Raw genomic sequence first — 57,005 nt, 5'->3', positions numbered from 1 at the left:
CTGCACTGGACCCGCCGGATGATCGAGATCCGCAAGCAGAACCCGGCCTTCGGCCTCGGCACCTACACCGAGCTCCCCTCCTCCAACCCGGCGGTGATCGCGTTCCTGCGGGAGTACGAGGACGACCTGGTGCTCTGCGTGAACAACTTCTCCCGCTTCGCCCAGCCCACCGAGCTGGACCTGCGGGCGTTCAACGGGCGGCATCCGGTCGAGCTGTTCGGCGGGGTGCGCTTCCCCGCCATCGGTGAGCTGCCGTACCTGCTGACCCTCGGCGGGCACGGCTTCTACTGGTTCCGGCTCCGGAAGGACTCGATGTAGCGCCTCGAAGATCCCGGGACGGGGCGTTTCTCCTGCCCCACCCGGGGCACGCATCAGTAGCACCCCGCCCACCCGGGGAAAGGAATGTGACACTATGGCGGAGACTGTCACACTTTCCGGCACGACGAGCCCTGGCCTGCTCGCGTCCCTGGATCCACTGCTCAGGGAGTGGCTGCCACGGCAACGCTGGTTCGCGGGCAAAGGACGTCCGGTCACCGGATTCTCGCTGGTCGCGGCCACGGAGCTGCTGCCGGTCGACAGCAGGCTGGGCCTGTACCACCTGCTGGTGCGCGCCCATCAGCCGCTCACGATCGGCGCCGAGCCCCACCCGGGTGACTGCTACCAGCTGCTGATAGGCGTGCGCGAGGCGCTGCCGCCCCGGCTGGCGCCCGCGCTGATCGGACATGTCGAGCAGGGCCCGCTCGCCGGTAACACGGTGTACGAGGCCCTGTACGACACCCGGCCCGCCGAACTGCTCCTGGAGGCGCTTCGCTCCCAGGCCCGGATCGGCGGGCTCCGTTTCGAGCGGGAGCCCGGCCGGGAGATCCGTACCGGGCTGGTCCCGCGCGTGGTGACCGCCGAGCAGTCCAACTCCTCCGTCATCTACGGAGATACGTTCATCCTGAAGCTGCTGCGCCGGGTCGTGCCCGGGGTCAACCCCGACCTGGAACTGCCGCTGGCCCTCGCCCGCGAGGGCTGCTCCCGGGTGCCCGCACCGACGGCGTGGCTGCGGGCCGAGCTGCCGGAGGAACAGGAGCCGTATGTGCTCGGCGTCCTCCAGCCCTTCCTGCAGGGCGCGGCGGACGGCTGGGAGCTGGCGCTGCGCGAGCTGGCCAAGGGCGAGGACTTCACCGCCGAGGCGCGGTCGCTCGGCCGTGCCACGGCCGAGGTGCACACCGCGCTGGCCCGTGCGCTGCCGACGGTGACGCTGGGCCATGCGCAGATCCGGCTGCTGGCCGACGGCATGACCGAGCGGCTGGAGGCGGCCGCGCAGGCGGTGCCCTCGCTGCGGCCGTACGCCCCCGCCCTGCACTCGGAGTTCACGGCGCTGGCCGATCTGGCCGCGGAGGGCCAGACCTGGACCGCGCAGCGCATCCACGGCGATCTGCACCTCGGACAGTGCCTGCGCCCGCCGGCCGGCGAGTGGTGCCTGATCGACTTCGAGGGTGAGCCGTCCCGTCCGCTGGCCGAGCGGCGGATGCCGCAGCCCACGGTGCGGGACATCGCGGGGATGCTGCGCTCCTTCGACTACGCGGCCCACTCCGCGCCCGCGCCCGCACCGGACTGGGCCGACGCGTGCCGCGCCGCGTACTGCTCCGGGTATGCCGAGGTCGGCGGCCGCGACCCACGCACCGACCCGGTGCTGCTGCGGGCCTTCGAGACGGACAAGGCGATCTACGAGGTCCTCTACGAGGCCCGTCACCGTCCCGACTGGCTTTCCGTACCGATGGCGGCGATCGAGCGTTACGCCATGACAGACCTGACCTGAACCTTGCCGAGGAGGCGCCGCCCGTGACCCCCCGCCCCACGTCCAGCGGTTCTGATCCGAAAAAGGCCGCGAAGGCCGCGGAGAAGGCGACCGAACCCGATAAGCCGGTCAAGAAGGCGACCGCGAAGACCGCCGCCGAGAAGGCGGCCACGAAGAAGGCGACGGCCGCGAAGCAGACGACCAAGAAGGCGAGCGCGCAGAGGACGAGCGCGACGAAGGCGACGGCGGCGGAGAAGACCGGCGCGACGAAGGCAGCGCCCAAGAAGGCGGCGGCGAAGAAGGCCACCGCCAAGAAGGCCACCGCGACGACGGGCGCCGCCGAAAAGGCCACCGCCAAGAAGACGGCCGCGAAGAAGGCCACCGCCAAGAAGACCGCCGCGGCCCCGGCCGCCGCCGGGAAGACGGCCGCGAAGAAGACGGCCGCCAAGAAGGCCACCGCGACGACGGCCGCCGCCGAAAAGGCCACCGCCAAGAGGACGACGGCGAAGAAGGCCGCCGCCACGAAGGCCGCGGCGAAGAAGAGCGCCGCGGCCGGCACGCCGGTCGAGAGGCCGGCGGCCAAGAAGGCTCCCGCCAGGCGGACCACCGTCGCCTCGGACCGGGTCACCGTCTCCGGCCCCGCGCAGCCGCCGAAGGCCGCCGGGCCGAAGAGGGCCCCGGCCCCCACGGCGGCCCCCGTCGCCGCTCCCGAACCCGCGCCCGTCTCCCCGGCGCTGGACGCGGCCGACCGCGGGCGGCTGCTGGCCGGGACCCATCACGATCCGCACACGGTGCTGGGCGCCCACCGGGTGCCCGGCGGAGTCGCCTTCCGGGCGTTCCGGCCGTACGCGCTGTCCGTGACCGTCGTGGCCGAAGGTCTCAGGATGGACCTGCACGACGACGGGGACGGGTTCTTCTCCGGTCTGCTGCAGTTGTCCGAGGTCCCGCCCGGATACCGGCTCCTGGTCACCTACGAGGGCTCGGAGCGGGAGACCGAGGACGCCTACCGCTTCCTGCCGACGCTGGGCGAGCTGGACCTGCACCTGATCGGCGAGGGCCGGCACGAGGAGCTGTGGAAGGTGCTCGGCGCGCACCCGATGACGCACCAGGGCGTGACCGGCACCCGCTTCTCGGTGTGGGCCCCCAACGCGCGCGGCGTGCACGTGGCCGGCACCTTCAACTTCTGGGACGGCACCGGGTATCCGATGCGCTCGCTCGGCTCCTCCGGAGTCTGGGAACTGTTCGTGCCCGAGATCGGCGAGGGCGAGCTGTACAAGTTCGAGATCACCCGCCCCGACGGCTCGAAGACCCTGCGCGCCGACCCGCTGGCCCGGCGCACGGAGGCCCCGCCGAACACGTCGTCCGTCGTCACCGCCTCCCATCACGAGTGGCAGGACGCGGCCTGGCTGGAGCAGCGCGGGGACCGGCCCGCCCACGAGGCGCCGTTCTCCGTCTACGAGGTCCATCTGCCGTCCTGGCGACCGGGACTGACGTACCGTCAACTCGCGGAGCAGCTGCCGGCGTACGTGAAGGACCTCGGCTTCACCCATGTCGAGCTGATGCCCGTCGCCGAGCATCCCTTCGGCGGCTCCTGGGGCTACCAGGTCACCGGCTTCTACGCCCCGACGGCCCGGCTCGGCACCCCCGACGACTTCCGGTACCTGGTCGACGCGCTGCACCGGGCCGGTATCGGCGTCGTGATGGACTGGGTGCCCGCGCACTTCCCGCGCGACGACTGGGCGCTGGCCGAGTTCGACGGCCGTCCCCTGTACGAGCACGAGGACCCGCTGCGCTCCGCGCACCCCGACTGGGGCACGCTGGAGTTCGACTACGGCCGCCGCGAGGTGCGCAACTTCCTGGTGGCGAACGCCCTTTACTGGTGCCGGGAGTTCCACATCGACGGCCTGCGCGTCGACGCCGTCGCCTCCATGCTCTACCTCGACTACTCGCGCGAGCCGGGCCAGTGGGTGCCGAACGAGCACGGCGGCCGGGAGAACCTGGACGCGGTGGCCTTCCTCCAGGAGATGAACGCGACGGTGTACCGCGAGGTGCCCGGTGTGGTCACGGTCGCCGAGGAGTCCACGGCCTGGGACGGGGTCACACGGGCCACCCACCACCGGGGCCCGGGCGGCTTCGGGGGGCTCGGTTTCGGCCTGAAGTGGAACATGGGCTGGATGCACGACTCGCTGGACTACATGAGCCACGAGCCGGTGCACCGCAAGTACCACCACAACGAGATGACGTTCTCGATGGTGTACGCGTACAGCGAGAACTACGTCCTGCCCATCTCGCACGACGAGGTGGTGCACGGCAAACGCTCACTGGTGTCGAAGATGCCCGGCGACTGGTGGCAGCAGCGCGCCAACCTCCGTGCCTACCTGGGCTTCATGTGGGCCCACCCGGGCAAGCAGCTCCTCTTCATGGGCCAGGAGTTCGCGCAGGGAGCGGAGTGGTCGGAGGCCCACGGCCCGGACTGGTGGCTGCTCGACCCGGCCTACGGCGCCGAGGCGGACCATCGCGGGGTGCGCGACCTGGTGCGTGACCTCAACACCGTCTACCGGCACACCCCCGCGCTGTGGCAGCGGGACACCGACCCGGCCGGCTTCCGGTGGATCGTCGGCGACGCCGCCGAGGACAACGTCTTCGCGTTCCTCCGCTACGACGCCGACGGCGCCCCGCTGCTGTCGGTCTCCAACCTCTCCCCCGTCGTCCGCCAGGGCTACCGCCTCGGCGTCCCGGACGACGTCCAGGCCTGGCACGAGACCCTCAACACCGACCTCGCCCGCTACGGCGGCGGCGACGTCACCAACCCCGACATCGTCAAGCCCGAACCCCAGGGCTGGCACGGCCGCCCGGCCAGCATCACCCTGACCCTGCCGCCGCTGGCCACGGTGTGGCTGCGGCCCGCCTAGGGGGTACGCCGGCCGGGCATGGCGGCCCGGCCGGCGGTCGAGGACGGGGCCGTTCAGGCCGGTCGGGGGTCCCGCCGGCTCCGCTCACGCCAACGCCGCCGCCACAGCGCGCGGCAGCGCCCGGCTGTGCACCACGCCGAGCCGCTGCGTGGCCCGGGTGAGCGCCACGTAGAGATCACTCGTGCCGTACAGCCCCGGCTCCACCACCAGCACCGAGTCGAACTCCAGCCCCTTCGACTGACGCGGGTCCAGCAGGACGACGGTGCGTGTCAGGTCGGGCTCCGCCCCCGCCGTCACCCCGTCCAGGCGTGCGGCCAGCCGCCGGTGCAGGTGCCGTGGCGCGATGACCGCCAGCCGGCCCTCGGCGGGCGTCAGCTCCTCCACCGCCTTGGCCACGGCGCCGGGCAGATCGTCGGTCGCGCGCGCCCAGGGCCGTACGCCGGTGGACCGCACCGAGCTCGGGGGTGCGAAGTCCGGCTGCCCGGCCCGCACCACCGCCGCCGCGACCTCCATGATCTCGGCCGGTGTGCGGTAGTTGACCCCGAGCCGGGTGTGCTCCCAGCGGTCCTCGACGAACGGGTGGAGGATGTCCGCCCACGAGCCGACGCCCGCCGCCTCCGCGGTCTGCGCCGGGTCCCCGACCAGGGTCATCGAGCGGGTCGGGCTGCGCCGCATCAGCAGCCGCCACGCCATCGGCGACAGCTCCTGCGCCTCGTCGACGATGATGTGCCCGAACGCCCAGGTCCGGTCGGCCGCCGCGCGCTCGGCGGCGCTGCGATGGTCGTCCTCCTCCTGCCGCTCGGCGAACCGCTCGGCGTCGATGATGTCGTGCGCGGACAGGATCTCGGAGTCCTCCTCGTCCTTGTCCTCGAACTCGTAGGTGCGCGAGGCGAACGAGACGTCCAGCACACCCTGCGCGTAGGCGATCTGCGTCTCGCGCTCCCGCTCCGCCCGCGCCCGCCGCAGCCGGTCGTCCTCACCGAGCAGTTCGGCGGCCTCGTCCAGCAGCGGTACGTCCGACACCGTCCACTGACGGGTCACCGGCCGGCGTACGGCGGCCGCGTCCTCGTCGGGGAGGTGGCCGACGGGATCGGCCAGGAAGTCCGCGACCAGGCGCTGCGGGGTCAGCCGCGGCCACAACTGGTCGATGGCCGCCCATACTTCGGGGTTCTCGGCGATCTCGTCGCGGATCTGGGTGATGTCGGCCGGGTCGAGCAGGTTCGTGCCGTCGAAGGGGTCGGTGCCGACCCGCTCGGCGTACAGCTCGGTGAGCGTGTTGAGGATGTGGCCCTCGAAGTGCTCGCGGGCCGCGTTGTGCGGCAGGTTCGTGGCCCGGGTGCGCTCGCGCGCGACCTTCACCAGGCCGTCGTCGAGCATCAGGATCTCGCGGTCGTGCTCGATCGCGATCACCGGGTCGGGCAGTGCCTGCCAGTCGGCCACGACCCCGGCGAGCACGTCCGCCATGGCGGCGCGGCCCTTGACCGCCGCCGCCGCACGGGTGTCGCTCGCGGTCGCCCTCACACCGGGGAACAGCTCCCCGACGGTCGCGAGCAGCACGCCCGTCTCGCCGAGCGAGGGCAGCACCTCGCCGATGTAGCCGAGGAAGGCGGGGTTGGGCCCGACGATGAGGACGGCCCGCTTGGCGAGCAGCTCCCGGTGCTCGTAGAGCAGATACGCGGCCCGGTGCAGCGCGACCGCCGTCTTGCCGGTGCCCGGACCGCCCTCGACCACCAGCACCCCGCGGTGCGGCGCGCGGATGATCTCGTCCTGCTCTGCCTGGATGGTCTGCACGATGTCGTGCATCCGGCCGGTGCGCGCGGCGTCGAGCGCGGCGAGCAGCACGGCGTCCCCCGTCGGGTCCTCGTGCCCGGTCCGCTCCCGGTCCCCGAGGTCGAGGATCTCGTCGTGCAGGCCGGTGACCGTACGGCCCTCGGTGCTGATGTGCCGGCGCCTGCGCAGTCCCATCGGCGTGTGGCCGGTGGCCAGGTAGAAGGGCCGGGCGACGTGCGCGCGCCAGTCGATCAGCATCGGGGTGCGCTCGGCGTCGTCCGTACGCAGCCCGATGCGTCCGATGTGGTGGGTCTCGCCCGCGGTGAGGTCGATCCGGCCGAAGCAGAGTGATCCGTCCACCGCGTTCAGCGCCGCGAGCAGGCCGGAGCGCTCGGCGACGAGGATGTCCCGCTCCAGCCGGGCCTGCATGGGCGTGTTGCCCTGCCCGAGCGCGTCGGTGACGCCCGCCTCGGTGTCGCCGCGCAGGGCGTCCACGCGCGCATGGAGCCCGTCGATGAATTCCTGCTCGCCTTGCATTTCATCGTCTGGATATTCGGTGTTTGACAATTCCGCTCCCGCCCGGATATACTGCGTTCAGTGAACTTCTCCGCGACTCGATCCCCTTGAAGTCGCGAATCAATGAATATACGCAAAGAAATCCCCCGAGCGCAATTGCTCGGGGGATTTCTTTATGGGCGGGGCCGCTCAGAGGACGTCCGCCAGCTCCTCCAGTAGCCGCCTCTTGGGCCGGGCGCCGACCATCGACCGCACGGGCTCACCGCCGCGGAAGACCATGAACGTCGGCATCGACAGCACCTTGTAGGCGTTCGTGGTCGTCGGGTTGCTGTCCACGTTCAGCTGCACCACCTTGAGGCGGCCGGCCTCCTCGGCGGCGAGGGCGCGCAGCACCGGCCCCATCTGCCGGCACGGCGGGCACCAGTCCGCGGTGAACTCCACCAGCACCGGCAGTTCGGAGCGGATCACCTCCGCGGTGAAGTCCTCGTCGGTCACATCGATCACAGTTCCTGCCCTCCCCATTCGCACAATGGCGGCTCGTCGGCCGAGGCCAGCCGCACGGCGATCGTCGCCCGCACGGCCGTGAGCTCGCCGATCAGCGCGTCGAGCTCGCCCAGCTTGCGGCGGTAGACGGCGAGCGACGCCGGGCAGGAGTCACCCTCCGGGTGTCCGGCCCGCAGGCACTCCACGAACGGCCGCGTCTCCTCCAGGTCGAACCCGAAGTCCTGGAGCGTCCTGATCTGCCGCAGCAGCCTCAGGTCGCTCTCGTCGTAGCTGCGGTATCCGTTCGTGCCGCGCCGCGCGGGCAGCAGCCCGCGCGACTCGTAGTACCGCAGCGTTCGCGTCGTGGTCCCGGCCCGGGCGGCCAGCTCGCCGATTCGCATGCCCTCGACCGTAATCCTTGACGCCGACGTCAGGGCAACGGCGGCCGCGCCGGTACGGCGCCGGGCCGGTACGGCGCCGTACCGGGCGATGGGGACCCTCGTGCCGCCCGCGTGCTCCCGGAGCACACCGAACGGCACCACGGACCCGTGGGCCTGACCATCCCCGCGGCGACCGCTCCCTGATGCTGCGACCCGGCAGGTTCACCCGCTCGCGCAGACCTTCCCGGCCGCAGGACCAGGCTGCTCCCGCAGAGTTTCCCGGCCAGGACTAGGCGGCTCCCGCCGGGACCCCCGCCGACTCCTCGACCTCCAGCAGGGACGCGCTCTCGCGCTCCTCCTCGAAGGCCCGGCGACCGCCGCGGAGGCCGAACAGGCGCTTGGTGAGGGCGATGTAGAGGACGGCGAGGATGTTGAGGACCAGGGTGGAGATCTTCAGCCAGCTGATGTGCTCGGTGAGTTCGTAGATCTCCAGCGGGAGGAAGGCGGCGGTGGCGACCACCGTGAGGTACTCCGCCCAGCGCTTGGCGTACCAGAGGCCCACCGCCTCGACGAGTTCGATCAGGGCGTAGGCGAGCAGCAGTCCGGCGACCAGCAGCAGGGTGTCGTGCCGGTAGCCGAAGGTCTTCTGGATGGTGCCCACGACCGGCGAGTGGTCGAGGTCGTAGTGGAAGTGCCGGAAGACCGGCCGGAAGACGTCGAGGTACTCGTCGAAGAGCCTGCGCACCGAGTCCTGGCTGTTGCTGAACTTCCACACCGCCAGCGCGACCAGCACGATGAACACACCGCGCACGGCCCGCTCGATCGCCAGGAAGCGCAGGATGAACAGGTCGCGCAGCACCTTGCCGCGCGGCACGAGGGGCGCGTGGTCCGCCGGCCCCGATCCGTGGGGCTCGCCGAGCACGAAGTCGCCGCAGCGCAGGCAGCGCCAGACCTCGCCGAGCGCGGTCTCGGCGTGCAGCCGCACCCGCAGGCGCGGATCGTCCGGCGCATAGGTGACGTGGCCCTTGCGCGCACACGTACGCCGGTCCCAGTCGATCTTCATTCCCCCGTGCCTCCAACGCATGCGGTGCGTCCGTACCGGACCGGCGGCGCACCTTAGTGGATGACGGTAAGAGACAGGTGAGAGTCCGGATGCCGGCGGGCGGCCCGGCACGCCAAGGCCGGGCGGCCGGGTCCGCGGGTCGGGACCCGGCCGCCCGGTGCCGGGCTCAGGCCTTCGCGAGTTCCTTCTCGCCGCCCTGCTCGGGCACCTCGGCCTGCGGCCGCGCGTCCTCGTCCAGGAGCGTCGTCTCGTCGAAGGGCAGGTCACCGGCGAGGACCTGCCGGACGCGGCCGGTGTCGATCTCCTTGGTCCAGGTGCCGATCAGGACCGTGGCCACGGCGTTGCCCGCGAAGTTGGTCAGGGCGCGCGCCTCGCTCATGAAGCGGTCGATGCCGACGATCAGGCCGACGCCGTCCACCAGCGCGGGCTTGTGCGACTGAAGACCGCCGGCCAGCGTCGCGAGACCGGCGCCGCTGACGCCCGCCGCGCCCTTGGAGGCCAGCAGCAGGAAGAGCAGCAGCGGGATCTGCTCGCCGATGGACATCGGCGTGCCCAGGGCGTCCGCGATGTAGAGCGACGCCATGGTCATGTAGATCATCGTGCCGTCGAGGTTGAAGGAGTAGCCGGTCGGGACGGTGATGCCGACCACCGGCTTGCTGATGCCCAGGTGCTCCATCTTCGCGATCAGCCGCGGCAGCGCGGACTCGGAGGAGGAGGTGGACAGGATCAGCAGGAACTCCCGGGCCAGGTACTTGAACAGGGAGAAGACGTTCAGGCCCGCGACGACCCGCAGCAGCGCGCCGAGGACGACGAAGACGAACAGGAAGCAGGTGACGTAGAAACCGAGCATCAGCACGGCGAGGCTCTTCAGCGCGTCGAGACCGGCGGAGCCGACCACCGCCGCGATGGCGCCGAAGGCACCGATCGGGGCCGCCCACATGACCATGGCGAGCACACGGAAGACGAGCCGCTGGAGGTGCTCGATGCCGCGCAGGATCGGCTGGCCGGCCGAGCCCATGGCCTGCAGCGCGAAGCCGACGAGCAGGGCGACCAGCAGGGTCTGCAGCACCTGGCCCGCGGTGAAGGCGGAGACGAAGGTGACCGGGATGATCGACAGGACGAAGTCGACCGGCGGCAGCGCGTCGGCGGAGACCTGGTCGTGCCCGGTGGCCTTGAGCGCATCGGTGATGTGCAGGCCGTCGCCCGGGTGCAGGATGTTGCCGACGACGAGGCCGATGGCCAGGGCGACCAGTGACATCACCAGGAAGTAGCCGAGGGCGATACCGCCGACGGCGCCGACCTTCGCGGCCTTCCGTACGGAACCGATGCCGAGCACGATCGTGCAGAAGATGATGGGGGAGATCATCATCTTGATCAGGTTCACGAAGCCCGTACCGAGCGGCTTGAGCTCGACGGCCGCGTCCGGCCAGATCAGGCCCACCGCGATACCGAGCGCCACCGCGATGATGACGGCGATGTAGAGATAGTGGGTGCGGTCCCGCTTCCCAGCGGGTGCGGCAGGTGCCGTCTGGGGTGTTCTGGCGGCCACGGATGCCCTCCTTGACGTCTTCGTCGGCATCACCGGCGTGCGGCTCACGTCCGGGGGATGGGGATGGGGGTGCGGATCGGTCGGCTGGCGGTGGCCGGAACCGTATGGCTCCGGGGCCGCTTCACCGATGCGGTGACTATCTCCCGCCGTGTGAGGGCGGTCACCCTTCCGTTCATTTAGTTCACGATGGACGTGCGGGCACACTGACGGCATGCGCATCCCCGTCCCGAGAGCCCGGAGCCTGGCCGGCCAGCTGTTCGCGATGCAGGCCGTGCTCATAGCGGTGCTCGTGGCCGGATATGCACTGTTCAGCTACTTCAGCGACCGGGGTCAGGCCGAGGACGCGGCGGCCCGCCAGGCGATGGCGGTGTCCCGTTCGATCGCGGACTCCCCGTCCGTGCCGGCCGCGATCCGGACCCCGGATCCCACCGCCGAGCTCCAGCCGTACGCGCTGAAGGTGATGCGGGACGCGGACGTCGACTTCGTCACGATCATGAACACCAAGGGCATCCGCTGGACCCACCCGACCGCGAAGCAGATCGGCAGGCACTTCCGCGGGAACATCGCGCCCGCGCTGCGCGGCACGGCCTTCACCGAGACCTACACGGGCACGCTCGGCCCGTCGGTCCGGGCCGTCGTGCCGGTCTACGACGAGCACCGCCGCATCGTCGGGCTGGTCAGCGCGGGCATCAAGGTGAAGGCGATCAGCCGGCAGGTGCAGGGGCAGGTGTCGGCGCTGGTCGGCGTGGCGGGCTGCGCGCTCGCGCTGGGCGCGATCGGCACGTACGTCGTCAACGCCCGGCTGCGCCGCCACACCCACGGCATGAACGCGAGCGAGCTCAGCCGGATGCACGACTACCACCAGGCCACGCTGCACGCCGTACGCGAGGGGCTGCTGATGCTGGACGGCCAGTACCGTGTGGCGCTGATCAACGACGGCGCGCGGGAACTGCTCGGGGTGCCGTCCGGGGAGGACGCGGTGGGAAGGTCGGTCGCGGAGCTGGGGCTGCCGTCGCCGCTGACGGGTGCGCTGCTGGCCTCGGAGCCGCGCGTGGACGAGGTGCACATGTCGGCGGAGCGGGTGCTGGTGGTCAACACCTCGCCGGTGTCGGGCGGGGAGCGGCGGGGCTCGGTGGTGACGCTGCGGGACGTGACCGAACTGCAGTCGCTGACCGGCGAGCTGGACTCGGAGCGGGGCTTCACGCAGGCGCTGCGCTCGCAGGCGCACGAGGCGGCGAACCGGCTCCACACGGTGGTCTCCCTGATCGAACTGGGCCGGGCGGAGGAGGCGGTCGAGTTCGCCACGGCCGAACTGGAGCTGGCCCAGGCGCTGACCGACCAGGTGGTGGCGGCGGTGAGCGAGCCGGTGCTGGCGGCGCTGCTCCTCGGCAAGACGGCCCAGGCCAACGAGCGGGGCGTGGAGCTGGTGGTGTCGCCGGACAGCCGCCTCGACGACGGCCTGCTCCCGGCGAGCCTGCCCGCGCGTGACCTGGTGACGATCCTCGGCAACCTGATCGACAACGCGGTGGACGCCGCACAGGGCAGCATCGGCGCCCGGGTGACGGTGACGGCGTACGCGGAGGCGGACGAGCTGGTGATCCGGGTGGCGGACACCGGCGCGGGGGTGGACCCGGCCCATGCCGAGCGGGTGTTCCAGCGCGGGTTCTCGACGAAGCCGGCCGGTCCCGGCGGGCGCGGTCTCGGCCTGGCCCTGGTCCGCCAGGCGGTCACCCGCCACGAGGGCACCCTGGCGGTGTCGCAGGGCCGGGAGGGCGGCGCGGTCTTCGAGGTCCGCCTCCCGCTGCCCGCCACCTCCCACCCGCCGGCGAGCACCCCCACCCCGGCGACCACCCCCGCAACGATCCCCGCCCCGCCCCGAGGTGACGCATGACCGCCCCGCCGGCCCACCGCGTCCCCGCCCCGAAGGACGACCCGACGGCCGCCCCCGCACACCTCCCCTCCGACGCCCGACACCCCCGGCCCACCGCCCCGCAGCCGACGACACCCACCCCCGCAACCACCCCCGCCCCGCCCCGAGGTGACGCATGACGACCGAGCAGCCCCTTCGGGTCCTCGTCGTGGAGGACGACCCCGTGGCCGCCGACGCGCACGTGATGTACGTGGGGCGGGTGCCGGGGTTCGTGGTGGTGGGCAAGGCGCACACCGGGGCGGAGGCGCGGCGGCTGATGGAGCGCACGGCGGTGGACCTGCTGCTGCTGGACCTGCATCTGCCGGACGTGCACGGGCTGCAGTTCGCGCGGTCGCTGCGGGCGGCCGGGCATCAGGTGGACGTGATAGCGGTGACCTCGGCACGCGACCTGGCCGTGGTGCGCGAGGGCGTGTCGCTGGGCGTCGTCCAGTACGTGCTGAAGCCGTTCACCTTCGCGACCCTGCGCGACCGGCTCGTGCGGTACGCGGAGTTCCACGGCGCGGTCGGCGAGGCCAGCGGCCAGGACGAGGTCGACCGGGCCCTGGCGACCCTGCGCGCCCCGTCCCCCGCCGCACTGCCCAAGGGCCTGAGCGCACCGACCCTGGAGCGGGTCTCGGTGGCGCTGCGGGACTGCGCCGAGGGCCTGACCGCCACCGGCCTGGCGGAGAGCGTGGGGATCTCCCGGATCACGGCCCGGCGGTATCTGGAGCACCTGGTGGACGCGGGCAGGGCGGCCCGCAATCCGCAGTACGGGACCGTGGGGCGGCCCGAGTTGCAGTACCGGTGGGTGAAGGAGGCGCGAGAAGAGCCGGATCGGCCGCGATAGATCGCCGCACACGCATTGACCTGACTAGACCACTCCTCCTACGTTCACCGCACATCCATCGGCCGACAGTGTCGTAGGCCAGTAGGAGGTCGTGCTCGTGCGCCCCACCGCCGCCCGCCCCCGCTCAACCGCCCCTCTCATCACGCTGGTTGCCCTCACCCTGTCCGCAAGTGCCCTGACGGCGTGCGGGAGCGGCTCCGGCAGCGACCCGGACACCGTGCGGGTCTCCTTCAAGCAGTCGACGGACAACTCGATCCGCGTGATGGACACGTATCTCGCCGACATGAAGAAGCAGTTCGAGAAGAAGTACCCCGGCAAGAAGGTCGAACTGGTCCCGATCAAGGCCCCGGACTCGGAGTACTACACCAAGCTCCAGCAGATGCTCCGCTCCCCCAAGACCGCTCCGGACCTGGTCTACGAGGACACCTTCCTCATCAACTCCGACATCACCAGCGGGTACTTGAAGCCGCTCGACCCGTATCTCGCCCAGTGGCCCGACTGGAGCCAGTTCATCGACACGGCGAAGGCCGCGGCCAAGGCCGAGGACGGCAAGACGTACGGCGTCCCGGACGGCACCGACACCCGCGGCCTCTGGTTCGACAAGGGCATCTTCAAGAAGGCCGGCCTGCCTGCGGACTGGCAGCCGAAGAACTGGAACGAGGTCCTCGACGCCGCCCGCACGATCAAGAAGAAGGTCCCGGGCGTCACCCCCCTGAACGTCTACACCGGCAAGGCCGCCGGTGAGGCCGCCACCATGCAGGGCTTCGAGATGCTCCTGTACGGCACCGGCGACGGCACCTCGGACCCGCTCTACGACACGTCCGCCAAGAAGTGGATCGCCGGCGGCCAGGGCTTCAGGGACTCCCTCGACTTCCTCCACACGGTCTACCGGGAGAAGCTCGGCACCGACGTCGCCACCGCCCTCGACCCCAACATCCAGACCCTCGTGGCCGGCGAGATGCTGCCCAAGCACACACTGGGCATCGACCTCGACGGCTCGTGGCTGCCGCAGGCCTGGCTGAAGGGCAGCGGGCACGAATGGCCCGGCTGGTCGAGCGAGTTGGGCCTCGCCCCCATGCCCACGCAGCACGGCCAGGCACCCGGCAAGGTGAGCATGTCCGGCGGCTGGACCTGGGCGATCCCCGCCAAGGCGGGCAACCCCGACCTGGCCTTCGACTTCATCAGGACGATGCAGACCAAGGCCAACGCGCAGAAGTGGTACATCGCCAACTCCGGCATCGCGGTCCGCAAGGACGTGGCGGACGACCCCGCGTACGCCACGGCGCAGCCCGGGATCAAGTTCTTCACCGACCTGGTCGCCAGCACCCACTACCGGCCCGCCTACCCGGCGTACCCGAAGGTCTCCACGGCGATCCAGGAGGCGATGGAGGGCGTGACGACGGGCGACACGTCCGTCGACAAGGCGGCGAGCGCCTACGACGACGCGCTCAAGGACGCCACCGGCGACCAGGTCGTCCAGAAGTGATCGGCGGCCACCACCGATGACCGCAGCAACTCCGCACACCGGGGCGGGCCCGAAGACCACCGGGGTCCCCCCGGGCCCGCCGGTTCCCCGCCAGGCGCGGCGGCCGCGCCCACCCGTGGGCCGCGGGCTGATCCGGGCCCTGCCGGTGGCGCCCGCGCTGGTCCTGCTCCTGCTGTTCCTCGCGGGGCCGATCGCCTACTGCGCCTACATCGCCTTCACCGACCTCCAGCTCACCGGCCAGGCCCACTCCTCCTTCGTCGGCCTGGCCAACTTCCGCAAGGCCTTCGGGGACGACGAGTTCATCAACGCCGTATGGCTGACGCTCGTGTTCACGGTCGTCTCCTCGCTCCTCGGCCAGAACACCCTCGGCCTGGCCCTGGCCACCCTGATGCAGCGCGCCTCGAAGCCCGTCCGCACCCTGGCCGGCGGCGTCGTCATCACCGCGTGGGTCCTGCCGGAGGTCGTCGCCGGCTTCCTCCTCTACGCCTTCTTCCGCCGCGAGGGCACCCTGAACGCCATCCTGGACCGACTCCATCTCCCGTCCCAGAACTGGCTGTTCACCCTGCCGATCCTGGCGGTGTCGTTCGCCAACGTGTGGCGCGGCACGGCCTTCTCGATGCTGGTCTACTCGGCCGCCCTGAACGAGATCCCCCAGGAGATCACCGAGGCGGCTCAGGTCGACGGCGCGGGCGGCTGGCGCCGTATGTGGCACATCACGCTGCCGATGATCCGCCGCTCCATCGGCACCAACCTGATGCTCAACACCCTTCAGACCCTGTCGGTCTTCGGGCTGATCTGGGTGATGACGAGGGGCGGTCCGGGCAACAGGAGCCAGACCCTCCCCCTGTTCATGTACGAACAGGCCTTCCGGAACAGCATGATCGGCTACGGCACCGCCGTCGCCCTGCTGCTGCTCCTGGTGGGCTCGCTGTTCTCCCTCGTCTATCTGCGCCTGCTGCGGACGGAGGTCTGACGGACACCATGGCCCTCACCCTCGCCTCCCGCCGCCGAAGCCGCCGGCTGGCCGCCGACATCGGCCTGCTGGTGGTGGCGGCCGCCTTCGCGCTGCCGCTCGCCTGGGTGCTGCTGTCGTCGGTGGACCCGCACGCGGACCTCCGCGTGAAGGCCCCGGACGGTGTCACCTGGTCAAACTTCGACGCGATCCTGACCCAGGACATCACCTTCACCCCGCTGCTGAACAGCCTGATCCTGTGCGGCGGCGCGACACTGCTGACGGTGGCGTGCGCGGCCCTGGCGGCGTACCCGCTCTCGCGCTTCCGCTCGCGTCTGAACCGCCCCTTCCTGCTGACCATCCTGTTCGCCACCAGCCTGCCCATCACGGCGATCATGGTGCCGGTGTACGCGCTGTTCGTGCAGGTGAACCTGATCGACACCATGCAGGGCACCATCCTGTTCTTCGCCGCCTCCCAACTCCCCTTCGCCATCTGGCTGATGAAGAACTTCATGGACGGCGTGCCGAAGGAGCTGGAGGAGGCGGCCTGGACCGACGGGGCGTCGTCGATGCAGTCCCTGGCCCGCATCGTCCTGCCCCTGATGGGCCCGGGCCTCGCGGTCGTCACCGTCTTCTCCTTCGTCCTGATGTGGGGAAACTTCTTCGTCCCCTTCATGCTTCTGCTCACCCCGGACCAGATGCCGGCGAGCGTGAGCATCAACGAGTTCTTCGGCAACCGGGGGATGGTGGCGTACGGGCAGCTGGCCGCGTTCTCGATCGTCTACTCGACGCCGGTGATCCTGCTGTACGTGCTGATCTCCCGCCGGCTGGGCAGCGGCTTCGCGCTGGGCGGAGCGGTCAAGGGGTGACGTACGGCGGCGCGAGGTCGGAAACGAGCCGCGGCCCGCCGGCTCCCGGAAGGCCGCTCGCCGGGCCGGCCGTGGCGCACTCGCCTCCGGCGTCCGCCCGCGCGCGCGACGTCCGCGGCCGCGCGCCCGCGCCGCGCGCCACGAGACCCCTCAGGTCGGGGTGCCGCCCGTCGCCCCCGCATATGCCCTTCGAGCTTGACGTTCACACATGCGCCGGCGCTGGGGCGGCCCGGCCGGGGGACCGCTCCGGCCCGCCCGCCCCAGCGGAAGACGATCTTCAGGTCACTCTCTACGGACCGCACAGGTGGCCGAATCCGTACGTTCCTACAATCCGTGATCCTGGCTGAACAGACCGTAGTCACCGCGTCACCGCGCGCCTACGTTGGCCCGCGTGTTCCCACGTCCGACCCGCCCGAACCAGCCCGCCCCGCCCTTCGACGCCCTCGCCGCCCGACGGCTGCGCGCCGCGCTCGCCATGAGTCCCGAACACGTCGCCCACGGCCTGCGCACCTCGTACGGGCTGCCGTACGTCACGGCGGACCTGGTCGTCGCCTGGGAGCGCGGGCACGTCTCCCCCACCAGCCCCGAACTCGGCGCGCTGGCCGGGGTGTTGTGGTGCTCCCCCGGTGAACTCATCGGAAGGCCGCGCACCTTGCGCGAGCACCGCATCGCCCGCGGCCTCGCCCCCGAGGACGTCGCCCGCGCCGCCGGGCTCGAACTGCCCGCCTATCTCCACATGGAGGACGGCGTCTGGCGCGGCACCGAGCGCCAGTCCGCCGCCCTGGCCGAGCTGCTGAAGCTGTCGCTCCCGGACTTCGTCACCGTCACCGGACGCGAGGCGAAGCTCGCCGAGATGCTCCGCAGCGCCGTGACCACGCGCTGGCAGGGCTACGTCCGTCCCGTGGCGAAAACGGTCCCTCTGGACCGGCGGCTGCTGGAGGACTCCCTCCAGCAGCTGCACCAGGACTACCAGGGGCAGATGATCGCCTCGCTGAGCTGGGGCACCACGAGCTCGGCGAGCGAGTCGAGCGACGCCGGACGCGACTTCCTGGAGCGGATCGTCGACCACTTCTGGGCCGCCGTCCAGGACAACTCCGCGTAGGGACGCAGGGCTGGGGCGTGCTTCGAAAATCCCGCCCGCCCCGCCCTTCGAGCGGACGGCGCTCCTGTCGAAACGCGCCCCGGACGTGCCCTAGAAGACCGACTCCGTCTCGTCCATGCGGTCCTTCGGCACCGTCTTCAGCTCGGTGACCGCCTCCGCGAGCGGCACCATCACGATGTCGGTGCCGCGCAGCGCCGTCATCCTGCCGAACTCGCCGCGGTGCGCCGCCTCCATCGCGTGCCAGCCGAAGCGGGTGGCGAGGACCCGGTCGTACGCCGTCGGGACGCCACCGCGCTGGACGTGGCCGAGGATGACCGGCTTGGCCTCCTTGCCGAGGCGCCGCTCCAGCTCGTAGGCCAGCGCCGTGCCGATGCCCTGGAAGCGCTCGTGGCCGTACTGGTCGATCTCGCCGTGGCCGTAGTCCATGGTGCCCTCGGCCGGGTGGGCGCCCTCCGCCACGCACACGACGGCGAACCGCTTGCCGCGGGAGAAGCGCTCCTCGACCATCTTCACCAGGTGGGCGGGGTCGAAGGGCCGCTCGGGCAGGCAGATGCCGTGCGCGCCGGCCGCCATGCCGGACTCCAGCGCGATCCAGCCCGCGTGCCGGCCCATGACCTCGACCACCATCACGCGCTGGTGGGACTCGGCCGTGGTCTTCAGGCGGTCCATCGCCTCGGTGGCGACGCCGACCGCCGTGTCGAAGCCGAAGGTGCGGTCGGTGGAGGAGATGTCGTTGTCGATCGTCTTGGGGACGCCCACCACCGGCAGGCCGGCGTCGGACAGCATGCGCGCGGCCGTGAGCGTGCCCTCGCCGCCGATGGGGATGAGCGCGTCGATGCCGAAGGCCTCAACCATGTCCTCGGCCCGCTCGCAGGCTTCGCGCAGCCGGTCGCGCTCCAGGCGGGAGGAGCCGAGGATGGTGCCGCCGCGGGCCAGGATGCCGCTGACCGACTCCAGGTCCAGGGTGCGGTAGCGCCCGTCCAGCAGGCCGGCGTAGCCGTCCTCGAAACCGATCACCTCGTCGCCGTAGCTGTCGACGGCGCGGTGCACGACCGACCGGATCACGGCGTTCAGGCCGGGGCAGTCTCCGCCTGCGGTGAGAACTCCGATGCGCATCGTGCTGTGTCTCCTGCTTGCTTTCGGTACCGGTGAGCCGGTCCGATTGTTTCATGTCCGGCACGGGGGTGCCGGACCCCTCCGGCCGCCGCACGGGGCCGCGGGCCCCGGCCGCGGGGACCTGGGCTGATGGGCGCCTTATCCAGCCACGGGGGTATTGTCAAGAACATTCCGCTCACCCCGGTGGGCGATGTCGCGAGCCCTCGCCCGACGCCAGACGCCAGACGAAACGGAGAGCACGCGTGACGCGCAGCGTGTACGTGACCGGAATCGACCGCGGCGACGGCCGCCAGATAGCCGAACTGGGGGTCATGGAGCTGCTGACCCGGCAGGTCGACCGGGTCGGGGTGTTCCGGCCGCTCGTCCACCACATCCCCGATCGCCTCTTCGAACTGCTGCGCTCCCGCTACCGGCTGTCCCAGGACCCGGCCACGGTCCACGGCATGGACTACCACGAGGCGTCCGCCCTCCAGGCCGAACAGGGCACGGACGAGCTGGTGTCGACGCTCGTCGACCGCTTCCACGCGGTCGCGCGCGACTACGAGGTGGTCCTCGTCCTCGGTACGGACTACGCCCACACCCAGCTCCCCGACGAGCTGTCGCTGAACGCCCGGCTCGCCAACGAGTTCGGGGCGTCGGTGATCCCGGTGGTCGGCGCCCGCGGGCAGAGCGCCGAGTCCGTGCTCGCCGAGACGCGCAACGCCTACCGGGCCTACGAGGGGCTGGGCTGCGACGTCCTGGCCATGGTGGCCAACCGGGTCGCCCGCGACGACCGGGACGAGATCGCGCGCAGGCTCGGCGCCCGGCTCCCGGTGCCGTGCTACGCCGTCCCGGACGAGCCCGCCCTCTCCGCGCCCACCGTCTCCCAGATCGCCCAGGCCCTCGGCGCCAAGGTGCTGCTCGGCGACGACTCCGGACTGGCGCGCGACGCCCTCGACTTCGTCTTCGGCGGCGCGATGCTGCCCACCTTCCTCGCCGCGCTGACCCCGGGCTGTCTGGTCGTCACCCCCGGGGACCGCGCCGATCTCGTCGTCGGCGCGATGGCCGCGCACAGCGCCGGCACCCCGCCGATCGCCGGTGTGCTGCTGACTCTGAACGAGGTGCCGAGCGCCGAGATCCTCACCCTCGCCGGCCGCCTCGCCCCCGGGACCCCGGTCCTCTCGGTGGCCGGCAACAGCTTCCCCACCGCCGCCGAACTCTTCTCCCTGGAGGGGAAGCTGAACGCGGCCACCCCGCGCAAGGCGGAGACCGCGCTCGGCCTGTTCGAACGCTACGTGGACACCGCCGACCTCCTGGAGCGGGTCTCCGCGCCCAGCAGCGACCGCGTCACCCCGATGATGTTCGAGCACAAGCTGCTGGAGCAGGCGCGCACCGACAGGCGGCGGGTCGTCCTCCCGGAGGGCACCGAGGAGCGCGTCCTGCACGCCGCCGAGGTGCTGCTGCGCCGGGGGGTCTGCGACCTCACCCTGCTCGGCCCGGTCGAGCAGATCCGCAAGAAGGCCGCCGACCTCGGCATCGACCTGGGCGGCACCGAGCTGATCGACCCCGCCACCAGCGAGCTGCGCGATTCCTTCGCCGAGAAGTACGCCCACTTCCGCGCGCACAGGGGCGTCACCGTCGAGCTGGCCTACGACGTCGTCTCCGACGTGAACTACTTCGGCACGCTGATGGTCGAGCAGGGGCTGGCCGACGGCATGGTGTCCGGTTCGGTGCACTCGACCGCCGCGACCATCCGGCCCGCCTTCGAGATCATCAAGACCAAGCCGGACACCGACATCGTCTCGTCCGTGTTCTTCATGTGCCTCGCCGACAAGGTCCTCGTCTACGGCGACTGCGCGGTGAACCCCGACCCGGACGCGGCGCAGCTGGCCGACATCGCCGTCCAGTCGGCTGCCACGGCGGCGCAGTTCGGCGTGGAGCCGCGGATCGCGATGCTGTCGTACTCGACGGGCACCTCCGGCACGGGCGCCGACGTCGACAAGGTGCGGGAGGCGACGAAGCTGGTGCGGCAGCGGCGCCCCGACCTCATGATCGAGGGGCCGATCCAGTACGACGCCGCCGTGGAGCCGAGCGTCGCGGCCACCAAGCTGCCGGGCTCCGAGGTGGCGGGCCAGGCGAGCGTGCTGATCTTCCCGGACCTGAACACGGGCAACAACACCTACAAGGCCGTGCAGCGTTCGGCCGGCGCCATCGCGGTCGGGCCGGTGCTGCAGGGCCTGCGCAAGCCGGTCAACGACCTGTCCCGGGGCGCCCTCGTCTCGGACATCGTCAACACCGTCGCCATCACCGCCGTCCAGGCCCAGAACTCGAACGAAAGGGCAGCCGCCCAGTGAGCGCGTCCCGCGTCCTCGTCCTCAACTCCGGCTCGTCGTCGGTGAAGTACCAGCTGCTCGACATGCGGGCGGGCAGCCGGCTGGCCGCCGGTCTCGTCGAGCGGATCGGCGAGCAGACCTCGCGGCTGAGGCACACCTGCCTGGCCTCCGGCGACACCCGCGAGCGCTCCGGGCCGATCGCCGACCACGACGCGGCCCTCAAGGCGGTCGCCGAGGAGCTGGACCACGACGGCCTGGGCCTGGACTCGCCCGACCTGGCGGCCATCGGGCACCGGGTGGTGCACGGCGGGATGTCCTTCACCGAGCCCACGGTGATCGACGACGAGGTGCTCGCCGAGATCGAGCGGCTGATCCCGGTCGCCCCGCTGCACAACCCGGCGAACCTCACCGGCATCCGCACCGCGCGGGCGCTGCGCCCCGACCTGCCGCAGGTCGCGGTCTTCGACACGGCGTTCCACACGACCATGCCGGAGTCCGCGGCCCGCTACGCCGTCGACCCGGAGGTCGCCGACCGGTACCGCATCCGCCGCTACGGCTTCCACGGCACCTCGCACGCCTACGTCTCGCGCCGGACCGCCCGGCTGCTCGGCAAGGACCCGTCCGAGGTGAACGTCATCGTGCTGCACCTGGGCAACGGCGCCTCGGCGTCCGCGGTCGAGAAGGGCCGGTGCGTGGAGACCTCCATGGGGCTGACGCCTTTGGAGGGGCTGGTGATGGGTACGCGATCCGGTGATGTGGATCCGGCCGTCATCTTCCATTTGGCCCGGGTTGGCGGAATGTCCATGGACGAGATCGACACTCTTCTCAACAAGAGGAGCGGTCTGTTCGGCCTGTGCGGCGACAACGACATGCGGGAGATCCGGCGCCGGATCGACGAAGGTGACGAAGAGGCGCAACTCGCCTTCGACATATACATTCACCGGCTGAAGAAGTACATCGGCGCCTATTGCGCCGTACTCGGCCGGGTGGACGCGATCGCCTTCACCGCGGGAGTCGGGGAGAACGCGAGTGAGGTGCGGGAGGCTGCCGTCGCGGGGCTGGAGGACCTGGGCCTTGCGGTGGACGGGGAACGCAACGCCGTACGCAGTGACGAACCACGGCTGATCTCGCCGGCGCACGCGCGCGTGGCGGTCGCGGTGGTGCCGACCGACGAGGAACTGGAGATCGCCACACAGACCTACGAACTGGTCGCGAAGAACAGTTAGGCGGCGACGGCCGAGGAATACACCTCAGTAACACGCCTGAGCGCGGACCCGCCCATTTGTATCTTCCGCCAGACGGAATATTCCGTGGCGAAACAAACCGATAGGATCGCCCCCATGCGCCGTTCGAAAATCGTCTGCACTCTCGGCCCCGCGGTCGACTCACACGACATGCTGGTCTCGATGATCGAGGCCGGAATGAACGTGGCCAGGTTCAACTTCAGCCACGGTACGCACGCCGAGCACCAGGCGCGGTACGACCGCGTCCGGGCCGCGTCCAAGGAAACGGGCCGGGCCATCGGTGTCCTGGCCGACCTGCAGGGCCCGAAGATCCGTCTGGAGACCTTCGCCGAGGGCCCGGTCGAGCTCGAGCGCGGTGACGAGTTCGTCATCACCGCCGAGGACGTCGCGGGCGACAAGTCCGTCTGCGGCACGACGTACAAGGGCCTGCCCGGCGACGTCGACCGCGGCGACCAGATCCTGATCAACGACGGCAACGTCGAGCTGAAGGTCCTGGACGTCGACGGTCCGCGGGTCAGGACGATCGTCATCGAGGGCGGTGTCGTCTCCGACCACAAGGGCATCAACCTGCCCGGCGCGGCCGTCAACGTGCCCGCGCTGAGCGAGAAGGACGTCGAGGACCTCCGCTTCGCGCTGCGCATGGGCTGCGACATGGTCGCGCTGTCCTTCGTGCGGGACGCCAGGGACGTGGCCGACGTCCACAAGGTGATGGACGAGGAGGGCCGCCGGGTCCCCGTCATCGCCAAGGTGGAGAAGCCGCAGGCGGTGGACAACATGGAGGACGTCGTGATGGCGTTCGACGCCGTCATGGTGGCCCGCGGCGACCTGGCCGTCGAGTACCCGCTCGAGAAGGTCCCCATGGTGCAGAAGCGCCTCATCGAGCTGTGCCGCCGCAACGCCAAGCCGGTGATCGTGGCGACCCAGATGATGGAGTCGATGATCACCAACTCCCGGCCCACGCGCGCCGAGGCCTCCGACGTCGCCAACGCGATCCTGGACGGCGCGGACGCGGTCATGCTGTCCGCCGAGTCCAGCGTGGGCGCCTACCCGGTCGAGACCGTGAAGACGATGTCGAAGATCGTCGCCGCGGCCGAGGAGGAGCTGCTGAGCAAGGGCCTGCAGCCGCTCGTGCCGGGCAAGAAGCCGCGGACGCAGGGTGGTTCGGTCGCGCGCGCCGCGTGCGAGATCGCCGACTTCCTGGGCAGCACCGGCCTGGTGGCCTTCACCCAGTCCGGCGACACCGCCCGCCGGCTGTCGCGCTACCGCGCCCAGCAGCCGATCATCGCCTTCACCACCGACGAGGACACCCGCAACCAGCTGACGCTCAGCTGGGGCGTGGAGTCGCACGTCGTGCCCTTCGTGAACACCACGGACGAGATGGTCGACATGGTCGACCAGGAGATCGCCAAGATCAACCGCTTCCAGCCGGGCGAGATCGTCATCATCACCGCCGGCTCGCCTCCGGGCGTCCCCGGCACCACCAACATGCTCCGCGTCCACCACATCGGCGGCAGCAACTGACGGACCGGCAGGCTGCCTTGACGGCCCTTCCACGGCGCTGAGGGCGCCCCCTGCGACAGGGGGCGCCCTCAGGCCTTGCGCGGCTCCCGAACGGGTCTGTGGCGGCGCTCAGCCGGTTCCGTCGGTCGTGTACACGTGCATACCCGGCACGTGCAGGGTTCCGCCGAACTGCGCGGCCTGGACGACCTTGACGTGGGTGAAGTAGATCAGCGGGATGTTCAGCGGCGGCGGGCTGTCCGGGCTGAACGTGATCGGGATCAGACCGAAGAGGTTCCCGGAGATGGACTCCGTGTACATCGTCGTGTCGCCGTCGCGGATGGTGGACGTCGTCCCCGATCCGGCCTGCACGTGGTAGGTCTTGCCCTGCTGCTTGTCCTTCACCGTCTGGTGCAGGTCGCCGATGTCGGTGCCGCCGGAGATGATGTACTTCAGCACCTTCTTGGTGGTGCCGTTGGCCGTCTTCACCTCGACGACGCCCTTGTAGTCGGCGCCCTTCAGCAGCAGCGAGCTGGCGTTCAGGTACCAGGGGTCGTCCGCCACCGGCACCTTGTTGTCGACGCCGCTCATGTCCTCCGTGGCGGTGGGGCAGTTCCCCGCGTCCGCGCTGGAGCTCGGCGAGGGGCTCGCCGAGGAGGTGGCCGTGTCGGCCGCCTTCCGGGCCGCCTCGGTCGCGTCGCCGGCCGCCTTGGACACCTTGTCGGTCGTGTCCTTCACGGTGCTGTCGACCGTGTCGGTGACCTTCTTGGTCGTGTCCTTGACCGCGCCCGCCAGGCCCGTGTCCGAGGACGACGTGTCCTTGCTCGCGCTCGCGCTCGGCGAGGCGGTCGCGGACGGCGTCGCGCTCGTGCTCGACGACGAACCGCCGCCGCCCAGCAGGCTGCCGAGCGCGTCGCCGACGTCGCTCAGCAGACCGCCGCCGCCTCCGCTGCTCTCGGACGCGGACGGGCTCGGCGAGGCGGTGTCACCGCTCGACGTGTCCTTCGAGCTGTCCGTGGCGGACGGCGTGGGCGTGGGCGTGGCCTTGCCGGCCGAACCCGAGTCCGACGACGAGCCCGTGGAGCCCGTGGAGCTCTTCGAGGACTCCTTCGACGTGTCCGCGGTGGACGAGGGCGACGGCGTCGCCTTGTCCTGCGTCGTGCTCTCCGAGGCGGACGGCGACGGCGAGGCCGAGGCGGCGTCCAGTGCGGCCACGCAGTCCTTGTACTCGTCCGCGGTCAGGCTCTTCGCCGTGGGGGACGGCGAGGAGCCACCGCTGTCCGCGAGGGCGAGCGAGGACGTGAAGCCCATCCCCACGAGGACCGCCGTCGGCATCGCCGCCATGGCTATCGCCTTGCCGGCCGGCATGTGGAACCTGGTGAACAGCGGCTTCCTGGGGGCCGCGTGGCGCGGCCCGGATCTCACACGGGACTCGTCCACATCGGCCCCGTGGATCACCTCGTCAGCCGGCACTGTGCCTCCCGTTCGCCCCGTTGGCCGGGCTCGTTCCTGACAGATCGTTCGGCTCGTCCACCACGGGCTTGAGGACGGCTGTGTCCGGGTCCGCGGCCGCGGGGGCGCCGCCCGTCGCCGGGCCGTCCTCCCGTGCCTCCTCGGCGGGCGGCTCGCCCGGGGCCCAGGCCACGGCCATGGCGCCGCCGACCAGCGCGAGCAGGAAGCCCATCAGGAAGCCGCCGATGTTCGACACCGGGATGGAGACCAGCCCCAGCAGGATCGCCGCGATGCCCGCGAACGTGCGCACGTGCTTCTGGAACCACAGGCTGAAGCCCAGGACGACGAGCAGTACGCCGATGATCAGGGACCCGGCACCCGCGGTCGTGGCCATCGCCAGCGTCAGGTGGCCCACCTGGAGGTGGGCGTAGGGGAAGTAGGCGATGGGGAGTCCGGCGAGCATGACGAACAGGCCGGCCCAGAACGGCCGCTCGCCCCGCCAGGCGCGGAACTGCACCCTCCGGCGACTGAACTGGCCGGCGGGCTCGGCAGGAGTCTCGGCGCTCATGGAATACAGCTCCCTGGTGCGGCTTTGCTGTGGTGATGGTGCTGTGGTGGTGGGTTGTGCAGCGTGTGAAGAAAGTGGTGGAAGGTGGACGGGCGGGGGCGCCATCGGCTCCCCCGCCCGTCACGGCGTGCTCAGTAGCACTCGTGCGTGCCCGTCTGCACGGACATCTTCAGCCCGCTCAGCTTGAAGGTTCCGGCCGTGGTGGCCCACGCCGTCTGCTTCACGCCGGTCAGCGTGGCCGAGTCGGCCTGCTGCGCGAATCCGTACGGGTTCGCGGCGTCACCGCTGTGAATGCCGGGACCCTTGCTGGCGTCCTTGGCGGCCACACCGATGTCGATGTTCTTGAACGTCGCGTCGGCGCTCAGGTCATCGAGGTCGATGTAGAGGTTGTCGGCCTCCACCGGCGTGCTGCCGCCGCCGGCCTTCAGCACGAGGCTGACACTGCCGATCAGCGGGATGTCCGGGGTGACCACGGACTGGCACAGGCCCTTGATGCTCGCGGACTTGAACGCCGAGACCGCGACCGGGTGTGCCGTCTTCTTGCCGTCGAGGGTGTACCCCGAGTCGATGGCACCGTACTGAGAGAAGCCGGTGCCGGTCAGCTGGTCGGCGGTCACCTTGAACTGCTGGCCGGACACGCTGAACGACGCGGCGAGAGCGCCCTGCGCGAGGGCGACACCTATCGCGGCCGTAGCGGCGACGCTGGGCACCATGACCACAGCGAACCGCTTCCATCTGGTCCCGCCACGCACCTGGGACTCCATATTTCCTCCTTCTCGGACGTACATCTCCTGATCCCGACCGCCCCTAGTCGGCGGCTCGGCCGGGCAGGGATGGGAGAAGTGCTACGTCCTCGGGAAGGAGAGCGCCTGCACTCGGAGGCGCGAACCGCGCACCGACGCCGGCGATCACCCCCGAGCGACAACCACTGGTCGCGCCTGACACGCATCACGCACAACCTTGCTGGACAGGCTTCGCCGGGTGGGCGAAGACCCCCCTGCCCAAGAGCCGGCGCCAGTGACGTCGGCTCTGCTCGGTGGGGACCCAGGGAACTCGCGTGACCCGACCGGCTGTCGGGGTACGTGAATGGACCGAGCGTCGCCGATCGTGGTGCATTCTCGCCGCCCGCACAAGGGGCTTCGTTACTCGGTAGTAACGGCGGGATAACCGACGGACGACCCACAGGTCTCAGGTGGCGACGGAGGGTGCAGTCCGGGGCCGAGACAAAACCGTTGATCGCTGGACAGAAACCGACAGATCAACGCCCCGAACTTACTGGCAGTAACAGCGGCCGCGTTTACCAAGTTTTGGTAAAGCGCGGCCGCACTGACGTTCCGTCGGCAAACCTTTCACCTGGGCATCACATGCCCTGGCGTTTAGCGACTGGTCAGAACCAGCCCGTCGCCCCGCTAGAACAGTGCACGCGCGAGTGCCCTGCGTGACGTCGCCACCCTGGGATCATCGGTCCCGACGACCTCGAAGAGTTCCAGCAGTCGCATGCGTACCGTGTCCCGGTCGTCACCGGCGGTGCGCCGGACCGTGTCGATGAGCCGCCCGAAGGCGTCCTCGACGTGGCCGCCGACCAGATCCAGGTCGGCCGCGGCGATCTGGGCCGCGACGTCGGCGGGCTTGTCCGCCGCGTCCCTGCGCACCCGCTGCGGGTCCAGGCCCTGCACCCGCTGGAGCAACTCGGCCTGGGCGAGGCCCAGTTTGGCCTCAGGATGGCCCGGGTCGTCGCTCAGCACGTTCTTGTACGCCTGCACCGCGCCGGAGAGGTCCCCCGAGTCCAGGGCCCGCACGGCCGCCTCGAGGAGCGCGTCGTACGGCCCGGCGGGCACGGCCTCGGCCGCGGGCTGGGCGCCGCCCGGCTCGGCGTCGGGGTCGACCGCCAGGCCGGTCAGGCCGAAGCGCTGCTCGGCGACCTGCACGAGCTGGTCCAGGGTCTGGCGGATCTGGGCCTCGCTCGCGGCCCCCTGGAAGAGCGGCAGCGCCTGGCCGGCGACGACCGCGAAGACGGCCGGGATGCCCTGGATCCCGAACTGCTGCATCAGCATCTGATTGGCGTCGACGTCGACCTTTGCGAGAAGAAAGCGTCCGCCGTACTCGACGGCGAGCCGTTCCAGGACCGGGCTCAACTGCTTGCAGGGCTCGCACCACTCGGCCCAGAAGTCGATGACGACGGGCACCTCGGTGGAACGCTGCAGGACGTCACGCTCGAATCCGGCCTCGTCGACGTCGATCACCAGGTCGGCCGGGGAGACGGCGCCCGGGCCACCACCCGTCCGCGCCGCTTCCGCGCGGGCCTGCTCCGCCTTCGCCTTGGCCTCCTGGGCCGCCTTCACCGCGGCGAGGTCGACGACTCCGCTCATGGACATGTTCCGTGGCTGCATGCGTCTATCCTCCCCCGTCCGCCCGCGGTGTGTGAAAAGCCGTGTGAAAGCCGGTCGTACTGCGCCGTGTCCGACGCCGGGTCCCCACCCCGCGCCACGCCAATGGTTTCGCTACGAGTCGTAGCGTAATGGCACCGGGTGCCTCCTCGCGACCACCCCCCGGTGATCTCCCTCACTGCGTCACGACAACCGCCGGTTATGGTCGACGGATGCAGAGCCGCACACCCGCCCCACGCGCCTCAGGACGCCCGCGCAGCGCCGAGGCCGACGCCGCGATCCTCGCGGCCACGCGGGAGGCACTGGTGGAGCTGGGCTGGTCCAAGCTCACCCTCGGCGACGTGGCGACGCGCGCCGGGGTCGCCAAGACGACCCTCTACCGCCGCTGGGCGGGCAAGAACGAGCTGGTGGTCGACGCGGTGGCGGAGCTCTTCGACGAGCTCGTGCTGCCCGACCGCGGCACGCTGGCCGCCGACATCGAGGGCGTGGTCCTGCAGTTCGCGGCGATCCTGGCCCGGCCGGAGGCCAGGAGCGGACTGATGGCGGTGGTCGCCGAGGCCACCCGCGACGAGGCCCTGCGCGAGCGCATCCGCGACTCGATCGTCACCCGGCAGAAAAGGCTGGTTCTGGAGGGCCGCGCCCGCGCCCAGACCCGCGGCGAACTCCCCCCGGAGACGGACCCCCTGGAGACCGCCCGCACGGTCGACCTCATCTTCGACGTGGTGGCGGGCGCGGTGGTCCACCGCACGCTGGTCAGCGCCGAGCCGGCGGACGAGGAATGGGTACGCGGCTTCACGCGCGTGCTCCTGGTGGGGTTGATGGGGGCGCCCTAGTTGGAGCCCCCGGTCGCCCCGGGGGGCACCCCGCGTCGTCCCCGCCGTCCCCGCCGGCCCCGTGCGGTGACGGGCGCCTCAGAAGCCCGCGGGCTCCGTGTAGACGCCCCACTCGTCCCGCAGCACTCCGCAGATCTCGCCCAGAGTGGCCTCCGCGCGCACCGCGTCGAGCATCGGCCCGATCATGTTCGAACCGTCCCGGGCGGCCGCGAGCATGCCGTCCAGCGCCGTGCGCACGGCGGCGTCGTCCCGGGCGGACTTGCGGGCGGCCAGCACCCGGACCTGCTCGCGCTCGACCTCGTGGCTGACGCGCAGGATCTCCAGGTCGCCGGTGACCGACCCGTGGTGGACGTTCACCCCCACGACCCGCTTGTCGCCCTTCTCCAGGGCCTGCTGGTAGCGGAAGGCCGACTCGGCGATCTCACCGGTGAACCAGCCGTCCTCGATCCCGCGCAGAATCCCGGAGGTGATCGGCCCGATCGGGTGCTCGCCGTCCGGATGCGCCCGCAGCCCGCGCTCCTTTATCTGTTCGAAGATCTTCTCCGCGTCCGCCTCGATCCGGTCCGTGAGCTGCTCGACGAACCACGAACCGCCCAGCGGATCCGCGACGTTGGCGACCCCGGTCTCCTCCATCAGCACCTGCTGCGTGCGCAGCGCGATCTCCGCCGCCTGCTCGCTCGGCAGCGCGAGCGTCTCGTCCAGGGCGTTGGTGTGCAGCGAGTTGGTCCCGCCGAGCACCGCGGCGAGCGCCTCCACGGCCGTACGCACGACGTTGTTGTACGGCTGCTGGGCGGTCAGCGAGACACCGGCGGTCTGCGTGTGGAAGCGCAGCCACTGCGCCTTCTCGCTGCGCGCCCCGTACACGTCCCGCATCCAGCGCGCCCAGATGCGGCGCGCCGCACGGAACTTGGCGATCTCCTCGAAGAAGTCGACGTGCGCGTCGAAGAAGAAGGACAGCCCGGGCGCGAACACGTCGACGTCCAGCCCGCGGCTGAGCCCCAGCTCCACGTACCCGAACCCGTCGGCCAGCGTGTAGGCGAGCTCCTGCGCGGCCGTCGAGCCGGCCTCGCGGATGTGGTAGCCGGAGACGGACAGCGGCTTGTAGGCGGGGATGCCGGCGGCGCAGTGCTCCATCAGGTCGCCGATCAGGCGCAGATGGGGCTCGGGCTGGAAGAGCCACTCCTTCTGCGCGATGTACTCCTTGAAGATGTCCGTCTGCAGCGTGCCGTTGAGCACGGCGGGGTCCACGCCCTGCCGCTCGGCCGCGACCAGGTACATGCAGAAGACGGGCACGGCCGGCCCGCTGATGGTCATGGAGGTGGTGACGTCGCCCAGCGGGATGTCCTTGAACAGCACCTCCATGTCGGCCGCGGAGTCGATGGCCACGCCGCAGTGCCCGACCTCGCCGAGCGAACGCGGGTCGTCGGAGTCGCGGCCCATGAGCGTCGGCATGTCGAAGGCGACGGACAGGCCTCCGCCGCCGTTGCGGAGGATCATCTTGTAGCGCTCGTTGGTCTGCTCGGCGTTCCCGAAGCCGGCGAACTGCCGGATGGTCCACGTCCGCCCCCGGTATCCGGTCGGATACAGCCCGCGCGTGAAGGGGTACTCCCCCGGCCAGCCGATCCGCTCGAAGCCGTCGTACGCGTCCCCCGGCCGGGGGCCGTACGCGGGCTCCACCGGGTCCCCGGAGAGCGTGGTGAAGTCGGCCTCTCGCGTGCGCGAAGCGTCGTACCGGGCCTGCCAGCGGCGGCGGCCCTCCTCGATGGCGTCAGCGTCCATGCACACCAATTTACTTGGACGTCCTAGTAAATGTCGAGGCAGTAGGACGTCCGACCACATCACCGCGTGTGTCCGCCGTACGCCCGGGGGCGTGCGGCGGGGCGTCGATCAGGCCTCGGCGACCGCGGGGGCCTCGTCGGCGACCTTGGTCTCCAGCTCGTGGCTGACCTTCCGCTCGACGAAGAAGGCGGCGGTCGGGATCGTGCCCGCGAGCAGGACCCACAGCTGCTTGCCCACCGGCCACTTCGCCTTGGAGCCCAGGTCGAAGGCGAAGACCAGGTAGATCACGTAGAGCCAGCCGTGCGCGATGGCGACGACGCGGGTGAAGTCCGCGGCGCCGTCGATGTCCAGGCCGTACTTGGCGATCATGCTCAGGCACAGCAGGACCAGCAGGACACCGGTGACGTAGGCCATGACGCGGTAGCGGGTCAGCACGCTCTTCTTCATGCCGTCGAGCGTAACCGCACGTTCCGGGAGATCTTGGACCGGGTCGGCCCGCGCCCCGGCCCGGGTCACTCCTCGTCGAAGTCGTGGGCCGCCACCCGCAGCGGCCGCAGCATCGCGAAGATCTCCCCGCACTCCTCGGCGTCGTAGGCGCCGAGGCCGAAGTCCATCGACATCAGGTCGCGGGTGGCCGCCTCGACCACCTCGCGGCCCCTGCCGGTGATGGACGCGAGCGTGCCGCGTCCGTCGTTGGGGTTGGGGCGCTTGGCCACGAGGCCCGACCTCACCAGCCGGTCGACGGTGTTCGTCACGGAGGTGGGGTGCACCATGAGGCGCTCGCCGATCTTCGACATGGTCAGCTCGCCCTCCTTGGAGAAGGTGAGCAGCACCAGCGCCTCGTACCGGGCGAACGTGAGTCCGTACGGCTTCACCACCGCGTCGACCTCGGCGAGCAGGATCTGGTGCGCGCGCATGATCGAGGTGATGGCCGCCATGGACGGCACGTTCCCCCAGCGCTGCTTCCAGAGTTCGTCGGCGCGGGCGATCGGATCGAAGGGAAGACTGAGCGGCTTCGGCACGGCACAGACCTTACCGGCCGGTCATATGGTGGTCAGCCCCGTCTCGCCTTTCGGTCCGGCGGGCCTGCAGGGCGAGCAGCGCGCAGCACACCGCCCCCAGTCCGCCGGCCCCCGCGACGGTCGCCGCCACCCCCGCGAACTCCGCCACGACGCCCGCCAGCGCCATTCCGACGCCCTGGGTCGTCATCAGCCCGGCGGTGAGCAACGTCATGGCCCGTCCGCGCAGTTCATCGGGCACGGCCCGGACGAACCACTGGTCCAGGCCGAGGGTGTACGCCGAACCCGCGCCCGCGGCCACGAGCAGGAGGAGGGAGGGGACCAGGCCCGGGTGGAGGGCGTAGCCGAGGTAGGGGAGAAGGGCGAGGACGACCAGCGGGAGGGCGACGCGTTCGCGGGTGGCGGGGCGCAGGCGGGAGCCCGCGCAGAGCTCGCCGGCGATCGTGCCCACCGGCAGCGCGCACATCAGCAGGCCGAGGCCCACCGAGCCCGCGGCGAGGTCGTCGGCGTAGGGCGCGGCCAGCGCCTCCGGGACGACCGAGAACATCGACGGGATCCAGAAGAGCAGGAGCAGGGCGCGCACCCGGCGGTGTGCGAGGACCTGGCGGACGCCCCGCAGGGAGTCCCGCACCAGGGGGCTTCCGGTCCCGGCGCGGGCGGGCCTGCGGCGGGTGCCGAAGCGCAGGAGGACGGCCGAGGCGCAGAAGGTGCCGACGGTGATCAGCAGGGCGTGCCGCGGCGGCACGGCGATCAGCAGCAGCCCCCCGAGTCCGAAGCCGGCGAGCAGCGCGCTCTGCGACACGATCCGCAGCAGGGAGCGGCCGAGCACGAACAGATCGCCGTCGCCGAGGATGTCGGCGAGCGTGGCCATGCGGGTGCCCTGGAAGACGGGTGAGACGACGGCGAGGCAGCAGCGCAGGGTGAGGAGTACGGCGACGCGGTCGCCCGAGGCCACCATCAGCGCGACGCAGGCGGCCTGCGTCAGGTCGCAGACCACCAGCACCCGCCGGGCCGGGAAGCGGTCGGCGACGCCCGCCGACAGCGTGCCCCCGACCACGTAGGGCAGAAAGCCCAGCGCGAAGGCGAGGGCGCTCATCAGGGGCGAGCCGGTGAGGTCGTAGACGAGGACGGACAGGGCGATCTCGCTGACGATCACGCCGAGCAGGGAGAGGGCGTGGGCGGCGAAGACGGCGCGGAACTCGCGGACGGCGAAGACGTCGGCATAGCGGCCGTCGCCCGCCGGGGCGGCGGATGGTGCGGGCAGCGTCGTCGTGCCCTCCGGCTCTTCTGGCATGGGCAGCAGCGTGCTCGGGCCGGGCGGGGCATCCTAGAGATTCGGCACGGGCCGAATGTTCCGGCTCGTCGTCCGCCGGAAGGAGGTGGCCGTGCCGTCCCGTCTGCACTTCGGTCAGGACGACTTCCTGCGCTGCCGCTTCGCCGTCTCCCCGCTGTGGGAGACGCAGGAGGTGGTGCGCATGCTCAAGCGGCCCGAGCGGCAGGGCTACCACGCCCACTGGCTGCGCCGCATGGGCCGGATCGCCGCCGGGCTCGACCTCACGGACCTGTGGCTGCTGATGCCGCAGCCCGGGTACTGCCCCGACTGGCTCTGCCCGCCCCCGATCGGGCCGGCGGCGACCTTCGAGGAGGAGATCGCCGCGGTACGGGCGAGTGATCCGGCGGCCGCCCGCGCGGAGACGGAGCGGTCGCTGGCGGACACCCCGGGCGCGCTCGGGCTCCCGCGGGCCCGGGACTGGCTGGGGAACCCGGCCGCCATGGTCGAGCACCTCTGCGACCTCATGGAGGAGGTGTACCGCGCCCTCGTCGCCCCGGACTGGCCCCGTCTGCGCGCCCTGCTGGAGGCGGACGTCGCCTTCCACTCGCGGCGGCTCGCCGAGGTGGGCCTGGGCGGGCTGCTGCCCGAGATCAGCCGCCGCTTCGGCTGGCACGCGGGCACGCTGACCGTCGAGCACCGGGGCCGGCACGAACGCCGGCTCGGCGGACAGGGCCTGGTCCTGATGCCCAGCGTCTTCATCTGGCCGGACGTCGTCAGCACCTTCGAACCCCCCTGGCAGCCGACCCTCGTCTACCCGGCCCGCGGCATCGGGGCGCTGTGGACCGAGCCGGCCGAGGGCGCGGGCGAGGTGCTCGGACAGCTCCTCGGCCGCGGCCGGGCGTCCGTCCTCGCCGCCCTCGGCGAACCCGCCACGACGACCGCCCTGGCGCACCGCCTGGGTCTCGCCCCGTCGTCCGTCTCCGCCCACCTGACCCTGCTGCACCGGGCCGGCCTGCTCACGGCCCGGCGCCACGGCCACCAAGTTCTCTACGAACGCACGCCCTTGGGCATCGCGCTGTCCAGCGGCGAAAGCTGACCCCGCCCCACACCCGGCAACCCGCCCGCCCCCGGGCCGCGCGAGCCGGGGTTCAGCGTTCTGACGTCCCAGTCCTGACGTCCTAGCGGGCGAGGTGGCGCTCCACCGTCTCCACCTTGGAGGTGAGCCCGTCGGTGACGCCGGGCCGGATGTCGGCCTTGAGGACCAGGGACACGCGTGGCGCCCGCTCCTCGACGACGGCCACGGCCCGCTTCACGACATCCATCACCTCGTCCCACTCCCCCTCGATCGAGGTGAACATCGCGTCGGTGCGGTGGGGCAGACCGGAGGCGCGCACGACGCGGACGGCCTCGGCGACGTACTCCCCCACGTCCTCGCCGACCCCCAGCGGCGTCACGGAGAAGGCGACGATCATGCGTTCACGACCCCTTCCTGGCGGGCGCGGGAGGCGATGACCTCGTCCTCGGCGGCGCGCTTGAGCTTGCGCTCGGCGAAGAAGCCGCCGGTCGGCAGGACGGAGAGGACGAAGTAGAAGGCCGCCGTCCGCAGCGGCCACCTGGTGCGGTTCCAGGCGTCGGCCCAGAAGATCACGTACAGGATGAAGAGCACGCCGTGGACCATGCCCATCACCGGCACCGCGTTGAAGTCCGTGGTCCGCTTCAGCACGGAGCAGACCAGCAGGAGCAGGAAGGAGACGGCCTCGGGGGCCGAGACGAGCCGCAGGCGGCGGAGGGCGGTGGCGGTCTTGAGGTCCACGGGTCACCTTCGGTGGGAGACAGGTCGCTGTTTGTGAACGGAGGCACAAGCGTTCCCCCATTCTGGCAAACGCCGGGGCGGACATCGGCCGAGGGGTCGCACGGCGGGACGTGAGATGCGTCCCCTAAGGGTCCGGACAGGGCTTTCTCCACCCGACGGGCCCTGTCGGGTCCACCCGGGCGGCGGCTACCTTCGCAGCGTGGCGATGTTCCGACTCCAAGGCAGCAAGGTGCTCGCCGTCGACATGACCGGGGACGCCGTGAAGGCGAAGAACGGCTCGATGGTCGCGTACGACGGTCAGATGGCCTTCAAGAAGCTCAGCGGCGGCGGTGAGGGCCTGCGCGGGATGGTGACGCGCCGGCTCACCGGCGAGCAGATGACGGTGATGGAGGTGAAGGGTCACGGCACGTGCTGGTTCGCGGACCGCGCCTCCGAGATCAACCTGGTCGGACTCCAGGGGGACAAGTTGTACGTGGAGTCGAGCAATCTGCTCGCGACCGACGCCGGGCTGAGGACCGGCACGACCTTCACCGGACTGCGCGGCGCCTCGCAGGGCAACGGTCTGTTCACGACGACCGTCGAGGGCCACGGCCAGGTGGCGATCATGTCGGACGGCCCGGCGGTGGCGCTCCGGGTGAGCGCGCAGTACCCGCTGACCGTCGACCCCGGCGCGTACATCGCGCACCAGGGGAAGCTGCGGCAGTCGTTCCAGTCCGGTGTGACCTTCCGCACCTTCCTCGGCGAGGGCGGCGGCGAGGCCTTCCAGATCAGGTTCGAGGGGGACGGGCTGGTGTACGTACAGCCGAGCGAGCGGAACACGATCGCGGGGGACGCCTGATGCCCTTCCGTGAGATCAACTCCAAGATGGTCGAGGCGACGGTGCTGCCCGGCCGGCGGCTGTTCAGTCAGCGCGGCGCGATGCTCGCCTACCAGGGCGAGGTGTCCTTCACACCGAACCTCCAGGGCGGCCAGGGCGGCATCATGTCGATGATCGGCCGCCGGGTGGCGGGCGAGGCGACGCCGCTGATGAGCGTCGAGGGCAGCGGCACGGTCCTGTTCGGGCACGGCGGCCACCACATCCAGGTCATCAACCTCACCGGCGACACGCTCTACGTGGAGGCGGACCGCCTGCTCGCCTTCGAGGGGACGCTCCAGCAGGGCACGATGTTCATGGGCTCGCAGGGCGGCGTCATGGGCATGGTCCGCGGCCAGGTCTCCGGCCAGGGCCTGTTCACCACGACCCTCACGGGCCACGGCTCGGTGGCGGTGATGGCCCACGGCGGCGTCTTCGAGATCCCGATCACCCCGCAGCACGCGGTCCACGTCGACCCGCAGGCCTACGTCGCCCACCACGGCGACGTACGCAACAAGCTGTCGACCGCCCTGGGCTGGCGGGACATGGTCGGGCGCGGCTCCGGCGAGGCGTTCCAGCTGGAGCTCAGCGGCAGCGGCGCGGTGTTCGTCCAGGCCTCGGAGGAGAAGCTGTGAGCATGTACGGGGCTCCGGGCGGCGGCCCGACGGTCTACGACCCCATGACCCTGCCGGTCGACGACAACGTGAACAAGTACACCTTCTGCGTGGAGCTCAAGGGGAGCCAGTGGTTCCTGCAGAAGGGGAAGATGATCGCCTACTACGGCGCGATGGAGTTCAACGGCATCGGGCACGGCCGGCTCGACCGACTCGTCCGTACGTCCTTTCATTCGCCACTGCACGCCGGCGAGTGGGTCGTGGCGGAGGGCTCGGGCAAGATGCTGCTCGCCGACCGGGCCTTCGACGTGAATTCCTACGACCTCGAAGACGGCAATCTGACCATTCGCTCGGGCAACTTGCTCGCTTTTCAGCCAAGTCTCGCTCTCAAGCAATCGATCGTGCCGGGTTTTCTGACGCTGATCGGAACCGGAAAGTTCGTGGCCGCGTCTAACGGCCCGGTGGTGTTCATGGAACCCCCGATCCGGGTGGACCCGCAGGCGCTCGTCGGCTGGGCCGACTGCCCGTCGCCGTGCCACCACTACGACCACAGCTACCTGACAGGTGTAATGGGCGGTCTACGTGCGATGACGGGCCTCGGCGGCGCCTCCGGGGAGGAGCACCAGTTCGAGTTCGTCGGAGCCGGCACGGTCCTGCTCCAGTCCTCGGAGACCCTCATGGCCGAGCAGGCCTCGGGGGTGCTCCCGCCCGAGCCGGGGGTGCCCGGCGGCGGCGGGGCGCACACAGGTCCTTCACAGCAAGCCGGCGCACCGCGCCTTCCCGGACAGCTGGCAGACCTCCAGCGTCGCTTCGGGCTGTGAGCGGTAGTCTGCGGAGTGTGACGTCGAACGTATGCGCGCCGTCACACCACCCCTCACTAGTTCGCCTTTCAACATTTTAGGTAGACTTCATTCATGGAGACCGAGACGGCCACGCCCTGGCTGACCGATGCGGAGCAGTGCGCCTGGCGCACCCACCTGGAGGTCAACAGGCTGTTGACGTACCAGCTCGAGCGGGATCTGCAGCCGTTCGGCCTGACGATGAACGACTACGAGATCCTGGTGAACCTCTCCGAGTCGGAGGACGTGCGGATGCGGATGAGCGACCTCGCCTCCGCCACCCTCCAGTCCAAGAGCCGCCTCTCCCACCAGATCACGCGGATGGAGAACGCGAACCTGGTCCGGCGCGAGAACTGCGAGTCCGACCGCCGCGGCCTCTACGCGGTGCTGACCGAGCACGGCATGGAGACGATGCGGCGGGTGGCGCCGCACCATGTGGCGTCCGTACGGCGGCACTTCATCGACCTGCTGTCGCCCGAGGCCCTGGCGGAACTCGACAAGGCCCTGAAGCCCATCGCGGAACACCTGCGCGGGCAGCGGGGACGCCCCTGACCCCCTGGGTCACCCCTCGGCGGGGGCCGACGGCAGGCGGAGTCCGCACCGGACGCCGCCTGCGGGCGTTTCCGGGCCGCCGAGGGGCCGGCTCCCCCGTCACACCGCCGGCGCGGCCTCCTGCGCCTCCCGGTCCGCGCGGGCGGCGCCCCACGCCGTCACCAGGGCGGTCAGCAGGGCCGCGGCGGCCGCCGCGGTGAAGCACAGGGCGGTGGACAGACCGCCCAGCAGGACGCCCGCTCCGGCGGCGCCCGCCGTACTGCCCGCGTTCACACCGGTGTTGACCCAGGCCCCGGCCCGGACCCGGGCCTCGGGCGCCGCCGCCTCGTCGGCGCTCAGATAGGCGGTGGTCAGGGCCGGGGCGACGAAGAACCCGGCGGCCGCGAGGGCGAGCGCCAGGGTGCCGAGGCCGGGCGCGAGGGCGGCACCGAGCAGGGGCGGGGTGAGGCCCGCCACCGTGAGCGGCAGCCGCGCGCGGGCCGGGGTGCGCCAGGCGACCGCCCCGTTGAACAGGCCGCCGGCCGCGCTTCCGGCCGACAGGGCCGCCAGCGTCCAGGCCACGGCCGCGTCGCCGTGGTGCCGTTGCCCGGCGAAGGCGACGACCACGAGGTCCACCGCGCCGAGCGCGAGCCCGACCCCGGCCGCGGCGAGGACGGGCCGCCGGACGCCGCGCAGCGCGCCCCGCGGGGCGGCGGCCCGGCGCGCTCGCGGCACGCGCCCGGCGGGCCCGGCCGCCCGCACGGCCGGCGACCGCACGAACCCGGCGGTGCCGGCCGCCAGCAGGGATGTGCCGAGGACGATGCCGGCCGCCGGCGGGGCGAACCCCGCCAGCACCCCGACGACCAGCGGCCCGGAGACGAACAGCAGCTCCTCGGCGACCCCGTCCAGGCCGTACGCGCGCTGCAGCAGCTCGCGGTCCCGGGTGAGCCGCCCCCACACGGCCCGCATGGCCGGGCCCAGCGGCGGGGTGCAGGCGCCGGCCGCGGCGGTCACGGCGCCCACGACGAGTGGCGGGACGGCCCCCGGACGCCACACGAGCGCCGTCAGCAGACCCAGCATGCCCGCGTGGGCGGCGGCCATCGGGACGAGCGCGCGGCGCGGCCCGTGCCGGTCGACGAGGGCCGCCCGCACGGGCGAGAGGAAGACGCCGGTGCCGCCGAACAGCGCCATGGCGGTACCTGCCACGGCGTAGGAGCCGGTGGCCCGGGTGACGGCGAGCATCACGGACAGGGGGACGATCCCGTACGCCAGCCTGCCGAGCAGGGCGGCCGCGAAGGTGCGGCGGGCGTACGGGAGTTGAAGGACGGCGGCATACGTCGGCCGCGCAACGGGCTGGACGGACACGGGAGTTCCTCGACTCGAGGCGGGAAAGGGGACGCCTGAGAGCCGCGCCGGCCGTCGGTGCGGCCGCGCGGGCCCGGGCGTGCCCTATGCCAGGAGGAGGTACATGCCGGTCAACGTAGCAGCGCCACGCGGACGTCGGCCACGCCGATGAGCGGCGTCAGCTCTCCGTGAGCCCCGCGACCAGTTCGTCCGCGGCCCGGTACGGGTCCAGCTCGCCCTCGACGATCCGCTCCGCCAGCGCGCTCAGCCGGCGGTCGCCGTGCAGGTCGCCGATACGTTCGCGCAGGGCCGTGACCGCGATCGTCTCGACCTCGCGGGCCGCGCGGGCCCGCCGGCGCTCGGCGAGGACTCCCCGCTCCTCCATCCACGCGCGGTGCTTCTCCAGAGCCTCCACGACCTCGTCGACGCCCTCGGCGCGCGCCGCGACCGTCTTGACGATCGGCGGACGCCAGTCGCCGGGGCCCCTGGACTCGCCGAGCCCCAGCATGTGGTTCAGCTCGCGCACCGTGGCGTCGGCGCCGTCGCGGTCGGCCTTGTTGACGACGTAGACGTCGCCGATCTCCAGGATTCCCGCCTTCGCCGCCTGGATGCCGTCGCCCATGCCGGGTGCGAGCAGCACGACCGAGGTGTCGGCCTGGGAGGCGATCTCCACCTCCGACTGGCCGACGCCGACCGTCTCGACCAGGACCACGTCGCAGCCGGCCGCGTCCAGCACGCGGATCGCCTGCGGCGCGGCCCAGGCGAGGCCGCCCAGGTGGCCCCGGGTCGCCATCGAGCGGATGTAGACCCCCGGGTCGGAGGCGTGCTCCGACATCCGGACCCGGTCGCCGAGCAGGGCGCCGCCGGAGAAGGGCGAGGACGGGTCGACGGCGAGGACGCCGACCCGCCTGCCCTGCTTGCGGTACGCCGTCACCAGTGCCGAGGTCGACGTGGACTTGCCGACGCCCGGGGAACCGGTCAGGCCGACCACGTACGCGTTCCCCGTCAGCGGCGCCAGCGCCTCCATGACCTCCCTGAGCTGCGGGGACGCCCCCTCGACCAGCGAGATCAGCCGGGCCACGGCCCGCGGCCGGCCTTCCCTGGCCTGGGTCACCAGGGTGGAGACGTCCTGCATCACTGCTCCGTTCAGAGGTTCACGTACGACAGGGAGGTTCAGGCCTTGGGTACCCGCACGATCAGCGCGTCACCCTGACCGCCGCCGCCGCACAGCGCGGCCGCGCCCACGCCGCCGCCCCGCCGCTTCAGCTCCAGCGCCAGGTGCAGCACCAGCCGGGCGCCGGACATGCCGATGGGGTGGCCGAGCGCGATCGCGCCGCCGTTCACGTTCACCATTTCCGTGGACACGCCGAGGTCCTTCATTGACTGGACCGCGACGGCGGCGAACGCCTCGTTGATCTCGATGAGGTCGAGGTCGGAGACCTCCAGGCCCTCCTTCTTCAGGGCGTGCAGGATCGCGTTGGACGGCTGCGACTGCAGGGAGCTGTCCGGGCCCGCCACGTTGCCGTGGGCGCCGATCTCGGCGATCCACTCCAGGCCCAGCTCCAGCGCCTTGGCCTTGCTCATCACGACCACGGCCGCCGCGCCGTCCGAGATCTGCGAGGCGGTGCCGGCGGTGATGGTGCCGTCCCGGGTGAACGCCGGGCGCAGCTTGCCCAGGGACTCCGCGGTGGTGTCGCCGCGGATGCCCTCGTCCTTGCTGAACAGGACCGGGTCGCCCTTGCGCTGCGGGATCTCGACGGGGGTGATCTCCGCCTCGAAGACGCCGTTCTTCTGGGCGGCGGCCGCGCGCTGGTGGGACAGGGCGGCGATCTCGTCCTGCTCGGGGCGCCGGATGCCGAGGCGCGTGTTGTGCTTCTCCGTCGACTCGCCCATCGGGATGTTCTCCCACGGGTCGGTCAGGCCGTCGTGGGCCATCGCGTCGAGCATCTCGATCGCCCCGTACTTGAAGCCCTCGCGGGACTTGGGCAGCAGGTGCGGCGCGTTGGTCATGGACTCCTGGCCGCCGGCGACGATGACGTCGAACTCGCCGGCGCGGATCAGCTGGTCGGCCAGCGCGATGGCGTCGAGGCCGGAGAGGCAGACCTTGTTGACGGTCAGGGCCGGGACGCTCATCGGGATGCCGGCCTTGACGGCGGCCTGGCGCGCGGGGATCTGCCCCGCGCCGGCCTGCAGCACCTGCCCCATGATCACGTACTGGACCTGGTCGCCGCCGATGCCCGCACGGTCCAGGGCGGCCTTGATCGCGAAACCGCCGAGATCGGCTCCGGAGAAGGTCTTGAGCGAGCCGAGCAACCGTCCCATGGGCGTACGCGCGCCCGCGACGATCACCGAGGTGTTCGTTCCAGATGACATGAGCTGCGATCCCCTTACCGGCTGCACAGCCGAGGAGTGAACGAGGGTTTACATCGAATGTACTGAGTGGCACTCCGTGCCGTCACCCGGCCGTCGATGTGATCGCTGGCACGTTGCGCAACCCTGCCAGGAGCGCTGCACTGTCACACATGCTGACGCGAATCGACCACATCGGGATCGCCTGCTTCGACCTCGACAAGACCGTCGAGTTCTACCGGGCCACGTACGGCTTCGAGGTGTTCCACTCCGAGGTCAACGAGGAGCAGGGCGTGCGCGAGGCCATGCTCAAGATCAACGGGACGTCCGACGGCGGCGCCTCCTACCTGCAGCTCCTGGAGCCGACGCGGCCGGACTCCACCGTCGCCAAGTGGCTCGACAAGAACGGCGAGGGTGTCCACCACATCGCCTTCGGCACCGCGGACGTGGACGGCGAGGCCGCCGGCATCAAGGAAAAGGGCGTCCGCGTGCTGTACGAAGAGCCGCGACGCGGCTCCATGGGGTCACGGATCACCTTCCTGCACCCCAAGGATTGTCACGGTGTACTGACAGAACTGGTCACTTCGGCGCCTGTTGAGTCACCTGAGCACTGACCCTCGTACATATGGGCCGGTAGGGTTGGGGGCGGTCGCCTCTCGTACCGGGGTGGCCGGGTCCTGCCGTCAGAGGGAGGACCACGCCGGGGTCCGGGTTTCGGGGGGCGAGCGTCGGGGCAGCAGCCCATGCTCCGCCGTTGATCTGACACCATTCCCCGGGGGCCCCGTTCGGCGGATGGACGGAGCTCGTTTGGCCAGACTTGCGACCAGGGGACGGATGGGACCGCGCAGTGCGGGGCTACGAACGCCAGGAGCGAGAGCCGGCGGCTGACGTCGACCACCTCTCTCGGTTCGAGGCCGAGATGGAGCGGCTGAAGACCGAGCGGGAAAAGGCGATCCAGCACGCCGAGGACCTCGGCTACCAGGTCGAGGTGCTGCGCGCCAAGCTGCACGAGGCGCGCCGCACCCTCATGTCCCGGCCCTCCTTCGACGGCGGTGACATCGGCTACCAGGCCGAGCAGCTGCTGCGCAACGCGCAGATGCAGGCCGACCAGCTGCGTCAGGACGCCGAGCGCGAGCTGAGCCAGGTACGGGCGCAGACCCAGCGCATCCTGCAGGAGCACGCCGAGCAGGCCGCGCGCCTGCAGGCCGAGTTGCACCAGGAGGCGGTCACCCGCCGCCAGCAGCTGGACCAGGAGCTCGCCGAGCGCCGCCAGACCGTCGAGTCGCACGTCAACGAGAACGTGGCGTGGGCCGAGCAGCTGCGCGCCCGCAGCGAGTCCCAGGCCCGCCGGCTGCTCGAGGAGTCCCGCACCGAGGCCGACCAGGCCATGGCCGCCGCCCGCGCGGAGGCCGAGCGGCTGACCACCGAGGCCCGCGAACGCCTGACGAGCGACGCCGAGGCGGCCCGGGCGGAGGCCGACCAGATCCTGCGCCGGGCCCGCACGGACGCCGAGCGGCTGCTGAACGCCGCCTCCACGCAGGCGCAGGAGGCCACCGACCACGCCGAGCAGCTGCGCTCCTCCACCGCTACGGAGTCGGACAGCACGCGCCGGCAGGCGCAGGAGCTGAGCCGGGCCGCCGAGCAGCGGATGGCGGAGGCCGAGGAGGCGCTGCGCAAGGCGCAGACCGAGGCCGACAAGCTGATCACCGAGGCGACCGCGTCCGCCGAGAAGGCCCTCGCCAGCGCCGAGTCGGCGAACGAGCAGCGCACGCGCACGGCGCGGGAGCAGGTCGCCCGGCTGGTCGAGGAGGCCACGAAGGACGCCGAGACCACCAAGTCGGAGGCCGAGCAGGTCGTCGCGGACGCGCGCACCGAGGCCGAGCGGATCGTCGCCGAGGCCGCGGAGAAGGCCCGCACGATCACCGCCGAGGAGAGCGCGACCCAGCTGTCGAAGGCGGCCAAGACCGCCGAGGACGTTCTCAACAGGGCGCAGGAGGACGCGCGGAACACCACCAAGGCCGCCGCCGAGGAGGCCGAGCGGATCCGCTCCGAGGCCGAGGCGGAGGCGGACCGGCTGCGCTCCGAGGCGCACGACATCTCCGAGCAGCTCAAGGGCGCGGCCAAGGACGACACCAAGGAGTACCGCGCCAAGACGGTCGAGCTGCAGGAGGAGGCCCGCCGGCTGCGCGGCGAGGCCGAGCAGCTGCGCTCGGAGGCGGTCGCCGAGGGCGAGAAGATCCGCGCGGAGGCCCGCAAGGAGGCCGTCCAGCAGATCGAGGAGGCGGCCAAGACCGCCGAGGAACTGCTGGCCAAGTCCCGGCAGGACGCCGACGACCTGCGCCAGAAGGCCACCGCGGACAGCGAGAAGGTCCGCACCGAGGCCATCGAGCGGGCGACGACGCTGCGCCGGCAGGCCGAGGAGACGCTGCAGCGCACCCGCCAGGAGGCCGAGCGGCACCGCGAGGAGGTCGTCGAGCAGGCCGAGGGCATCAAGGCGGACGCCGAGCGCGCCGCGGGCGAGCTGCACGAGGAGACCGAACGGGCCGTGGAGGCCCGCCGTGCGGAGGCCGCCGAGGAGCTGACGCGGCTGCACACGGAGGCCGAGGAGCGGCTCGCCGCGGCCGAGCAGGCGCTGACCGAGGCCCGCGAGGAGGCCTCACGCATCCGCCGTGAGGCCACCGAGGAGACCGAGCGGCTGCGCACCGAGGCCGCCGAGCGCATCCGCACGCTCCAGCAGCAGGCCGAGGCGGAGGCCGACCGGCTGCGCGACGAGGCCGCGTCGGACGCCTCCGCGTCCCGTGCCGAGGGCGAGGCCGTCGCCGTACGGCTGCGCTCGGAGGCCGCCGCCGACGCCGAGCGGCTGAAGGCGGAGGCGCAGGACACCGCCGACCGGATCCGGACGGAGGCGCAGGCCGCCGCGGAGCGGCTGGGGACGGAGGCCTCGGAGACGCTGGCCGCCGCGCAGGAGGAGGCCGCCCGGCGCCGCCGCGAGGCCGAGGAACTCCTCGGCTCCGCGCGCACCGAGGCCGACCAGGAGCGCGAGCGGGCCCGTGAGCAGAGCGAGGAACTGCTGGCCTCGGCGCGCAACCGCGTGGAGGAGGCCCAGACCGAGGCGGTCCGCCTGGTCGAGGAGGCCGACCGGCGCGCGAACGAGATGGTCTCGGCGGCCGAACAGCACGCCCAGCAGGTACGGGACTCCGTGTCCGGGCTGCACGAGCAGGCGCAGGAGGAGATCACCGGCCTGCGCAGCGCCGCCGAGCACGCGGCGGACCGCACCCGGCGCGAGGCCCAGGAGGAGGCCGACCGGGTCCGCGCCGACGCCTACGCCGAGCGGGAGCGGGCGAGCGAGGACGGGGGCCGGCTCCGGCGCGAGGCGGCCGAGGAGACGGAGGCGGCCAAGTCGCTCGCCGAGCGGACCGTGTCGGAGGCGATCGCGGAGGCGGAGCGGCTGCGGTCGGAGGCGACCGAGTACGCGCAGCGCACCCGCACGGAGGCCTCGGACGCGATCGCGGAGGCCGACCAGGCGGCGACCCGCACCCGGGCCGAGGCCCGCGACGACGCCAACCGCATCCGGTCGGACGCCGCCACACAGGCGGACACCCTGATCACCGAGGCGCGCAGCGAGGCCGAGCGGCTGACGACCGAGACGGTCACGGACGCCGACCGGATGCGCGCCGAGGCCGTCGCCAAGGCCGAGAAGCTCATCGCGGACGCCACCGGGGACGCGGAGCGGCTGCGCGCCGAGGCCGCCGAGACGGTCGGCTCCGCCCAGCAGCACGCCGAACGGGTCCGCAGCGAGTCCGAGCGGGTCAAGGCGCGGGCGGAGGAGGAGGCCGAGCGGCTCCTCAACGCCGCCCGCGAGGAGGCCGACCGCACGCTCGACGAGGTCCGCAAGGACGCCAGCAAGCGGCGCCAGGACGTCGCCGAACAGGTCGACAAGCTCATCACCGAGACCACGGCCGAGGCCGACAAGCTGCTCACCGAGGCGCAGCAGCAGGCCCACAAGACCACCGCCGACGCCGAGGCGCAGGCCGACACCATGGTGGGCGCCGCCCGCACGGAGGCCGACCGCCTGGTCTCGGAGGCCACGGTCGAGGGCAACGCTCGCGTGGAGAAGGCCCGTACGGACGCGGACGAGCTGCTCGTCGGCGCCCGCCGGGACGCCACCTCCATCCGCGAGCGGGCGGAGGAGCTGCGCGACCGCATCACGGGCGAGATCGAGGAGCTGCACGAGCGGGCCCGCCGGGAGTCGGCCGAGACGATGAAGTCGGCGGGCGACCGCTGCGACGCGCTCATCAAGGCGGCCGAGGAGCAGCTGGCCAAGGCCCACACGAAGGCGAAGGAGCTGGTCTCGGAGGCGAACTCGGAGGCCGGCAAAGTCCGCATCGCCGCCGTGAAGAAGGCCGAGGGGCTCCTGAAGGAGGCTGAGCAGAAGAAGTCGGCCCTGGTCAAGGAGGCCGAGGAGCTCAAGGCCGAGGCGATCCGCGAGGCCAAGCGCACGGTCGAGGAGGGAAAGCGCGAGCTGGAGATCCTGGTGCGCCGGCGCGAGGACATCAACGCGGAGATCTCCCGGGTCCAGGACGTGCTGGAGGCGCTGGAGTCGTTCGAGGCGCCGGGAGGGGCCAAGGACGGGGGCGTCAAGGCCGGAGCCACGGTCGGTGCCCCTCGTTCGGGTAAGCAGTCGGACAGCTGATCGACAGGTCCAAATCCCGTCCACTCTGGGGTCTTTGACCATTTTTTTGGCAAGAGGTCCGCCCGACAGCCACTCAAAAGGGGTGTCATTCTCCAGATCAAACACGTATCCGCTCGATGACACACCGCTTCGGCCCCTAGGATTCCCCCTATCACCTCACCGGTCTCAGTTGACAGGAACCCCATGAGCGACACTTCCCCCTACGGCTTCGAGCTTGTGCGGCGTGGGTACGACCGCGCTCAGGTGGACGAACGGATCTCCAAGCTCGTCTCCGACCGTGACAGTGCTCTCGCCCGCATCACCGCTCTGGAGAAGCGCATCGAGGAGCTCCACCTCGAGACGCAGAACGCCCAGGCACAGGTGACCGACGCCGAGCCGTCGTACGCCGGTCTCGGTGCTCGCGTCGAGAAGATCCTCCGCCTCGCCGAGGAAGAGGCCAAGGATCTGCGCGAGGAGGCCAGGCGCGCCGCCGAACAGCACCGCGAACTCGCCGAGTCGGCGGCCCAGCAGGTCCGCAACGACGCAGAATCGTTCGCGGCGGAGCGCAAGGCCAAGGCCGAGGACGAAGGCGTCCGGATCGTCGAGAAGGCCAAGAGCGACGCCTCGCAGCTGCGCTCCGAGGCCCAGAAGGACGCCCAGTCGAAGCGTGAGGAGGCGGACGCCCTCTTCGAGGAGACCCGCGCCAAGGCGGCCCAGGCCGCCGCCGACTTCGAGACGAACCTCGCCAAGCGCCGCGAGCAGTCCGAGCGCGACCTGGCGTCCCGTCAGGCCAAGGCCGAGAAGCGCCTCGCCGAGATCGAGCACCGCGCCGAGCAGCTGCGCCTGGAGGCCGAGAAGCTGCGCACGGACGCCGAGCGCCGCGCCCGCCAGACGGTGGAGACGGCCCAGCGCCAGGCCGAGGACATCGTGGCCGACGCGAACGCCAAGGCCGACCGGATCCGCTCGGAATCCGAGCGCGAGCTGGCCGCCCTCACCAACCGCCGCGACAGCATCAACGCCCAGCTGACGAACGTCCGCGAGATGCTCGCGACGCTCACGGGCGCCGCGGTGGCCGCCGCCGGCACTCCCGCCGAGGACGAGCCGATCTCCCGTGGGGTTCCCGCTCAGCAGTCCCGCTAGTCGGTAGCGCGCAGTCACCTGCGCACCCAGAGGCCCGCACCGTCTCCCCCGGAGGTGCGGGCCTCCGGCGTACGTCCTAGCGTGGCCGCATGATCGAGATCGAGGGCCTGACCAAGCGCTACGGCGACAAGCTGGCGGTCAACAACCTCACGTTCACGGTCAGACCCGGCACGGTGACGGGATTCCTCGGGCCGAACGGCGCCGGCAAGTCCACGACGATGCGCATGATGCTCGGGCTCGACCGGCCCACCGCCGGGGACGTGCGGATCGACGGCAGGCACTACGACCGCCTCAAGGACCCGCTGACGTACATCGGCGCCCTGCTGGACGCCCAGGCCGTGCACGGCGGCCGCAGCGCCTACAACCACCTGCTCTGCCTCGCACAGAGCAACGGCATCCCCCGGCGCCGGGTGGCCGAGGTGCTGGACACGGTGGGCCTCACGGCGGTCGCCCGGAAGAAGGCGAAGGGGTTCTCGCTCGGCATGGGCCAGCGGCTCGGCATCGCGGGCGCCCTGCTCGGCGACCCGCGGATCCTGATGTTCGACGAGCCCGTCAACGGCCTCGACCCCGAGGGCATCCACTGGATCCGCACCCTGATGAAGTCCCTCGCGGCACAGGGCCGTACGGTCTTCGTCTCCTCCCACCTGATGAGCGAGATGGCGCTCACCGCCGAGCACCTCGTCGTCATCGGGCAGGGCCGGCTGCTCGCCGACACCTCCATGGCGGACTTCATCGCCCGCAACTCCCGCTCCTACGTCCGCGTCCGCTCCCCGCAGCGCGAGCGGCTGCTCGACGTGCTGCACCAGGCCGGGATCACCGTCGTCGAGTCCGGCGGCGGGGCGCTGGAGGCGGACGGCGGCAAGGCGGAGCGGATCGGCGAGCTGGCGGCACAGCACCAGATCGTGCTGCACGAGCTGAGCCCGCAGCAGGCCTCGCTGGAGGAGGCGTTCATGCAGCTGACCGCGGAGTCGGTGGAGTACCACGCGCACACGGACACACCCCCGCGGGCACCGACGAGTTCCTGGGGCGGCAGCTGGGAGGGGAGCCGGTCATGACGGGGGTCCAGGTCGTGCGGTCCGAGTGGACCAAGATCCGGTCGGTGGCCTCCACGGTGTGGACGCTCTCGCTGGCCGTGGTGGTCACCGTCGGGCTCGGCATGCTGATCTCGGCGCTGACGAACCACCAGTTCGACGACATGAGCCGCACGGACCGGCTCTCGTTCGACCCGACGTTCATCAGCTTCGCCGGGATGAGCCTCGGCCAGCTCGCGATGATCGTGTTCGGGGTGCTGGTCGTCTCGAACGAGTACAGCACGGGCATGATCCGCACGTCGCTTGCCGCCGTGCCGCAGCGCGGCACCTTCCTGTTCAGCAAGATCGCCGTGGCGGCCGGCCTCGCCCTGGCCGTCGCCATGGTCACCAGCTTCGTCGCCTTCTTCCTCGGGCAGGCGATGCTCGGCCCGCACCGCGCCTCCATCGGCGACCCGCACGTACTGCGCGCGGTGATCGGCGGCGGTGTCTACATGACCCTCATCGCGGTGTTCTCGATGGGCGTCGCCGTGATGCTGCGCTCACCGATGCTGTCCCTGGGCATCCTGATGCCGTTCTTCTTCCTGATCTCCAACATCCTGGGCAACGTCTCCGCGACGAAGAAGATCGGCCGGTTCCTGCCCGACCAGGCCGGCAGCAAGATCATGCAGGTGGTCACCCCGATCGGCGACGACACCCCGTACGGGCCCTGGGGCGGCCTGGGCATCATGGTCCTGTGGGTGCTCGCGGTCCTGATCGGCGGGTACGTGTTGCTGAAGCGACGGGACGCCTGAACGGGGCCGGACTTTTACTTCCTCTTGAGCGGAACCGTCAGCGCCTCGATATCCTCCTAACCCTTACGGGGGCGTGTGCCCTGCTGTCCTGATCCTTTCGATGGGTGCGGAGCATGATCGAGGCTGTCGGCCTGACCAAGCGCTACGGCGACAAGACCGCCGTCTACAACCTTTCCTTCCAGGTGCGGCCGGGCGCCGTCACCGGCTTCCTGGGGCCCAACGGCTCCGGCAAGTCGACGACGATGCGGATGATCCTCGGCCTGGACAACCCCACGGCGGGGCAGGTGACGATCGGCGGGCACCCGTACCCCAAGCTGCCGAACGCACCCCGGCACGTCGGGGCCCTGCTCGACGCCAAGGCGGTGCACGGCGGCCGGTCGGCCCGCAACCACCTGCTCAGCCTGGCCCAGCTCTCCGGGATCCCGGCACGCCGGGTCGACGAGGTGCTGGGCGTGGTCGGGCTGCAGGAGGTGGCCAGGAAGCGCTCCAAGGGCTTCTCCCTCGGCATGGGCCAGCGCCTGGGCATCGCCGCCGCGCTGCTCGGCGACCCGCAGGTGCTCCTCTTCGACGAGCCGGTCAACGGCCTCGACCCCGAGGGCATCCTCTGGGTGCGCAACCTGATGAAGGCGCTCGCGTCCGAGGGCCGGACGGTCTTCGTCTCCTCCCACCTGATGAGCGAGATGGCGCTCACCGCCGACCACCTCATCGTGATCGGGCGCGGGCAGCTGCTCGCCGACATGAGCGTCAAGGACTTCATCTCGGCCAACTCCGCCGACTTCGCGCGCGTGCGCACACCCGACGCCGAGCCGCAGCTGCGCGAGAAGCTGACCTCGGCGCTGACCGAGGCGGGCGGGCACGTGCTGCCCGAGCAGGACGGCGCCCTGCGGATCACGGGACTGCCGCTCCCGCGCATCAGCGACATCGCGCACGACGCCGACGTACGCCTGTGGGAGCTGTCGCCGCACCAGGCCTCGCTGGAGGAGGCGTACATGCGGATGACGCAGGGGGCCGTCGACTACCGCTCGACGATCGACCAGAAGGAGGGGCTGATGCAGCCCCTGCCGCCCGGCGCACAGCCGCCGATGCCGGTACCCGGCCTGGGCCAGCCCGACTGGTACGCCCCGCCGCCGCCCCAGCAGGGCGGCCAGGCGTTCGCGATGCCGCAGGGACAGCCGGGACCCTACGGCGTCCCCGGACCGCCCCAGCCGGGTCCCTACGGCGCTCCTGCGGCGCCCGGCGCGGGCGCGCCCGGCCCGTACGCCCAGCCGCCCGGCCCGTACGCCCAGCCGCCCGCCGCGGCGCCGCAGCCGCCCGCGCAGCCCGCCCCCGCCGACCCGACCAAGCCCGAGGACCCCCGATGAGCACGCCCCAGCCCCCGATGCCGCAGGCGGCCGCTGCCGGCCTGCAGGCGGTGCCCGGTGCGCCGTACCCCACCTACACCTCGCCGATCCCCGTCACCCGCACCCATCTCGGGAACGCGATCTCCTCGGAGTGGACGAAGATCAGGTCGGTGCGCTCCACGATGTGGACGCTCGGCGTCTTCGTGCTGCTGGTGGTCGGCATCGGCCTGCTGACCGCCTCGCTGGTCGCCGCCAACGAGTCGGAGGCCGGCCTGGCGGGCGAGAACCCGCTCTCCTTCGGCGTCTTCGGGCTGCTGCTCGGCAGCATGTGCGTCATCACGCTCGGCGTGCTGACCACCGCCTCCGAGTACGGCACCGGCATGATCCGGACCACGATGACCGCGTGCCCGTCCCGCCCGCGGGTGCTGGCCGCGAAGGCGATCGTGTTCTTCGCGGTGGCCTTCAGCGTCACGTTCGTCTCGGCACTGCTCGTCGCCCTCGCCGACGTGGCCATGCTGGACGGCGCGAGGGAGCCGAGCGGATCGGAGTGGCTGAAGGGCACGCTCGGCATCTCGCTCTACGTCGCGCTGCTCGGCCTGCTCTCGCTCGTCGTCGGCTCGATCATCCGGCACTCCGCGGGCGCCATCACCATCATGATCGGCCTCGTGCTGGCGCCCCTGGTGATCGCGCTGTTCATGGTCTCGTCGGCCCTGGAGGACGTGCGCCAGGCCCTGTTCGACTACTCGATCCCGAACCAGCTGGGCGTCTTCTACACCAACTCGCTGACCAACTCCGGCCCGACGGGCTGGGATCCGCTGTGGATCGCCCTGGGCGTGACGGCCGCCGCGTTCGCCGGTGCGGTCGTCCTGCTGCAGAAGCGCGACGTTTGACATGCTCCTCGCCCTGAAGGGCGAGGATTCCGGCCTTCTCAACCGGTTGCTGTGCCGCTACGCGGCACGGTTTCCGGTCTCGAATCCGTGGCTTCCTGCTTCTTCGCGCTGTGCCAGAACGGATTCTGGTCCACCGGCGCTCCGCAGGCCGATACCGCCAGTCCGGCGGCCGTCTTCACGTTGAGAACATGCGAGCGACGCGTCACCGTCACGAAACAGGGTCCGGCTTCCCCGGAAGGCCACCGCGGAGCCCGGCGTCGCGCCCACAGGATTCGCTTCACTCTCGGCCTGAAGGCCGGAGCACTGCGCATGATTCCCGGTAGCGCGAGTTCAGAACTTCGGCGCGTTCCGGGACCGCTGCACCCTGGTGGTGCGGCGGTCCTTCGCGTTCCAGCAGGCCTTGTGCCAGTGCCGGCGGTCGTCGACGCCCGCGTGCTCCGGCCAGGCCACGACGTGCGGGACGCCGGAGGGGATCATCTGGTCGCAGCCCGGGCAGCGGTAGGTCTTGCCCTCGGCACTCGCACCCGCGACATGCCGCACGCTCCACTGCTCGCCCTGCCAGCTCTCGGTCGACTGCCAGCCGCCGTAGCGGCCGGACCGGTCGTCCTCGGCGCTGCGGCCGGACGAACCCGACGAGCCGGCTCCCTTGGGCCGGTTGCGACGCGGGGACACGGGACACCTCACGGGGCTATACAGGAAGCGGGTCGTGTCCAGCCTACGGGCCACGGACAGGGGTAGACGCAAAGGACCGGCCGACTCCGGTTCTTCCCGCCCCGCGCATCCATTCTGCAGAAAATCCGGAAATCTCTCCGCCAGGCCGTGTCCTCGGCACGTGTCAGACGGTTATGCGGGTGTGGGGGAGCTCCGCGTCGGGGCCAAGGAAGCAGGAAAAAGCAATGCACGTAGGAACGTTCGTGTTGGCGGCCCAGTTCCCGGGGCAGGGCCAGGGGGAGGCACTGCACCGCGCGGTCCGCTCGGCGGAGGTCGCGGAGGAGGCGGGTCTGGACTCGGTCTGGCTGGCCGAGCACCATTTCGTACCGTACGGCACCTGTCCGTCGGCGATCACGCTGGCCGCACTGCTCCTGGGCCAGACCCGGCGGATCCGTGTGGGCACGGCGGTCACCGTGCTGCCCACCGCCCACCCCGTGTCGGTCGGCGAGCAGGCCGCGCTGCTGCACATCACCTCCGGCGGACGGTTCTCGCTGGGCGTGGGCCGCGGCGGGCCCTGGGTCGACCTGGAGGTCTTCGGGTCGGGCCTCGAGGCGTACGAGCAGGGCTTCCCGGAATCACTCGACCTGCTGCTGCGCTGGCTGCGCGAGCCGTCGGTCGCGGGGTCCGGCGACCGCTTCGCCTTCCGTGAGGTCCCTGTCGTCCCCAGGCCGTCGGAGTCCCTGTCGGACGCCGCCGGTCCCGAGGTCGTCGTCGCGTGCACCTCGCCGTCGAGCGTGCGGCTGGCCGCCGAGCACGGGCTGCCGATGCTGCTCGGGATGCACGTGGGGGACGAGGAGAAGGCCGAGATGGTCGCCCTGTGGGGGCGGCTCGCCCGCGCCGCCGGGCATCCGCCGCACGTCGTCCGCGGCGCCGCCCATGTCTCGGCCGGCGTCTGCCAGATCGCGGACCGGCGCACGGACGCGGTGGAGGCGCTGACGAAGGCGATGCCGGGATGGCTGAAGCACGGGCTGGAGGCGCATGTCACGGTGGACGGCCGGATCCGGCAGATGCGCGACCCGCTGGCGTACACCGAACTGCTCTGCGGGCTGCATCCGGTGGGCACCCCGCGGCTGTGCGCCGACCGGCTCGCGGCGACCAGCGAGCGGACCGGCATCTCCCGTTTCGCCCTGCTGGTGGAGGGCTCGGGAGATCTGGCGGCCACCGAGGAGAACGTACGGCGGCTGGGCGCCGAGGTGCTCCCCCACCTCGGCTGACAAGACGGCCGTGCCGGAAGCCCGGCGCGGAGCTTGCCGCTCCAGTACTTAAGCACCTCCCGCGTACGGAGCGGCAAGCAGCGGCATGCGCTCAGCAGTCCCTGAACTCCGGTGACTGGTTGAGCAGCTGACTGCGGACCGAGGTGAAGCGCGCCAGCGTCTCGTCGACCGAGGCGTCCAGCGGGAACACCGCCACCCGGTGGCAGTTCTGGAAGGCCAGCCGCACACCGAAGTGCCGTTGCAGCGCGCCGCGTATCGCGTCACTCGCGAGCGCACGCAGCAGCTGACCGCGTGCCTGCTCGTCCGGCGGGGGCGTCTGGTTGTCGGCGAACGAGCCGCCGTCGACCTTCAGCTGGGCCACCAGGGAGCTGATCATCTCCCATGCGTAGGGCAGGGAGGTCCGGACGCAGTCGACGAATTCCGCTTCGTCGACCTCGCCTCGCTCGGCCTTTTCGAGTAGGGCCGGTGAGACGTCGAGCGACATGGGTTCTCCTCTCGCACCCCCGTGGTCGACAGGGGTTGCCGGACAGATGTGGGAGTCCGCGATACCGAACACGCTCAGTACCCGTCTCGCGACCTCCCGTTTACTACGGTAAGCAGCCGACGGGGGCCGCACCAGGAAAATGCGTACATGCGGCGCCCTCATTGGGCCCACAATCAGCCACGAATGAACAAGGGTTGTCTCGGGTGTTCCCGGACAACAGGGGCGGCCCGCCCGGACGGCCCGGCGGGCGGCGGACGGTCCGCGGAGGGCGAATCGCGCCGGGGTGCGTGCGTCGAGTAGCGTTGCCGACCATGCGTCTCGTCATTGCCCGATGCTCCGTCGACTACGCGGGCCGGCTCACCGCCCATCTCCCCTCGGCACCCCGCCTGATCCTGGTCAAGGCGGACGGCAGCGTCTCGATCCACGCGGACGACCGCGCCTACAAGCCCCTGAACTGGATGTCCCCGCCCTGCACGTTGAAGGAGGGCGCGGACGCGGAGGAGGGCGTCTGGACCGTCGTCAACAAGGCGGGCGAGAAGCTGATCATCACGATGGAGGAGATCCTCCACGACTCCTCGCACGAACTCGGCGTGGATCCCGGCCTGATCAAGGACGGCGTGGAAGCACACCTCCAGGAGCTGCTCGCCGACCGCATCGAGACCCTCGGCGAGGGCTACACGCTCATCCGCCGCGAGTACATGACGGCCATCGGCCCGGTCGACATCCTGTGCCGGGACGCCGACGGGCAGACCGTGGCGGTCGAGATCAAGCGGCGCGGTGAGATCGACGGCGTCGAGCAGCTCACCCGCTACCTCGACCTGCTGAACCGCGATCCCCATCTCGCCCCGGTCCGCGGTGTCTTCGCGGCCCAGGAGATCAAGCCGCAGGCGCGCGTCCTCGCCACGGACCGCGGGATCGGCTGCGCCGTGCTGGACTACGACGCCCTGCGCGGCATCGAGGACGACAAGCTGCGGCTGTTCTGACGCCACGGAGCCACGACGACGAGGGCCGGGTCCGTTCCACGGACCCGGCCCTGTCGTCTGCTCGGGTGTCAGATCACCGCGCCGGTGGCGCTGCTCGTCGGTGTACCGGCCGCGCTGCTGGTGGCCGTCGTGGCCGGCGCACTCGACGAGGCGGGGGCGCTGGAGGCCGGGCCGCTGGCCGACGTGGTCGTACTCGGCGACGACTGGCTGTCGGACGGCGACGGGGACGTGGGCTCATCGGACGGCGACGGGGACGCGGGCGCCGAAGGCGACGACGTCGAGGTCGGCGGCTTCGTCGAGCTCTTGGACGGCTTCGGCGTCGACGAGTGCGAGGGCGAGCCGGTCGAACCGCCGCCCGAGCCCTTGGTGCCGCTCGGGGAGTCGGTCGGCCGCCGCGTGCCGGACGGCGGGGTCGGGTCGTCGGACGTGCCGTACGTGCCGTCGGGGCCCGGGTCGGTCGGACGGCTCGTCGCCGACCCGGTGTCGCCCTTGCCGGTGTCGCTCTTCGGCGTGTCGGCGCCGAGGCTGCCGTCGTCGAGTCCCTGGCTGGCGGACGGGTTGACGCCGACGTTGTCCGAGGGGGTGTTGGCGTCGTTGTTGGAGGTCGCCCCGAGCGTCACGACCGTGCCGAGCACCGCCACGAGCAGCGCGCCCGCACCGGCCGCGACCAGGTTGCGCCGGGCCAGGCCCCGGATGCCGGCCCGGTGGGCCTTGGCCGCCGCACCGGACGTGGCCCGGTGGACGACCAGCGTCGGGTCCTCGGCGGACGGGGGCGGCGGGAGACCCGGCAGCGCGGCCGGCACTCCCCCGGGCGGCGACTGCGACTCCTCGTGGCGCGCGTCCGGCACCTCCTCGCCCGCCGTCGAGCCGAGCCCCGGCGCCGTGCCGGTGCGGTCGGCGACCAGGGCGAGGGCGCGGCGGCCGGAGACGGTGCCGTGCTTCTCGGAGAGCGCGGAGCGCAGGCCGATGGAGGTCTCCAGCTCCGTGCGGGAGCGGTCGAACTGCCCGCCGCAGAGCGCGAGGATGCCCAACTCGTGGTGGAAGTAGGCCTGTTCGGACACCTCACCGGCCAGCCGGGCGGCCTCGGCGCCGGACCGCAGGGCGCGCTCCCAGGCGCTCCAGTGCAGGCCCGCGGCGAACGCGGGCGCCGCCGTGCGGGCCAGCTGCACCGTGACGCTCTCCTCGCCCTCGGCCGGCGGCGTCGTGCCCGGCACCAGGACGGCGAGGGCGGCGAGCACCGCGTCCGCCTCGGCGCACACGCGCTCCGGGGTGACCGAGGGGTGACCGGCCCACCAGGCGTAGTGCTGGGCGGCGGTCAGCGCACGGGCATCGATGTCGTCGGCGTATCCGGCGGCTTCGAGCTGCTGGAGCACGCCGGCCGCGAGGCGGTAGCGGGAGCCGACGGGCGAGACCAGTGCGCAGCCGGCGAGCTCACCGAGGGCGGCGTCCGCGTGGGTGTCGCCGACGAGCGCGGGCAGATGGGCCTGGTGCGGCACCTCGCCGCCGAGCGCGACGGCGAACCGCAGGGTGGCGCGCGCCGAGGAGCTGAGCCGCGAGGCCAGCAGCGGCGCGGGCGCGGCGGCCTCGCCCAGCGAGGGCAGCGGTACCTCGTCGACCGCCTCGGTCTCCAGGGGGGCGTCGACGGGCAGCGCGTCCTCGAAGACCCCGAACTCGTCCACGGCGTTCGCGCCGGCCCGCAGCTGGTCGCGGCGCCGCAGCAGGGCGCCGGCCTGCACGAAGCGCAGCGGCAGCCCCTCGGACTCGAACCAGAGGTCGCCCGCCCAGTTGGCCTCCTCCTCGGTGAGGGCCCGGCCGACGGTGCGCTCGATGATGTCCACGCCGCCCGCACGCTCCAGACCGCCGAGGAAGACCTCCTCGACGGCGGACTCGGCGGAGGGGGCGGGGACGTCGGGGGTGGCGCCGACGACGAAGGCGCACTCGGGCGTCGCGTCCAGCAGCTCGTCCAGTCCGGCGCCGCCGAACTCGATGTCGTCCAGGACGACGACCGCGCCGATCTGCCGCACGTACTCCAGCAGTTCGTCCCGGTCCGGACGGTGCAGGGGCGCGTCGTGGACGGCGTAGAACAGGTCGTACAGCAGGTCGTCCGGGGTGCGGCGGAAGCCGCTGAGCCGGACCACGCCGTCGGGGGCGAGGTCCCCGCAGTCCTCGGCGACCAGGCCGAGGAGGCTGGTGCGGCCGGAGCCAGCCGGTCCGGTGAGCCGGACCGAGCGCCCGCGGGCGAGGAGCCGCACGAGCCGCTCGCGCTCCTCCTGGCGCTCCAGGAGCGGCAGCGACGGCAGGG

General features: G+C 71.5%; 49 protein-coding genes (1 of these 49 running past the window's edge). 27 read left to right on the top strand and 22 right to left on the bottom strand.

Annotated features, from left to right (window positions below; genetic code table 11):
• The 3 genes from ACIRPX_RS32785 to glgB form a co-directional block, all read left to right on the top strand.
• Nucleotides 1-318 (top strand): alpha-glucosidase C-terminal domain-containing protein (locus tag ACIRPX_RS32785; protein ID WP_404202050.1); only part of this gene is annotated, 318 nt, incomplete at its 5' end.
• A gap of 94 nt (nt 319-412) precedes the next feature.
• Nucleotides 413-1,807, top strand: coding sequence for a phosphotransferase (locus tag ACIRPX_RS32780; protein WP_404202048.1), 1,395 nt, complete (start codon nt 413-415; stop codon nt 1,805-1,807).
• Nucleotides 1,808-1,830: 23 nt separating this feature from the next.
• Nucleotides 1,831-4,698, top strand: a complete 2,868-nt coding sequence (glgB, locus tag ACIRPX_RS32775; protein WP_404202046.1) for a 1,4-alpha-glucan branching enzyme — start codon at nt 1,831-1,833, stop codon at nt 4,696-4,698.
• A gap of 84 nt (nt 4,699-4,782) precedes the next feature.
• On the opposite strand, the gene ACIRPX_RS32770 is transcribed toward glgB, so the two are convergent.
• The 5 genes from ACIRPX_RS32770 to ACIRPX_RS32750 all read right to left on the bottom strand — a co-directional run bounded on the left by ACIRPX_RS32770 (nt 4,783) and on the right by ACIRPX_RS32750 (nt 10,489).
• Nucleotides 4,783-7,005 carry a HelD family protein gene (locus tag ACIRPX_RS32770; protein ID WP_404202044.1) on the bottom strand — a complete coding sequence of 741 codons (2,223 nt, stop codon included), beginning with the start codon at nt 7,003-7,005 and terminating at the stop codon, nt 4,783-4,785.
• 168 nt (nt 7,006-7,173) lie between these two features.
• Nucleotides 7,174-7,506: a thioredoxin family protein gene (locus ACIRPX_RS32765; RefSeq protein WP_404202042.1), complete on the bottom strand. Its 333-nt coding sequence runs from the start codon at nt 7,504-7,506 to the stop codon at nt 7,174-7,176.
• Entirely contained in the window at nt 7,485-7,868 is a 384-nt protein-coding gene (locus ACIRPX_RS32760; RefSeq protein WP_404202040.1) for a MerR family transcriptional regulator, read from the bottom strand. The genes ACIRPX_RS32765 and ACIRPX_RS32760 overlap by 22 nt, the downstream gene beginning before the upstream one ends.
• A 268-nt stretch (nt 7,869-8,136) precedes the next feature.
• The gene (locus ACIRPX_RS32755) at nt 8,137-8,910 is read right to left on the bottom strand and encodes a DUF2127 domain-containing protein (RefSeq protein ID WP_404202038.1); all 774 of its coding nucleotides are present in this window, start codon (nt 8,908-8,910) and stop codon (nt 8,137-8,139) included.
• Nucleotides 8,911-9,076: 166 nt separating this feature from the next.
• Complete coding sequence (locus tag ACIRPX_RS32750; protein WP_404202058.1) at nt 9,077-10,489, bottom strand: cation:dicarboxylate symporter family transporter; 1,413 nt, start codon at nt 10,487-10,489, stop codon at nt 9,077-9,079.
• Nucleotides 10,490-10,670: 181 nt separating this feature from the next.
• Here ACIRPX_RS32750 and ACIRPX_RS32745 point away from each other — a divergent pair, with 181 nt between their 5' ends.
• From ACIRPX_RS32745 to ACIRPX_RS32720, 6 genes are all read left to right on the top strand, one after another.
• Nucleotides 10,671-12,350 (top strand): ATP-binding protein, encoded by a 1,680-nt coding sequence (locus ACIRPX_RS32745; protein WP_404202036.1) that lies wholly within the window; start codon nt 10,671-10,673, stop codon nt 12,348-12,350.
• A gap of 154 nt (nt 12,351-12,504) precedes the next feature.
• Entirely contained in the window at nt 12,505-13,215 is a 711-nt protein-coding gene (locus ACIRPX_RS32740; protein WP_404202034.1) for a response regulator, read from the top strand.
• 91 nt (nt 13,216-13,306) lie between these two features.
• On the top strand, nt 13,307-14,701 hold the full coding sequence (locus ACIRPX_RS32735) for an extracellular solute-binding protein (RefSeq protein WP_404202032.1): 1,395 nt from the start codon (nt 13,307-13,309) through the stop codon (nt 14,699-14,701).
• Between the two features lie 16 nt (nt 14,702-14,717).
• A complete protein-coding gene (locus ACIRPX_RS32730; protein ID WP_404202030.1) occupies nt 14,718-15,674 on the top strand; it encodes a carbohydrate ABC transporter permease in 957 nt (318 codons plus the stop codon).
• Between the two features lie 8 nt (nt 15,675-15,682).
• On the top strand, nt 15,683-16,522 hold the full coding sequence (locus ACIRPX_RS32725) for a carbohydrate ABC transporter permease (protein WP_404202028.1): 840 nt from the start codon (nt 15,683-15,685) through the stop codon (nt 16,520-16,522).
• A gap of 391 nt (nt 16,523-16,913) precedes the next feature.
• Complete coding sequence (locus ACIRPX_RS32720) at nt 16,914-17,624, top strand: helix-turn-helix domain-containing protein (RefSeq protein ID WP_404202026.1); 711 nt, start codon at nt 16,914-16,916, stop codon at nt 17,622-17,624.
• 90 nt (nt 17,625-17,714) lie between these two features.
• Here the strand turns inward: ACIRPX_RS32720 and ACIRPX_RS32715 are convergent, their stop codons facing one another.
• Nucleotides 17,715-18,740: an ATP-dependent 6-phosphofructokinase gene (locus ACIRPX_RS32715; RefSeq protein WP_404202024.1), complete on the bottom strand. Its 1,026-nt coding sequence runs from the start codon at nt 18,738-18,740 to the stop codon at nt 17,715-17,717.
• Between the two features lie 242 nt (nt 18,741-18,982).
• Here ACIRPX_RS32715 and pta point away from each other — a divergent pair, with 242 nt between their 5' ends.
• The 3 genes from pta (at nt 18,983) to pyk (ending at nt 23,817) form a co-directional block, all read left to right on the top strand.
• Nucleotides 18,983-21,073, top strand: coding sequence for a phosphate acetyltransferase (gene pta, locus ACIRPX_RS32710; protein WP_404202022.1), 2,091 nt, complete (start codon nt 18,983-18,985; stop codon nt 21,071-21,073).
• Entirely contained in the window at nt 21,070-22,278 is a 1,209-nt protein-coding gene (locus tag ACIRPX_RS32705; protein WP_404202020.1) for an acetate kinase, read from the top strand. Before pta ends, ACIRPX_RS32705 begins: the two co-directional genes overlap by 4 nt.
• A gap of 114 nt (nt 22,279-22,392) precedes the next feature.
• Nucleotides 22,393-23,817, top strand: a complete 1,425-nt coding sequence (pyk, locus tag ACIRPX_RS32700) for a pyruvate kinase (protein ID WP_404202018.1) — start codon at nt 22,393-22,395, stop codon at nt 23,815-23,817.
• Between the two features lie 108 nt (nt 23,818-23,925).
• Here the strand turns inward: pyk and ACIRPX_RS32695 are convergent, their stop codons facing one another.
• From ACIRPX_RS32695 to ACIRPX_RS32680, 4 genes are all read right to left on the bottom strand, one after another.
• Nucleotides 23,926-25,266: a hypothetical protein gene (locus tag ACIRPX_RS32695; RefSeq protein WP_404202016.1), complete on the bottom strand. Its 1,341-nt coding sequence runs from the start codon at nt 25,264-25,266 to the stop codon at nt 23,926-23,928.
• Entirely contained in the window at nt 25,256-25,813 is a 558-nt protein-coding gene (locus tag ACIRPX_RS32690; RefSeq protein WP_404202014.1) for a DUF6114 domain-containing protein, read from the bottom strand. The genes ACIRPX_RS32695 and ACIRPX_RS32690 overlap by 11 nt, the downstream gene beginning before the upstream one ends.
• Before the next feature lie 131 nt (nt 25,814-25,944).
• Nucleotides 25,945-26,577 carry a DUF6230 family protein gene (locus ACIRPX_RS32685; RefSeq protein ID WP_404202012.1) on the bottom strand — a complete coding sequence of 211 codons (633 nt, stop codon included), beginning with the start codon at nt 26,575-26,577 and terminating at the stop codon, nt 25,945-25,947.
• A gap of 645 nt (nt 26,578-27,222) precedes the next feature.
• Nucleotides 27,223-28,203, bottom strand: a complete 981-nt coding sequence (locus ACIRPX_RS32680) for a tetratricopeptide repeat protein (RefSeq protein WP_404202010.1) — start codon at nt 28,201-28,203, stop codon at nt 27,223-27,225.
• 209 nt (nt 28,204-28,412) lie between these two features.
• Between ACIRPX_RS32680 and ACIRPX_RS32675 the strand changes: the two genes are divergently transcribed.
• Nucleotides 28,413-29,033 carry a TetR/AcrR family transcriptional regulator gene (locus ACIRPX_RS32675; protein ID WP_404202008.1) on the top strand — a complete coding sequence of 207 codons (621 nt, stop codon included), beginning with the start codon at nt 28,413-28,415 and terminating at the stop codon, nt 29,031-29,033.
• Nucleotides 29,034-29,111: 78 nt separating this feature from the next.
• Here ACIRPX_RS32675 and ACIRPX_RS32670 read toward each other — a convergent pair whose 3' ends face one another.
• The 4 genes from ACIRPX_RS32670 to ACIRPX_RS32655 all read right to left on the bottom strand — a co-directional run bounded on the left by ACIRPX_RS32670 (nt 29,112) and on the right by ACIRPX_RS32655 (nt 33,125).
• Nucleotides 29,112-30,812: a methylmalonyl-CoA mutase gene (locus ACIRPX_RS32670; RefSeq protein WP_404202006.1), complete on the bottom strand. Its 1,701-nt coding sequence runs from the start codon at nt 30,810-30,812 to the stop codon at nt 29,112-29,114.
• A gap of 108 nt (nt 30,813-30,920) precedes the next feature.
• Nucleotides 30,921-31,259, bottom strand: coding sequence for a DUF3817 domain-containing protein (locus ACIRPX_RS32665; protein WP_404202004.1), 339 nt, complete (start codon nt 31,257-31,259; stop codon nt 30,921-30,923).
• A 65-nt stretch (nt 31,260-31,324) separates the two neighbouring features.
• The gene (locus ACIRPX_RS32660; protein ID WP_404202002.1) at nt 31,325-31,834 is read right to left on the bottom strand and encodes a MarR family winged helix-turn-helix transcriptional regulator; all 510 of its coding nucleotides are present in this window, start codon (nt 31,832-31,834) and stop codon (nt 31,325-31,327) included.
• Between the two features lie 10 nt (nt 31,835-31,844).
• Nucleotides 31,845-33,125 carry an MFS transporter gene (locus ACIRPX_RS32655; protein WP_404202000.1) on the bottom strand — a complete coding sequence of 427 codons (1,281 nt, stop codon included), beginning with the start codon at nt 33,123-33,125 and terminating at the stop codon, nt 31,845-31,847.
• A 91-nt stretch (nt 33,126-33,216) separates the two neighbouring features.
• Here ACIRPX_RS32655 and ACIRPX_RS32650 point away from each other — a divergent pair, with 91 nt between their 5' ends.
• Nucleotides 33,217-34,200 (top strand): DUF5937 family protein, encoded by a 984-nt coding sequence (locus ACIRPX_RS32650; protein WP_404201998.1) that lies wholly within the window; start codon nt 33,217-33,219, stop codon nt 34,198-34,200.
• Nucleotides 34,201-34,282: 82 nt separating this feature from the next.
• Here the strand turns inward: ACIRPX_RS32650 and ACIRPX_RS32645 are convergent, their stop codons facing one another.
• Nucleotides 34,283-34,576 carry an MTH1187 family thiamine-binding protein gene (locus ACIRPX_RS32645; protein WP_404201996.1) on the bottom strand — a complete coding sequence of 98 codons (294 nt, stop codon included), beginning with the start codon at nt 34,574-34,576 and terminating at the stop codon, nt 34,283-34,285.
• Nucleotides 34,573-34,917 carry a DUF3817 domain-containing protein gene (locus ACIRPX_RS32640; protein WP_404201994.1) on the bottom strand — a complete coding sequence of 115 codons (345 nt, stop codon included), beginning with the start codon at nt 34,915-34,917 and terminating at the stop codon, nt 34,573-34,575. Before ACIRPX_RS32640 ends, ACIRPX_RS32645 begins: the two co-directional genes overlap by 4 nt.
• 205 nt (nt 34,918-35,122) lie before the next feature.
• Here ACIRPX_RS32640 and ACIRPX_RS32635 point away from each other — a divergent pair, with 205 nt between their 5' ends.
• The 4 genes from ACIRPX_RS32635 (at nt 35,123) to ACIRPX_RS32620 (ending at nt 37,775) form a co-directional block, all read left to right on the top strand.
• Complete coding sequence (locus ACIRPX_RS32635; protein WP_404202056.1) at nt 35,123-35,755, top strand: AIM24 family protein; 633 nt, start codon at nt 35,123-35,125, stop codon at nt 35,753-35,755.
• On the top strand, nt 35,755-36,405 hold the full coding sequence (locus tag ACIRPX_RS32630) for an AIM24 family protein (protein ID WP_404201992.1): 651 nt from the start codon (nt 35,755-35,757) through the stop codon (nt 36,403-36,405). The genes ACIRPX_RS32635 and ACIRPX_RS32630 overlap by 1 nt, the downstream gene beginning before the upstream one ends.
• A gap of 2 nt (nt 36,406-36,407) precedes the next feature.
• Nucleotides 36,408-37,205, top strand: coding sequence for an AIM24 family protein (locus ACIRPX_RS32625; RefSeq protein WP_404201990.1), 798 nt, complete (start codon nt 36,408-36,410; stop codon nt 37,203-37,205).
• A 93-nt stretch (nt 37,206-37,298) separates the two neighbouring features.
• Nucleotides 37,299-37,775, top strand: coding sequence for a MarR family winged helix-turn-helix transcriptional regulator (locus tag ACIRPX_RS32620; protein WP_404201988.1), 477 nt, complete (start codon nt 37,299-37,301; stop codon nt 37,773-37,775).
• Between the two features lie 99 nt (nt 37,776-37,874).
• Here ACIRPX_RS32620 and ACIRPX_RS32615 read toward each other — a convergent pair whose 3' ends face one another.
• From ACIRPX_RS32615 to ACIRPX_RS32605, 3 genes are all read right to left on the bottom strand, one after another.
• A complete protein-coding gene (locus ACIRPX_RS32615; protein WP_404201986.1) occupies nt 37,875-39,119 on the bottom strand; it encodes an MFS transporter in 1,245 nt (414 codons plus the stop codon).
• A 157-nt stretch (nt 39,120-39,276) separates the two neighbouring features.
• Complete coding sequence (gene meaB, locus ACIRPX_RS32610; protein ID WP_404201984.1) at nt 39,277-40,233, bottom strand: methylmalonyl Co-A mutase-associated GTPase MeaB; 957 nt, start codon at nt 40,231-40,233, stop codon at nt 39,277-39,279.
• Nucleotides 40,234-40,271: 38 nt separating this feature from the next.
• The gene (locus tag ACIRPX_RS32605) at nt 40,272-41,471 is read right to left on the bottom strand and encodes an acetyl-CoA C-acetyltransferase (RefSeq protein WP_404201982.1); all 1,200 of its coding nucleotides are present in this window, start codon (nt 41,469-41,471) and stop codon (nt 40,272-40,274) included.
• 149 nt (nt 41,472-41,620) lie between these two features.
• Here ACIRPX_RS32605 and mce point away from each other — a divergent pair, with 149 nt between their 5' ends.
• From mce to ACIRPX_RS32570, 7 genes are all read left to right on the top strand, one after another.
• Nucleotides 41,621-42,061, top strand: coding sequence for a methylmalonyl-CoA epimerase (gene mce, locus ACIRPX_RS32600; protein WP_404201980.1), 441 nt, complete (start codon nt 41,621-41,623; stop codon nt 42,059-42,061).
• Nucleotides 42,062-42,294: 233 nt separating this feature from the next.
• Nucleotides 42,295-46,140, top strand: coding sequence for a polarized growth protein Scy (gene scy / locus ACIRPX_RS32595; protein ID WP_404201978.1), 3,846 nt, complete (start codon nt 42,295-42,297; stop codon nt 46,138-46,140).
• 183 nt (nt 46,141-46,323) lie between these two features.
• Nucleotides 46,324-47,259, top strand: coding sequence for a cellulose-binding protein (locus tag ACIRPX_RS32590; RefSeq protein ID WP_384264096.1), 936 nt, complete (start codon nt 46,324-46,326; stop codon nt 47,257-47,259).
• Between the two features lie 89 nt (nt 47,260-47,348).
• A complete protein-coding gene (locus ACIRPX_RS32585) occupies nt 47,349-48,314 on the top strand; it encodes an ABC transporter ATP-binding protein (protein ID WP_404201976.1) in 966 nt (321 codons plus the stop codon).
• Nucleotides 48,311-49,081, top strand: coding sequence for an ABC transporter permease (locus ACIRPX_RS32580; RefSeq protein WP_404201974.1), 771 nt, complete (start codon nt 48,311-48,313; stop codon nt 49,079-49,081). Before ACIRPX_RS32585 ends, ACIRPX_RS32580 begins: the two co-directional genes overlap by 4 nt.
• Nucleotides 49,082-49,194: 113 nt before the next feature.
• Complete coding sequence (locus ACIRPX_RS32575; protein WP_404201972.1) at nt 49,195-50,442, top strand: ABC transporter ATP-binding protein; 1,248 nt, start codon at nt 49,195-49,197, stop codon at nt 50,440-50,442.
• Complete coding sequence (locus tag ACIRPX_RS32570) at nt 50,439-51,311, top strand: ABC transporter permease subunit (RefSeq protein ID WP_404201970.1); 873 nt, start codon at nt 50,439-50,441, stop codon at nt 51,309-51,311. The genes ACIRPX_RS32575 and ACIRPX_RS32570 overlap by 4 nt, the downstream gene beginning before the upstream one ends.
• Nucleotides 51,312-51,641: 330 nt before the next feature.
• On the opposite strand, the gene ACIRPX_RS32565 is transcribed toward ACIRPX_RS32570, so the two are convergent.
• A complete protein-coding gene (locus tag ACIRPX_RS32565; protein WP_404201968.1) occupies nt 51,642-51,983 on the bottom strand; it encodes an ATP/GTP-binding protein in 342 nt (113 codons plus the stop codon).
• A gap of 224 nt (nt 51,984-52,207) precedes the next feature.
• Between ACIRPX_RS32565 and ACIRPX_RS32560 the strand changes: the two genes are divergently transcribed.
• Nucleotides 52,208-53,236 (top strand): LLM class flavin-dependent oxidoreductase, encoded by a 1,029-nt coding sequence (locus ACIRPX_RS32560; RefSeq protein WP_404201966.1) that lies wholly within the window; start codon nt 52,208-52,210, stop codon nt 53,234-53,236.
• A 91-nt stretch (nt 53,237-53,327) separates the two neighbouring features.
• On the opposite strand, the gene ACIRPX_RS32555 is transcribed toward ACIRPX_RS32560, so the two are convergent.
• Nucleotides 53,328-53,720 (bottom strand): SCO5389 family protein, encoded by a 393-nt coding sequence (locus ACIRPX_RS32555; protein ID WP_097269047.1) that lies wholly within the window; start codon nt 53,718-53,720, stop codon nt 53,328-53,330.
• A 311-nt stretch (nt 53,721-54,031) separates the two neighbouring features.
• Between ACIRPX_RS32555 and nucS the strand changes: the two genes are divergently transcribed.
• The gene (nucS, locus tag ACIRPX_RS32550; RefSeq protein WP_404201964.1) at nt 54,032-54,703 is read left to right on the top strand and encodes an endonuclease NucS; all 672 of its coding nucleotides are present in this window, start codon (nt 54,032-54,034) and stop codon (nt 54,701-54,703) included.
• A gap of 68 nt (nt 54,704-54,771) precedes the next feature.
• On the opposite strand, the gene ACIRPX_RS32545 is transcribed toward nucS, so the two are convergent.
• Nucleotides 54,772-57,005: the 3' portion of an ATP-binding protein gene (locus tag ACIRPX_RS32545; protein ID WP_404201962.1), read on the bottom strand. Its footprint extends 331 nt past the window's final position; 2,234 of the gene's 2,565 nt are visible here — the last part of the coding sequence; its start codon lies beyond the right edge, outside the window; it ends in the stop codon at nt 54,772-54,774.

The organism is Streptomyces sp. NPDC101225, assembly GCF_044767585.1.
GTDB lineage: Bacteria > Actinomycetota > Actinomycetes > Streptomycetales > Streptomycetaceae > Streptomyces.
The sequence above is the reverse complement of the archived record's forward strand: the minus strand, read 5'-3'. Positions and strand labels throughout refer to the sequence as shown.

Coding starts and splice junctions, on each gene's coding strand:
- ACIRPX_RS32620 (WP_404201988.1), top strand. CDS start 37,299: ATGGAGACCGAGACGGCCACGCCCTGGCTGACCGATGCGGAGCAGTGC.
- ACIRPX_RS32750 (WP_404202058.1), bottom strand. CDS start 10,489: ATGCCGACGAAGACGTCAAGGAGGGCATCCGTGGCCGCCAGAACACCC.
- ACIRPX_RS32715 (WP_404202024.1), bottom strand. CDS start 18,740: ATGCGCATCGGAGTTCTCACCGCAGGCGGAGACTGCCCCGGCCTGAAC.
- ACIRPX_RS32730 (WP_404202030.1), top strand. CDS start 14,718: ATGACCGCAGCAACTCCGCACACCGGGGCGGGCCCGAAGACCACCGGG.
- ACIRPX_RS32570 (WP_404201970.1), top strand. CDS start 50,439: ATGAGCACGCCCCAGCCCCCGATGCCGCAGGCGGCCGCTGCCGGCCTG.
- mce (WP_404201980.1), top strand. CDS start 41,621: ATGCTGACGCGAATCGACCACATCGGGATCGCCTGCTTCGACCTCGAC.
- ACIRPX_RS32675 (WP_404202008.1), top strand. CDS start 28,413: ATGCAGAGCCGCACACCCGCCCCACGCGCCTCAGGACGCCCGCGCAGC.
- ACIRPX_RS32580 (WP_404201974.1), top strand. CDS start 48,311: ATGACGGGGGTCCAGGTCGTGCGGTCCGAGTGGACCAAGATCCGGTCG.
- ACIRPX_RS32685 (WP_404202012.1), bottom strand. CDS start 26,577: ATGGAGTCCCAGGTGCGTGGCGGGACCAGATGGAAGCGGTTCGCTGTG.
- ACIRPX_RS32585 (WP_404201976.1), top strand. CDS start 47,349: ATGATCGAGATCGAGGGCCTGACCAAGCGCTACGGCGACAAGCTGGCG.
- ACIRPX_RS32770 (WP_404202044.1), bottom strand. CDS start 7,005: ATGCAAGGCGAGCAGGAATTCATCGACGGGCTCCATGCGCGCGTGGAC.
- ACIRPX_RS32645 (WP_404201996.1), bottom strand. CDS start 34,576: ATGATCGTCGCCTTCTCCGTGACGCCGCTGGGGGTCGGCGAGGACGTG.
- ACIRPX_RS32680 (WP_404202010.1), bottom strand. CDS start 28,203: ATGCAGCCACGGAACATGTCCATGAGCGGAGTCGTCGACCTCGCCGCG.
- ACIRPX_RS32625 (WP_404201990.1), top strand. CDS start 36,408: ATGTACGGGGCTCCGGGCGGCGGCCCGACGGTCTACGACCCCATGACC.
- ACIRPX_RS32635 (WP_404202056.1), top strand. CDS start 35,123: ATGTTCCGACTCCAAGGCAGCAAGGTGCTCGCCGTCGACATGACCGGG.
- ACIRPX_RS32670 (WP_404202006.1), bottom strand. CDS start 30,812: ATGGACGCTGACGCCATCGAGGAGGGCCGCCGCCGCTGGCAGGCCCGG.
- ACIRPX_RS32655 (WP_404202000.1), bottom strand. CDS start 33,125: ATGCCAGAAGAGCCGGAGGGCACGACGACGCTGCCCGCACCATCCGCC.
- meaB (WP_404201984.1), bottom strand. CDS start 40,233: ATGCAGGACGTCTCCACCCTGGTGACCCAGGCCAGGGAAGGCCGGCCG.
- ACIRPX_RS32630 (WP_404201992.1), top strand. CDS start 35,755: ATGCCCTTCCGTGAGATCAACTCCAAGATGGTCGAGGCGACGGTGCTG.
- ACIRPX_RS32760 (WP_404202040.1), bottom strand. CDS start 7,868: ATGCGAATCGGCGAGCTGGCCGCCCGGGCCGGGACCACGACGCGAACG.
- ACIRPX_RS32665 (WP_404202004.1), bottom strand. CDS start 31,259: ATGAAGAAGAGCGTGCTGACCCGCTACCGCGTCATGGCCTACGTCACC.
- ACIRPX_RS32725 (WP_404202028.1), top strand. CDS start 15,683: ATGGCCCTCACCCTCGCCTCCCGCCGCCGAAGCCGCCGGCTGGCCGCC.
- ACIRPX_RS32555 (WP_097269047.1), bottom strand. CDS start 53,720: ATGTCGCTCGACGTCTCACCGGCCCTACTCGAAAAGGCCGAGCGAGGC.
- ACIRPX_RS32690 (WP_404202014.1), bottom strand. CDS start 25,813: ATGAGCGCCGAGACTCCTGCCGAGCCCGCCGGCCAGTTCAGTCGCCGG.
- ACIRPX_RS32745 (WP_404202036.1), top strand. CDS start 10,671: ATGCGCATCCCCGTCCCGAGAGCCCGGAGCCTGGCCGGCCAGCTGTTC.
- pyk (WP_404202018.1), top strand. CDS start 22,393: ATGCGCCGTTCGAAAATCGTCTGCACTCTCGGCCCCGCGGTCGACTCA.
- ACIRPX_RS32765 (WP_404202042.1), bottom strand. CDS start 7,506: ATGGGGAGGGCAGGAACTGTGATCGATGTGACCGACGAGGACTTCACC.
- ACIRPX_RS32590 (WP_384264096.1), top strand. CDS start 46,324: ATGAGCGACACTTCCCCCTACGGCTTCGAGCTTGTGCGGCGTGGGTAC.
- ACIRPX_RS32560 (WP_404201966.1), top strand. CDS start 52,208: ATGCACGTAGGAACGTTCGTGTTGGCGGCCCAGTTCCCGGGGCAGGGC.
- ACIRPX_RS32755 (WP_404202038.1), bottom strand. CDS start 8,910: ATGAAGATCGACTGGGACCGGCGTACGTGTGCGCGCAAGGGCCACGTC.
- ACIRPX_RS32575 (WP_404201972.1), top strand. CDS start 49,195: ATGATCGAGGCTGTCGGCCTGACCAAGCGCTACGGCGACAAGACCGCC.
- ACIRPX_RS32780 (WP_404202048.1), top strand. CDS start 413: ATGGCGGAGACTGTCACACTTTCCGGCACGACGAGCCCTGGCCTGCTC.
- ACIRPX_RS32740 (WP_404202034.1), top strand. CDS start 12,505: ATGACGACCGAGCAGCCCCTTCGGGTCCTCGTCGTGGAGGACGACCCC.
- nucS (WP_404201964.1), top strand. CDS start 54,032: ATGCGTCTCGTCATTGCCCGATGCTCCGTCGACTACGCGGGCCGGCTC.
- ACIRPX_RS32605 (WP_404201982.1), bottom strand. CDS start 41,471: ATGTCATCTGGAACGAACACCTCGGTGATCGTCGCGGGCGCGCGTACG.